The sequence below is a fragment of the Paenibacillus anaericanus genome, from assembly GCF_003994475.1.
Lineage (GTDB): Bacteria > Bacillota > Bacilli > Paenibacillales > Paenibacillaceae > Fontibacillus > Fontibacillus anaericanus.
Window position 1 is genome coordinate 1 of the sequence record NZ_RZNY01000018.1, and the last position, 57,671, is coordinate 57,671.

Annotated in this window: 28 protein-coding genes, 2 pseudogenes and 2 CRISPR repeat arrays (1 of these 32 running past the window's edge); of the genes and pseudogenes, 4 read left to right on the top strand and 26 right to left on the bottom strand. The window is 40.8% G+C overall.

Going from position 1 to position 57,671, the window contains the following annotated elements:
- Positions 1 to 93, top strand: a 93-nt coding sequence (locus EJP82_RS19375) for an IS3 family transposase (protein ID WP_148125753.1), incomplete at its 5' end; no start/stop codon positions are given.
- 313 nt (positions 94 to 406) lie between these two features.
- Here the strand turns inward: EJP82_RS19375 and EJP82_RS19380 are convergent.
- Both EJP82_RS19380 and EJP82_RS19395 read right to left on the bottom strand, forming a co-directional pair.
- Positions 407 to 1,570: an Abi family protein gene (locus EJP82_RS19380; RefSeq protein ID WP_170220238.1), complete on the bottom strand. Its 1,164-nt coding sequence runs from the start codon at positions 1,568 to 1,570 to the stop codon at positions 407 to 409.
- Between the two features lie 1,129 nt (positions 1,571 to 2,699).
- A complete protein-coding gene (locus tag EJP82_RS19395) occupies positions 2,700 to 3,131 on the bottom strand; it encodes a hypothetical protein (RefSeq protein ID WP_127193731.1) in 432 nt (143 codons plus the stop codon).
- Between the two features lie 141 nt (positions 3,132 to 3,272).
- On the opposite strand from EJP82_RS19395, the gene EJP82_RS19400 reads away from it, so the two are divergent.
- Both EJP82_RS19400 and EJP82_RS19405 read left to right on the top strand, forming a co-directional pair.
- Positions 3,273 to 3,614 (top strand): helix-turn-helix domain-containing protein, encoded by a 342-nt coding sequence (locus EJP82_RS19400; protein ID WP_127193732.1) that lies wholly within the window; start codon positions 3,273 to 3,275, stop codon positions 3,612 to 3,614.
- 49 nt (positions 3,615 to 3,663) lie between these two features.
- Positions 3,664 to 3,885, top strand: coding sequence for a helix-turn-helix domain-containing protein (locus tag EJP82_RS19405; RefSeq protein WP_127193733.1), 222 nt, complete (start codon positions 3,664 to 3,666; stop codon positions 3,883 to 3,885).
- Positions 3,886 to 4,356: 471 nt separating this feature from the next.
- On the opposite strand, the gene EJP82_RS19410 is transcribed toward EJP82_RS19405, so the two are convergent.
- The 8 genes from EJP82_RS19410 to EJP82_RS19445 all read right to left on the bottom strand — a co-directional run bounded on the left by EJP82_RS19410 (position 4,357) and on the right by EJP82_RS19445 (position 21,883).
- A complete protein-coding gene (locus EJP82_RS19410) occupies positions 4,357 to 6,351 on the bottom strand; it encodes a DUF2075 domain-containing protein (protein WP_127193734.1) in 1,995 nt (664 codons plus the stop codon).
- 15 nt (positions 6,352 to 6,366) lie between these two features.
- Complete coding sequence (locus EJP82_RS19415; protein ID WP_127193735.1) at positions 6,367 to 6,699, bottom strand: nucleotide pyrophosphohydrolase; 333 nt, start codon at positions 6,697 to 6,699, stop codon at positions 6,367 to 6,369.
- Positions 6,700 to 7,112: 413 nt separating this feature from the next.
- Positions 7,113 to 12,752 carry a DEAD/DEAH box helicase gene (locus EJP82_RS19420; RefSeq protein ID WP_127193736.1) on the bottom strand — a complete coding sequence of 1,880 codons (5,640 nt, stop codon included), beginning with the start codon at positions 12,750 to 12,752 and terminating at the stop codon, positions 7,113 to 7,115.
- A gap of 12 nt (positions 12,753 to 12,764) precedes the next feature.
- Complete coding sequence (locus EJP82_RS19425; protein ID WP_127193737.1) at positions 12,765 to 15,509, bottom strand: hypothetical protein; 2,745 nt, start codon at positions 15,507 to 15,509, stop codon at positions 12,765 to 12,767.
- A 266-nt stretch (positions 15,510 to 15,775) separates the two neighbouring features.
- Positions 15,776 to 16,486, bottom strand: a complete 711-nt coding sequence (locus EJP82_RS19430; protein ID WP_127193738.1) for a hypothetical protein — start codon at positions 16,484 to 16,486, stop codon at positions 15,776 to 15,778.
- Positions 16,483 to 18,219, bottom strand: coding sequence for a DEAD/DEAH box helicase family protein (locus EJP82_RS19435; RefSeq protein ID WP_127193739.1), 1,737 nt, complete (start codon positions 18,217 to 18,219; stop codon positions 16,483 to 16,485). The genes EJP82_RS19430 and EJP82_RS19435 overlap by 4 nt, the downstream gene beginning before the upstream one ends.
- Complete coding sequence (locus EJP82_RS19440; protein WP_127193740.1) at positions 18,216 to 20,753, bottom strand: ATP-binding protein; 2,538 nt, start codon at positions 20,751 to 20,753, stop codon at positions 18,216 to 18,218. Before EJP82_RS19440 ends, EJP82_RS19435 begins: the two co-directional genes overlap by 4 nt.
- On the bottom strand, positions 20,750 to 21,883 hold the full coding sequence (locus EJP82_RS19445; RefSeq protein WP_246054296.1) for a DNA cytosine methyltransferase: 1,134 nt from the start codon (positions 21,881 to 21,883) through the stop codon (positions 20,750 to 20,752). The genes EJP82_RS19440 and EJP82_RS19445 overlap by 4 nt, the downstream gene beginning before the upstream one ends.
- A gap of 239 nt (positions 21,884 to 22,122) precedes the next feature.
- Between EJP82_RS19445 and EJP82_RS19450 the strand changes: the two genes are divergently transcribed.
- Positions 22,123 to 23,232, top strand: coding sequence for a DNA cytosine methyltransferase (locus EJP82_RS19450; protein ID WP_127193741.1), 1,110 nt, complete (start codon positions 22,123 to 22,125; stop codon positions 23,230 to 23,232).
- 489 nt (positions 23,233 to 23,721) lie between these two features.
- On the opposite strand, the pseudogene EJP82_RS28905 reads toward EJP82_RS19450, so the two are convergent.
- The 16 genes and pseudogenes from EJP82_RS28905 to cas3 all read right to left on the bottom strand — a co-directional run bounded on the left by EJP82_RS28905 (position 23,722) and on the right by cas3 (position 53,919).
- Positions 23,722 to 24,170 (bottom strand): annotated as a pseudogene (locus EJP82_RS28905) (restriction endonuclease).
- A 228-nt stretch (positions 24,171 to 24,398) separates the two neighbouring features.
- Entirely contained in the window at positions 24,399 to 25,412 is a 1,014-nt protein-coding gene (locus EJP82_RS19465; RefSeq protein ID WP_127193743.1) for an SIR2 family protein, read from the bottom strand.
- The gene (locus tag EJP82_RS19470; protein WP_170220239.1) at positions 25,412 to 26,959 is read right to left on the bottom strand and encodes an ATP-binding protein; all 1,548 of its coding nucleotides are present in this window, start codon (positions 26,957 to 26,959) and stop codon (positions 25,412 to 25,414) included. The genes EJP82_RS19465 and EJP82_RS19470 overlap by 1 nt, the downstream gene beginning before the upstream one ends.
- A gap of 1 nt (position 26,960) precedes the next feature.
- The gene (locus EJP82_RS19475) at positions 26,961 to 28,178 is read right to left on the bottom strand and encodes a DNA cytosine methyltransferase (protein WP_127193745.1); all 1,218 of its coding nucleotides are present in this window, start codon (positions 28,176 to 28,178) and stop codon (positions 26,961 to 26,963) included.
- Positions 28,179 to 28,378: 200 nt separating this feature from the next.
- Positions 28,379 to 29,947, bottom strand: a pseudogene (locus tag EJP82_RS19480) (DEAD/DEAH box helicase); the annotation flags it as partial.
- A gap of 621 nt (positions 29,948 to 30,568) precedes the next feature.
- Entirely contained in the window at positions 30,569 to 35,410 is a 4,842-nt protein-coding gene (locus EJP82_RS19485; RefSeq protein ID WP_127193746.1) for a polysaccharide lyase family 8 super-sandwich domain-containing protein, read from the bottom strand.
- A gap of 51 nt (positions 35,411 to 35,461) precedes the next feature.
- Positions 35,462 to 39,709, bottom strand: coding sequence for a polysaccharide lyase family 8 super-sandwich domain-containing protein (locus EJP82_RS19490; RefSeq protein ID WP_127193747.1), 4,248 nt, complete (start codon positions 39,707 to 39,709; stop codon positions 35,462 to 35,464).
- Between the two features lie 404 nt (positions 39,710 to 40,113).
- Positions 40,114 to 41,598 carry a methyl-accepting chemotaxis protein gene (locus tag EJP82_RS19495; RefSeq protein WP_127193748.1) on the bottom strand — a complete coding sequence of 495 codons (1,485 nt, stop codon included), beginning with the start codon at positions 41,596 to 41,598 and terminating at the stop codon, positions 40,114 to 40,116.
- A gap of 48 nt (positions 41,599 to 41,646) precedes the next feature.
- The gene (locus tag EJP82_RS19500) at positions 41,647 to 42,207 is read right to left on the bottom strand and encodes a GNAT family N-acetyltransferase (RefSeq protein WP_127193749.1); all 561 of its coding nucleotides are present in this window, start codon (positions 42,205 to 42,207) and stop codon (positions 41,647 to 41,649) included.
- Between the two features lie 268 nt (positions 42,208 to 42,475).
- A CRISPR array of direct repeats spans positions 42,476 to 45,825; the repeat unit is 32 nt; unit sequence ATTTCAATCCACGCATCCGCGAGGGATGCGAC.
- A 147-nt stretch (positions 45,826 to 45,972) separates the two neighbouring features.
- A complete protein-coding gene (gene cas2, locus EJP82_RS19505) occupies positions 45,973 to 46,263 on the bottom strand; it encodes a CRISPR-associated endonuclease Cas2 (protein ID WP_127193750.1) in 291 nt (96 codons plus the stop codon).
- 9 nt (positions 46,264 to 46,272) lie between these two features.
- Entirely contained in the window at positions 46,273 to 47,304 is a 1,032-nt protein-coding gene (gene cas1c, locus EJP82_RS19510) for a type I-C CRISPR-associated endonuclease Cas1c (RefSeq protein ID WP_127193751.1), read from the bottom strand.
- On the bottom strand, positions 47,301 to 47,960 hold the full coding sequence (gene cas4, locus EJP82_RS19515; RefSeq protein ID WP_127193752.1) for a CRISPR-associated protein Cas4: 660 nt from the start codon (positions 47,958 to 47,960) through the stop codon (positions 47,301 to 47,303). The genes cas1c and cas4 overlap by 4 nt, the downstream gene beginning before the upstream one ends.
- On the bottom strand, positions 47,950 to 48,813 hold the full coding sequence (gene cas7c / locus EJP82_RS19520) for a type I-C CRISPR-associated protein Cas7/Csd2 (protein WP_127193753.1): 864 nt from the start codon (positions 48,811 to 48,813) through the stop codon (positions 47,950 to 47,952). The genes cas4 and cas7c overlap by 11 nt, the downstream gene beginning before the upstream one ends.
- 5 nt (positions 48,814 to 48,818) lie before the next feature.
- On the bottom strand, positions 48,819 to 50,711 hold the full coding sequence (gene cas8c, locus EJP82_RS19525; protein WP_127193754.1) for a type I-C CRISPR-associated protein Cas8c/Csd1: 1,893 nt from the start codon (positions 50,709 to 50,711) through the stop codon (positions 48,819 to 48,821).
- A complete protein-coding gene (cas5c, locus tag EJP82_RS19530) occupies positions 50,708 to 51,430 on the bottom strand; it encodes a type I-C CRISPR-associated protein Cas5c (RefSeq protein ID WP_127193755.1) in 723 nt (240 codons plus the stop codon). The genes cas8c and cas5c overlap by 4 nt, the downstream gene beginning before the upstream one ends.
- A gap of 53 nt (positions 51,431 to 51,483) precedes the next feature.
- Positions 51,484 to 53,919 carry a CRISPR-associated helicase Cas3' gene (gene cas3 / locus EJP82_RS19535; protein WP_127193756.1) on the bottom strand — a complete coding sequence of 812 codons (2,436 nt, stop codon included), beginning with the start codon at positions 53,917 to 53,919 and terminating at the stop codon, positions 51,484 to 51,486.
- A gap of 454 nt (positions 53,920 to 54,373) precedes the next feature.
- A CRISPR array of direct repeats spans positions 54,374 to 57,671; the repeat unit is 32 nt; unit sequence ATTTCAATCCACACATCCACGTGGGATGTGAC; it runs 321 nt beyond the window's last position.

Genomic DNA, 57,671 nt, shown 5'->3' on the forward strand with positions numbered 1-57,671 from the left:
GTTCGAGACTACATTATTTACTATAACTCAGTTCGTATTCAAACAAAACTAAAAAACCAGTCACCGATTGATTTTCGGCGACTGGCAGTTTAAACTTGCAAGGTGTTTTGATCCCTGTCTCACAAACGGGGGTCAGTCCCTAATGATCTTGAATAGGCTTCTTTGCTTTCAACTCAAAACCGCACTTACCTATGATACAGTTCTCCGTGATAAAGGTACGTGCGGTTGTATAATTTAGAAATAAAAAAATCTTTGAAACAATTACACAAGTAATAATTGTTTCAAAGATTTTGATTCCTTTAATCTAGAAATAGCTGTTACCCTATTTTCCAGACGACCTTGCGGAAGGGTCTTTCATCTAACTAGAATCTTATCACTGTAAAATAATCAAGTCAATAAAAACCTCTTAAGGTTTCACTTTATAATTTCTGATCAGTTTGAATAAAATGTACATTACCTCCCCAAACTCTGGATGTTCTTCATAATAAGATTTCTTCAATCTGCATCTTTTAATGAGACTCACTAATTCTTTTTTACGTTCAATTCTTGAAATTCTTCCTTTAACATAATAATCATGTAAATACAGTAGGGCAGTAATATCATGTATTTTAAGGTTTCTAAGTGGAATATTAGTAATTGAATCACTCATGTTACAATTTTGAATTAAAAAATTTCGAACTTGCAATTTTATACGCTTTTCATTAGATAATAAAAATTGATTAGGCCCTACAATATTAAAAATAATAGGTCTACTATGTGCAGAGGAATCTCTTATATTTTTCGAATCAAATAATAGGCTATTGGCCAGTTTTAATTCTTTATATTTATATTTCTTTTTTTGAACATAAAAATTAATAAAAAAACATAATTGACCATAAGACATTAATTCAATAAGTACCCAAATGGATGGTTTCTTTTTTCTTTTAACAATCAAATCATAACTATAATCTCTTTGTGACTTATATGCTTCCAATAACTTTTTGTCTATAGTCTCATATTTTTTCAATTTATTTTCAATTTCTTCAAGTGATAGTTCTTTTTTTATAAGTTTTTGTCTATAACTTTCTAACTCAAATAATTTATACTCATCAATGATTCTAAAACCATCTTCATCACTTTCAGTTATCAAGCGAATAATTAAAGATTTTATATTATGTTCGATATCTAAAGACAACTTTAAAAATAAATACCTAAAATGCATATCTATTGTGGCTAAATCATTTAAGATTGAAAAATCAACATTTGTGTATTTGTTATCTTTATCTTTATTAAAATTTTTTCTAAAAGCAGTAACTTTATAATAGTAAGTTCGATCTGTTAGTATTCCTTTAGCTAATGACTCATTATAGGAATTGAAAGTAATGCCTTTAAATTTTAAATACTCGATTTGCTCTTCTACTGATAACTTCTCTTTTAATTTCGCCTTTTCTACCAAACTTATAACAGGGTCTTTGCTCACAATCGGTAATTGTTCTACCGTAGCTGCAACCTCATCTTTAGCCTCTAACCCTTTAATTGGACTTAAAGATTGTTTAAACTTCAATAAGTCCTCTTTTGATGCTCTTTTCAAAAATATATTCACCACCTATCAGATAACATTATGGCAATTATATCATGTATTACCTAATTCTATCGATGAGTTAAATCTAACTCCTTGTTGCAAAGCCTGCTTAATAAACAGTTTTACAAAATTTCGCCCTATTTATGATACGATTCACTCCGATTAATCTTCACCGCTCGGTAGACCTGCTCCGTTGATACCTACCAATCGCAAGTCTCTTCGAATGCTCCGCTATACTCTGAACCATCTACTTCTTCTTCACAGCCTCCTAAATATATAAATACGCTATATAACATATTCTTTCATAGATTTAACTTTGCAAAAAAAATAACCCCCTACAACAGGGAGGCTATAATATGATCGCCATCTACGCACTAAACACACAGAACCTAATAATATCTACAATGGCATGTGAACCCATAGCTGATACCAAATCGCGCTTGCGTTGAAGCCATGCAAATGGGAATCCAAATAATAGTGCTAACACAATTACATTTACAATATTAAAAGTGCTTAATTCAAAGTGAATGAATACATGTGGCATCACCATAATCAAATAACATAAAACATTTTGAAGCCTAGTAAACTTNAGCTTCCATAATAAATGACAGTTGGAAGGAGGGGTTAATCGCTGTACTGCCCACTGCCAGTAGAACATTGATCGCACCCAATACCACGCCCACCAACACCAAAGTTACACACGAGATCACAACATCTTTCTTCGTACTATTTTTAATTAAAATAATTCTATGACTAGAACCCTTCATCATACTCGTAGCACCAATATATATGATAATGGACGACACGCCCATAAACATACTAGCTGGCATAGCTATGATCCCAAGTACACAACCGATAATAACATCCATTAATTTGGTGTTTTTATTCTTTATAATATAAACCACTGAGATGATTCCAAATAACAGAAACCAAATAAAGAGCATCTTAAATAAAACTGAGAATACCCATAAACACGATAAACCTACCAATAGCCAAGTCAGTTTGAATGCTACCTTGTCATTCATCTTAAGCACATCTCTCCCACCCTCAGATAAAATAGAACTGCCGCCATTATATCAATATCTGGAAGCCAGCGACTGTTACAAACATCATCTTTAGGATCCATATCCCTCTTCTTTTAAAATATGGAAGTATACCGCTTGATAGGAGAGTTAGTAACTCTGGAGGAAAGTCGACATAACAACTCGTCCACTCTCCGCATAAGTCTCTGAAGTTGCGCTGCGCTCATATTCTGTATCCAAGATGTACTTGGACAGTTCGCAAGGAACTTAACCGATTCAATTAGATTAACGGAGTCCAAGTCAGTACCCGTCTCACTCCGTGTCAGATCTAATAGATCTTCTAGGGGCAAATTATACGGTGGAAAAATACTCCCTCGTTCTTGGATATATAGAGTCTTGAGCATGATTTCTAATGACCAGTCGCTTAGGATGAGGCAAGGTTTGGGGAGATTGTGATGCAGGAACATTGGGGTGAGGTTCATGTAGGTTTGAACCGTATTATACTCAAGCTTTAAACCATATTTCTCTACAAGGGCCTCATTAGTCATACACAATAATCCTCCATATGATATCTATAATACCAATATTATACACTAAAATAATATCTATAGATATTATTTATGATTATCATATGCATGTGTCTACATTATTTAAACTTGTCTACACTTTTGAATAGAGAGGTGTAGAATATGACTGAGAAAGAAATTCTTAAGCTCGTTGGTGCTCGAATAAAGGCTTTGAGGAAAGAACAAGGACTTTCACAAGAAGCACTTGGAGAAAAAGGTGGATTCCATTTTTCTTATATCGGACAGATTGAGCGAGGCGAAAAGAACGTTTCCTTGCTAAGTCTAGCCAAGGTTGCGAACGCCTTGGAAGTAAATGTTGCTCAGATATTTGCTTATGCTTATGAAGAAAGCGAACAGATAGATGTAAATATACAGGATATTGTAACGATGCTTAGAGAATCAAGCCCAGAAAAAGTGCGTGTAGCTAAAAATGTAATCAGAGAGATTGTGCGAGGAAATGAATAAAACTATGGAAGCGTGATTGTGATTAGTCACTCAAATGAGGTGATTGTCCATGGCGAAAAAAGTCGTCGTTAAAATTCCAGAATTACTTAAACGTCACGGCATCTCATTACGTGAACTTTCCCGCCTATCCGACGTACGTCACGCTGCGCTTAGTGAACTTTCCAATGGCAAAAGAGAAAACATAAATTTCTCTCATATCGAAAAAATCGCCGATGCACTTAGCATCAGCGATATTAGGGAGATTATTGATTTGGTTGAGGTAACTGATTAAATAAGAAATACACATGCTACGTAAGTAATACTCTATATTATTTAGCTAAGTACTGAGCAGAGCTCTGACCTGTCTCGTCCCTTGAGGTATAGAAATGAGTATGCTAAGATAAACTTAAATAAGGGATTGGTGGCTGCCAATCCCCCGTACAACAACTTGAGTGGGGGTTTCTCCAACTGGTTGTTAATGCAGAAGAAGTGACCCTCGGTGCCAACCTTAAGAGGGGTCACTTCTTTTTTTCAATGTATGTCAATAACGCAATTAGAAACGCTGCGAAAATGATTACATCAGAGAAAGAGAAGTTCATAGAATCACCTCCTTTACAGGAGGCATGCCCACTCAAGGTGCAATGTACTGATTTATTATACCATCATATCTTGTGAAATTATCCAACAAAAAAAGAGAAAGCATCAAGTTCTCTCATATCGAAAAAAACCGCCGATGCACTAGGCATCAGCGATTTTAGAGAGATTATTGATTGGGTTGTAGTGAAAGACTAGTTACTTTTCTTGCCTTGTCTCCAGTTACATATGGCACCGATTCCTCTGCTGCGATGAGAACTTTCTCTTGGTGTGACGGATATATTATACTCCGTGACCTGGACAATCGATCTACAAAATACTCCTTTAGCAAAGGATCAACACAGTAAATATAGCAACCTTTCATCCCTCTTGTGAGGAGTGTACGGTAAGTGTTTTTAATGATCTGATCCGCTATCCCCAAAGCCTCATTGTTGTCCTTCTTGTACATTTTTTTAAATCCAGACAACGATTTATCTGTATTCGCACGTTTAAATGGGTCCGTGACAATTTCTCCATTAATATATCGAAGATCTTCCCCTATGATAACTCCTACATAATCAAACTCCAGCCCTTGTGAAGTGTGAATACAACCAACTTGCTCCACCGATTTAGGATCGATTGCCCATGTTAGTGTATTGTTCAGATTCCAACTCATAGAGAACTGATGATCTTCCAGATAAATATCATGAACCTCTGGATTGCTTTTCCCTTCCGTCTTCCAATCCCAGCAGTAACCCGCTAGCATCCTAGCTTTATTATTAAGTTGATTCTTTTTAAATATCTCATTGCGTAGTTCATTAGGGTCATCAAAAACTTTAAAATCATACTGAAAATCAAAACCATCTGCATTTGCTGTTTCCCGAAGCTCCAATACATCATCTAACCATGCCAAGTAACCATCGGAACCATTACAGCGAAATTGAGATTCTAGCTTCATCTCTACTACTTCAGCACCGTATGACTCGGCAAATTGTTTGATCTGTTCCTTATTCCCTACGTCATGTATCGAGATTTTTTGATACTCATCAATGAAAAATATAGAGCATTTAGCAGCTCGAATGATCTCCATCATCTGATTTTCACCTTTGTTCTTGAATAAGCCTGACTTCTCGTTAAGTCGATGGGCTTCATCCACGATCAGAACATCTAATTCATTTGGCAATGCCTCATGATAGACTCCTGAACTCTTGAACAGGTTATTAATAACTGTCTTCTTATAATTTTGCTGAAGACGCTTCGTATATACTTCTCTTGGGGCGCTGTTCTTGGTGACGTACTGGCAGACCATCTCTTTGGAGGTTAATTTGACTAATAAATTAATCCCTAAAACTGACTTCCCTGTACCAGGTCCGCCCTCCACGATCAGAACTTGCTTGCGATCTGTTGATAGTGCTCTTTTAGCCATTAAAATAGCTTCTTCATATACTACCTTCTGCTCTTCGATCATAATAAACTCTTCATTTCCATCTAACATTTTGACTAGTGAATCCTGCAAAGACTTAGATGGCCTAATCTTTCCTAATTCAATCAGATATAATGACTTTTTACGGTCTGTTTTTTTAATGTAAGTAGAAATAAAGCCCCTTAACTTTAGGGCATCGCCCTTAATAAATACCGGGGCCTCCGATATGTAGTTATCATATAGAGTATCCGTAAGTGGATCATTTTCCTTTTGGATATAGTTATGTAAATAGGCACAGGGATATAATGATATGGCCTCGTTCTGAACAGATTCATTATAGTCTGTGATTAGCTTTGCATATGACCAAGCTTGGTACGATGGATGCGTATGTTTGACCATTCTTCGATTCATAGCAGTCTCAACAAGACCATCTGAATTTTCAACTACGTTTACGGAAGACCATTGTTTTAATTCCACAATAACGACAGAATAACGGTCCTGTTCATCTAAACCTGTTAACATAAAGTCGATCCTTCTTGAAGTCGTAGGCACCTTATATTCAATAGCAACGCCTACATCATCAGGAATGATTGGAGTATTCAGGACCTTATACATATAATTCATAGAATTATTCCAGGAGTTAAACTCACTCTCCGAGATTTTACCGATTCTCTGTAGGTAATTCTCATGAATTTTAACAGCAATGCTATCGTTAGTAACGTCATTCATGAATTCTTCTTTGGTCGCTTCGTAAATTATCATAGCTGCCCCACCCCGTTACTCAGCTTCTGTATACTTTCTTGATGTTCCCTTAAACTTATCTATGGGATACTTCTCAGCGTTTTTCTCTAACTTTTGTAGAATAGCAGATTTAACATCGATACCCAAGTCATGTGCAAGCATCATTGAATAGATCAACACATCCGCCAATTCATCCTGAATATCGTTAAGATTAGCTTCAACAGCCTGCTCACTACTCTTCCATTGAAAAGTTTCTAGCAATTCGCTAGCTTCTAATGTCAACGAGATTGCTAGATCCTTAGGGTTATGGAACTGCTTCCAGTCTCTTTCATCGCGAAAGGCTATGATTTTATTTATAAGATCGTCCATGTGGGCACCCCTAGTGGTGGATTATTATTTTATTAATTATGTTATAACTAGACTTTTAGAATCAGTTAACTAAAATGTCTTCTATCCAGTTCCTTTATAAATTATGAAGGTTGTAGAAATTAAGATTGCTAGAGTGAGAATTAACGAAACGAGGCTCAAGACTAGCGATGCAATCTTATAACTAGATACCTAACAAATACACTTAAATTTTTCCTGGATAGCGTAAGATTATTAGTCTCATTATATCTACCAGTTCTTCGTAAGAAACCCCCTTAAGCATGATAACCCGATTCCGAATACTACTTTTTGGATATGTGAAATAGAAGAGTTCAAGAGCATCTACTGCCTAATTGATTTACAAGCACGGAAGATAGTATAGGTATTAACTCTGTGTGTAAACCAGTCAGGTAGCTTCATCCATTGTTATCCTCGATCATTTTTTGAATTACCCAAGTTGGACGACGTATTAAGTCAAACACATTGAAATGCTTTATCACCCTAGCTTCTAGCTCTGCTTCCGCCGTTGCCTTGGCTAATTCACGAGTAAAATAAACTTTATTTTTCGTGTTCCAAAACGGATGTCCAAACAGAGCAATGGTTTCATTCTCAAAAGCAAATTTTAATCCAGGTACTCCAAAATACCATTTTGACTCCAATTCTTTAAAGTTTTCCACAAGATTGGTTAGTGAATTTTGAACCAATTCAATCCACTGTCCGTCAATAACAGGTACCTTCCCATCTTTCAAATAACGTGCTGCATCAAGTCCGAGACGCCAATCAAGAATTCCATGGTAGCTCATATTTTCGTAAGTACGTAAGCATTCATAGCAAGAGGAGTCACACATATGGTTCCGTAGTTTCGGAATATAGTTTAACTCCCCGCATAAGTCATCCAGAATTTTCTTCATGACTTGCTCTTGAGCCAAGTATTTTGCATATCCCGCTCCATTTATAAGTCTGTCGCCGAAGAAAACCTGACCAACAAGACTATCTGACGAATTGTTATATACGGAGCGGACACCTACCTGAAGCTCATCCGCATCGACGTCCAAGAGATTTGTTGCAATTCGTCTAAAGAGGAATCCAAAAGAGACAAGGCCGGAGCGGGCTCCAAGGACTGTCGGATCAAAACTTATATCGGCAGCAGTTGTTTTAGGACTAATAACTAAAACTTCTGTATTCTTTATTGCTGCCAATGCCACTTCTTTTTTTATTGAACTTAATGCTGGCGGCCTATAATCATCAGCCAAACTCGTTGTTTCTATCCATCCTTCATAATCGTTCCGGGCTTTTTCAAAAGTAAATAATGCCCCATTTCGATCATTAATAGTATAAATATCCCCTTCTTGACATGAGAAAACCGTATTATAAATTTCATTGGTATTATCTTCAGCGTTGGTTCCATCGAGTGCCAGTCTTGGTACAGTACTTCTTGATGACCATTCAAACTCTTCCTTATAGTCCCTTTTAGTCCAGTCGCTTCTAAAACCTTGCGGCTCAGATATCGGTATTGTTATGAAAGGACTATCCATGGCATCTAGAATATTAAGACAAGAAGGACATTCTTCTGGCAGGTTTTTGTCGTATAACATATGACAGTTCTTACAAAGAGCAATCGTTTTAATGTCACCTAGAGGATTAGGTTCCGGCATAACCCGATTACCTTGAATCCAATAATGAGCCACTCCTGCAGCACGATGTTTTGACTTATCTTTAACCACTTCTGATCCAGGCGAGTAGTCGTTTATCGCCATTTCCAAATCTCGATCTACTGTATCTTTGTCCAAATCTTGAATTGAAGTGTATGAGTTTTTCTGGCTATGGTGTAACAATCTTACCCGTGTCGGGAACCCAAACATAGGGAGCAACCCTGCTGCAGCTAAATTCTCACTTAATGCGTTTGAAGAATATCTTGAATCAATAGCTATCCGTGAAATCTCTTCAGTTATTTTTCCGCTTATTGTATCATTTTTGATTTGCTCTAAATCACCAACAGAGATTTTGCTTTTTACCGAAAGTGCTTTAATAACTTGCTCTAAACGAAGGGCACCTTCCTGTGAGGTAAGGTACTTTTGCACACGATCTTTAATTTGCTCCCAGTCATTCCGATTACCAAACTGTCCGTGGACACTTTCTCCGCCTAATTCCTCCTTTGATAAACCGGTATCCTTGAAAGCATAAAACAGCATTTCTTTATTAACAACGCGACTGAATATTTTCTTAGATTGCAGGTCGATATATGGCTGCGGAGACGGATCCCCCGTAATTCTATCCAAGTTATCAAAATACCAATCATCGTGACTTCTGCCGCGGCAGAGTGTCAAACTTACGGATAACGGAGAATTTCTACGTCCACATCGCCCTACCCGCTGTTGATAATTAAATCTCTGTGGAGGCATATTCGACATGGCTACAATTCTTAAAGATCCAATATCCACGCCTGCTTCCATCGTGGTCGTGACACTTAAAATATCAATTTCGTCAACAAGCTCAGTATCATCTGAATCAAAGATACCTTGAAAAAGCTGCTGTCTCTTTAATGCATCATCCGGATCTGTTTGCCCCGTCATTTCCTCGGAATGGAAACGCCTTACAGTTTTAGAGTCAAGAGAAAGGTATCTGTAATAATCATTCGTTACAGATTCCTCAAGACTGCTTTCTTCTAATCGCGAATAACAATCTGTACATACCGAACAGGAAGGATGTAAATGCACCCTCTGACACTTTACACATGCATAAATTTTTTCATTAAATGGAATAACCTGCAATTCGTCTGATTGTAATAAATAATGTTTAACTCCCCGCAAAGAAGAAAAAATTCGGTGAGCTCTGTCCAACAACTGTGTTTCATTAATATTATTTTCTTTAGCAATTGCCTTCCAATAAGCATTTAATTGAGGTCGCGGCGACTCACTTTGTTTTTTATTATCATCAAAGCGTTTTAGCCCGCCAAGAATTCGGATCGAACTATCCACAAGCTGGCGCCAGAATTCAGGCTCTTGCCCAAGATAACTTTCAAATTCTTTCTCCATGTCAGTCGAAATTGTTGCCAATGCTATGGACTCTAAATCCCTTTTCCTTTGTGAAAAAAGGACATCAATAATAACACGTTCTTTTAATTTCTTGATTATTTCTTCAAGATATACTTGCTGAGTGCCACTCAAATTAACAATCCGACTAGGATTGCTTCTATCCAACCAATTATATAGTTTCGTCCAATTAACTCCAGAAAACTCCTTTAAGGAGTTTTCTGGGCCACCCGGATTTATTCCAACTTTGAGCAGTTCCTTCTCAATACTATCCCACATGTCACCCAGTCGGGGATAACTTTCAGCTAATTTAATAATTTGTTTAGCCTCTTCCAATTTAACCGGAGGTAGATTTTTGTTTAATAATGCAGCTTCAATCAGACTAGCTTCACTATAGTTCTCGTTCCAATACGATTCAGCAATCGACGCTTCCAGATCTGTCAATGCTTCTTGTCTTGTACGCTTAATAAAACAACGTAAAGCAGTATTCTGTTCCCGGACAACTTTTATAACAACATAACGGATAATCTGTCTGTAGTGGTTAATTTCCAGCTTTGCTGACAATTTAGCTGCATCCTGCCGACTATCTGAAAATAACACTGCTTTCGGTTGTTCTTTATCAGGAAGTTCCCGCATTAATGCATCTAGCATAATTTGCGCAATCATGTCAAACCCTGTTCTTTGTCCACGAATTGGAGAACGAGTACGTTTTTCACTTTCAATAGGAAGCCATCCACTTGGTATACGCTGTAGCTCCCAATCGTCTGCGCAATTTGGACACTTTATCGGAAACGCCGGCATTCTTTGTGCTGATTCTTCCATATTCATTATTTTATACCAATGGCCTGTGGCACTGTGTTGGTCAGAACATATATTTCCCATTCTAGGAGTATACTCAGCCTTCTCCCATTTAAACTTCATTTTACTTTTACCGATTCCTGTCTGAACAGACTCATCTCCAGAAGGTGTACGCCCCCATTCTTTCGCCGCATCAGGATCAATATTCAATGAGGGCCAATAGACTGCATATTGTCCATATTTCTTAACAGGCGGCAGTTTATCTGGAAGCTGTTCTATTTCAGGAAACTCGGCACTTAATAAAAATCGGCTACCTGAATCATCGGTTTTATCAGCTGTTTTGAACCCGCCAAGAAAACTATCCCCGCAATTTTGACAATAATAGAAATCAAGGACACGGGAACCGCAACCGCATTGAATTCTTGGTTGGTTATATAATCTGCCAATATTCCTTCCGCTGTATTTATAAAGAGGATCAACTTCTGTACAGTCAGGACTCGAACATGCCCAAAGTCCTTGAAAGTTTTTAAAAAATAGATGGGCTCTTAATGGTAAAACAACATCACGTTCTCCATTAGCTCTTGATTTAACAACAGCTAATAGTAACCCACCAATAAAACTCAAATCATTCTCATCACTAAACAATTTGGCAGAAAGACATTTAATGGATTTAGGTTTTTCGCATTCACGTATTAATGCCTCAAGCGCGCCACTATTTTCAAGAACCTTAGTTAAACATTCTCCTGGAGTATTGGCATCGTATTTCACATTGAATTCATCACAAAATTTGCTGATGGATTTATTCCAATCAGCTTCGTTATGAAATGAATTAAATAATTCCGAAAAAAGGCCTTTCTTTTCCTTGTAATAATTACTAAGCGGAAATTGTTCAGCGCTTTCTCGCTCTCCGGTGATTATCTCAAACTTATTAATAGGAACGCCAAAAAAATCACCCAAGAATTCCCTTCCACTCTCATCTAAGGATGCACTTGTCGCCAATATTCTAAGTTGAGGACTGTCCGGTCTAAGCCCCAATCTATCAAGCAATGCTCGAATTACATAGGACACTTCGGTACCAGCAGTCCCACGATACGCATGTAATTCGTCAAGAACCAAATGAAATGTATTTGAAGAGTCTTCTTCAATCCATTCACGTGTCTTGTCAAAAATTTGTTGTTCAATTTGACGGGTTAGTATGATGTTCAGCATGCTAAAGTTAGTGATTAAGATATCTGGAGGTGACTCCTGCATATCCCAACGGGAAATCATTTCCGATCCATCTACTTGATTTAAAAACGCAAGCTTCTCATTTAGTCTATCGGACAATTTATTTTTAATTAATTCTACTTCGGATGGACTCCATTGTGATGTTGAGGATAGAATGTCTGCATCTATTTCATTTTGTATCTCCACAATAATATTTTGCTTAGTTCTAAAATCTGGATCATTACCCGCTTTGTGAATTAAATCTTTAAATTGATCACGAAGCTCATTTTGCTTATGTACCATTTTTTTTATTGCTGTCTTTAATTGGCCCACTTTGTTTGAGTTTGAAGGACTCCCCGGAATAGGCGTCTTACCAGTATAGCGGCCAAAATATATTTTATTATTATCCCTGCTGTCCCTTAGCCATTTTCTTACCTGATCACTATCTAATGCTTTACGCAACCGTACCATCTGGTCTTCAACTAGAGCATTCAGCGGATATAAGATTAGTCCGCGGACTGCAGCTTTACGTTTTTCATGTGCCCTTATTGAACTCCATCTTCTGCCAGAGTCCCACCACTTCTGCTCTGACGGACCTGGAGAAGGCCACCTTTTTGATTCATTTAATATATTTGAAATAAGTGGCAGCAAGAAACTTTCAGTTTTTCCTGAACCCGTACCTGATGTTACAACAATATTTTTCTTTTCTGTTACAACTTTCTTAAATGCGTCATATTGGTGCTGATGCAATTTATGCTTAGGATCAAATAAGCCAAGACCTACAAACTCGGAAAAATCAGACGATAAGAGGGTTTCTTTACAAACATCTTTCACAGTCTTGTTAGAACTTCTATATGGAGGTAAAGCTTCAATATATGGATACTGATATATGTTTCCTTCTTGCTCCAGTAAAGCTCTCCGCTCCGCTGCTAATTTGTCGTGTCCCAGAGCAAACGGACTGTCCATGTAGCGGATATACATTTCTTTCATTCTTTGAAAAAGGCCTAGAACATCTTCCAAGTTCACCACTCCTTATCTTAGAAACTCAAGTTCGAAACCGAGCTTATGCACTAGAGTCCACGCTACTTCCAAAGGCACATTTTTATAAATACGGTACGAGCCAACCCGCTCAGGACACTTACCTATACAGGAAGCTAACGCACGTTCATAAAGTTCCGGTAAAGTATACTCCTTCTTTATTCTAAGCTCATGATTTCTATAGCTGAACAATTTCCGCTTTTCCATTGAGGCCAAGTAAAGTTTGCCTATATCCCTTTCTATCTTCTTTTTATTACCACTTGGTAATTGCAAAACACATATATTATCTCCAAAACGACTAGTGTACTGTTTTAGTCTTGATGAACCATTCCTCTCCCATTTCGATAAAACGGTATCCCAACCTTTCACATCCCAGTTTCCATAATTTGAAACTATAATCTCTTTATCATTATCAATTTGTGATGTAATCGAAGGTAAACATTTAGCAAGATGATAAGCAAAATAATCATCACCTAAATTATATGGAATTTTCAAACTTTGAAGGGCTTCCTCTAAATCATCCCAACTTTTTGAATATAAATAAACAGCTATAGGTTCTAAATCACTTGCGGGAATCGACCATAACATATCAAACCTATCACTGTTGTTATTTTTCCATGTTTCAAACATTCTCCTTGTCCTCGCGCCAGCTATTGAAACTAGTGGATCAACACCAGGAATAATCCCAGCTGATGTCGGTATCACTCTCCAGTAATAATTATTTGTATCGCCCTTACGCGTAAATTCAACAAAGCCTGTCTGAGACAGTCGTTGTCTGACTTTATACGCTCTTAATCGGAGTTGTTCTTCCCCAAAACACCAGCTTAAACCCCTTAAAAAGTTATTCCAATTTCCTTCTCCACTTAAAGATAAATATTCAATAAATAGATCAATTTTACGTATAGGTAAAGCTTCTTTTCCAAATTCTATCCCCAAAGTTCTAAAGCCACGTTCTAAATCGAAAGGGACCCCTTTAATAAATTGAGGAACTGGCTTCTTGTAACATCTCCCCTCTACTGTGAGAAACGCTACTCCGTTTTTTATTTCAAAACAATTATCAAACTCATCAAGATTGTTGTAGATATAGGTACCCGCTATTTTCAACTTCCCTTCAGTTGCTTGAGCAGTAACGGGGGTAAAGTTCTCCTGGTTAATACGATGCACATTATCATTTCTTAAAATGATTGTTCTGCTTGTATTGTTAGCCTTAATAACATAGGTATTCGAATACATTAAATGTAACAAGCTGAGCTCTACATTATCAGCACCATCGATTATGCAAAAAGATTCAACATCGTTAATTTTAACAATAGTTTTAGGTGGCGAAGAAATTGACAAAGTCGGTGGAGCATCAAGTAGCCATTCCTGGTTCCCAATTTTCAATCCACCTGATAAATGAATACTTGTATTTTCAACATTCACTATCATGTTAGAGTCCAAAGGTAATATTTTTGAACCCTCGGAAATCAATATAATTAAACTTTTCCAACCTAAGGGTAATTCTTTATAGTTTCTCGATTTTGCCTGTATATTCTGGTCTTCAATCCATTGTTCTATTACTTCGTTCATTTCTTCATGGAATAGTAATAGATGTTCTTGACCTGCAAGCAATTCCCTTCGACTTACCCAACCTTTAAATCCTAAATCTTGCCCTTTTCTAAAAATGAAATAATTAGTAGCCTCATGAAATAATCTGAAGCACTTGTCATTCGATTCAAAACTTATTGGTTCATTTAGTAATTCTTCTTCAATATATTTGCGAAATAAGTTGTTTGCATAGCTAAAACCTTCAATCCCAAAATCATCATCATCGTCATCGATGTTATTGATGAAGCTTTCATTATCAGCGAGGTAATTAAAACTAATTTTTGCTTTAGGTATGATCCCCTCAGCTTCTAGTACAAGGAAAAGCTTAAATTCTTTGATTCTATTTACTTCTCTTGAATTGTACCCGAATTCAGCCTGTTTCTCGCGTGTACCCCCAGTCCATCTCTTGAATTCATGCAAAATTGTTTCGGCTATTTCTTTTTTTAATGCTAAATCATTAGTGTTAAACATTCTGCTCAATCTATTAAACCTGGATGACAAATAAGCTTCTAGGTGGTTAATGAGATAATTGATGTCTATTTGTATCCCGGGTTTATAACCCGCCCAATAAAAGAAATCAAATAACTGTTCTCTCTCTGTTTCTCTTATTAAACACTGGGAGCGAGCATAAGCTGTATACTTAGTTCCAAATTCAAATATATTTATAAAGCCATATTCACCATTCTTTAGTTCTTGCCAGTCGCGTAATATATCCCACAAGATTTGAAAATTATCAAATCCCCTTGGCATCCCATTCCCATTCCCATTACCTTCAAGACTAAGTAATTCACGTAGTCTAACATAATAGTTCCCACCACCAATACCGTTTTCGGAATCAGCTCTCATATTTACCGCTGCTAGAACTGTCAGAGCCATGACTGCTATAAATGGTGGTATACCCTCAGCCTTTTGGTTAAACCATCTTTGGCCTCTTTTAGATGCTATTTCAAATAATTCATTCACTTCTTTAGTGTATGACTGAACAGACAAACAAAAATCTCTTATAGCATCTTCTTCAGAAACACCTAATTTCCCACCTATCATAATAATTAATGATTCGTTGATGTAAAGATAAACTACCTTATGAGAATTATGCTCACCAAAAAAATGCTCAAAAAAAGCTCTATTCCACTTTTCATAGTTTTGATGCATAATACCCAGTCCTTTATACCGAAATTCAGGAATTTACTCCTATATTTCTACATATTAATAGATAATCCCTTTAACTTGTCGAAAAATCAAAAAAACACCCAAAAACAGGGTGTTTTTTGATTTCACATCGCGCTAGAATCAAACATAAATCTTGTTCGCCACTTTATCAATAGATACTTAGACATATTTCCTGAGTCGGGTCGCAAGGTTTAATTGCACCTCTTCATTCTCGTTGGCGGATATGGAATTCAATTTGATGCTCGGAATTAAACAGGGATAAGGAGACTTAGTCCTCCCTGAAGAATTAAATCATATTCCTTACCATCAATTGTAACCGGTCGCCCTATACCTGCTATACTAGTTCCTGCCACCACAATATAGGTTCCGGCTTCTACTTGCTCGTTAAGATTACTCTTTGAAACGAATATAAACCTCACTTTATCCTTGTACTGCTCATAGATTCCTTGTGAAAGAGACTTTAGAGGTACTCCATTAATTTTTTCATATGTATCCGCAGTTGATCTTATATCCTCTGTAATTACCACGACTTCACAAGCGGTATTGTCCATATCCATCAATTTATCTATTATTTCAATAGCCTTAATCTCATCCATCTTTAATAACGTTCCATAGTCATGAGTGGGCTCTTTCATCAAAGCAAGATGCTTTCTCTTATCTATTAAAAACCACTCAATATAGGGAAGATTAGCCATTACGGTTTCAGGCTGATTCCTGCTTGATCCCGAACCACTAAGCACGCTATCAACGTGCGCAGCCGGGGAATTGCATAACATATCCCATATTTTTTTCAACTCGCTGAATGGTCTAGTTTTGGATTTACCAGAAGAAGTAATAAGCTTTACTCTCTTTCCTATTCTGTCTACCTCAATGAGAGTAATATTAGCACCCGACTTAATACTTTCTAACTCTAAACCTACCATCTTCTCAATATCATTAATCACATCATCAAATGTCATTTTCGTCCTCCCTGTAACTCTGGCGGAAATTTAAGTACGCTTGTATCCTCGCCTGCTCCTTCTACTGCAGCCACATCTTCAAGCCATTGCCTTAAGAATGTTTCAGTTTTCGGATCTTCTCCTCCAGCTTTCCTGAAAGTAACCTTATGCTGTAAACTGATTCTCACCGGATTCCCAGGAGCGGGTCCTTCTTCAGAAAGACTGTCTTTCAGATCTATTCCTGCAGCGAATCTTCGTATATCAGAAACAAAATCAAGAACAATGACCTTTTCTTTATCTTTAGATAACCTCAGTCCCCTGCCTAACTGCTGAATAAATATTCTTCGACTATGTGTTACCCGCTGGAACACGATAATGTTTACATCGGGGACATCGACTCCCTCATTGAGGATATCAACCGCACATAACACATCAATTACCCCGTCTTGAAAATCGCATAGTATACGATTTCGTTCTGCCGGATCCATTGTGCGCCCTGTAGAAGTTTGAGAATATAGTGCCGATGCATTGCAAAAACCTAGTGAATTAATACGGTCTCTCATTGTAACAGCGTGGTCTATTGTGCCACAGAAAACTATAGCTCTCGGTTTGTGCTGTTCTTGCCATACCCTCTTTAGCTCAAATACAACAGCATCGTCCCATTCAGTTATAAATAATGTTCTATTAATCTGTCGTGGGGAAAAATTCTTTCCTTTCAAATCACCCAATGCTCCCCAGTTGATATTATCCGTATACATTCGGTAGTCGACATTTGATAAAAAGCCATTCCTCAATCCAGTAACAATGTCTACACGTACTAGAGGTTCTCCAAAATAATCAGTAAGATCTATATCATCTGGACGCCAAGGTGTTGCTGTTAATCCAAGAAGAAATGGACCCTTTTCAGAACCTGCCAGTGTATCATCTAAAATGGCTTTGTACATCTGCCCGCCCACATGATGACATTCATCTATGATAATTAGATCAAAGTGTGGGAGTTCTTTCCCCCGTTGAATGTAATCGGCAATTGTATTCAAACATGCGAATACCGCACTACTTTTTTCCAAACGTTCTTGGCTTAGTTGCTCATAACCATTCCATACCGTGGTTTCCTGGTGCTTAGATAAAAATGGCCAAAAAGCTTTCTCTATCTGATAAACAAGTTCATTTGTATGTGCTATTACAAGGATCCTTGTTGGAGATACAGCATTAATACGTTTAACCGTCTCACATGCCACGAAGGTTTTTCCCAGCCCAGTAGCCATAACAACAAGAGCTTTATTTTTTCCTTCATTATATGCCTGTATTGTGGAACGAATAGCCTGCTCCTGATATTCTCGCGGATTTCTGTCCACTACGCACATCTCTGGAAGTCTTTCAGCCTTGATAATAAGATCCTTTGTTTCCCATAACTGAAGCGGGACTCCTCTACTCAAGAGAGCTATCTGATGCTCTTTCAACTTATCATCAAATCCACTTAATGCCACAATTACAGGCACTTGTGCCCTATAGATCCTGAGAGCCTCCAATGTCTGATCAGCAACATCTAGTCCAACCTTATTTTTCCAGTGTTTCATTTGAAACAACCACCGCTTACCGAACCTCTGAGCAAGAACATCAGCCCCACGATCACCAGATTGGCCCACAAGTCTTATACCTTCAAAACCTTCATGTGCTAATAATCGTGAAACTACCCTTTCAAATGCCTGCCAAGAGCTAAACCTCAGATTTTCTTCACTGATAAAAGAGCTCATTTTATCACCTTTTGCTGAAGGAAGTCTAAAGACAACCTTGTTTTTTGGGCAATAGCAGTCTCCGTGGAACGGTATTTTACAAAATTAACAATATCATTTAAACAGTTAAGGTAAATGTTCCGTATTCTTCCTTGTGCCTGTTGCAGAATAGTTCCCGTTATTTCTATCGAATCGGAATATGAGGTATCCCATACTCCGCCGTCAAAGAATACGTGCGGATATTTTTTAAATATGTCAGTTATGCACTCCTCATCAATATATAATAGAAAATCACCACTATCTTTCATATTACCAAGTTGACTGATATCCACACTTTGATTAAGCATGTTATTAACAAGGGTTCTTTTTTGTTCCTCTGGCATTTCATTGAAAATATCCAAAGTCAGTTCTTGGAGCAACTCCGGTAGTCTTTCTTTCATTTGCGCAAAAAAAACATTAACATCTTCTCTAATTTTTTCTGGGCTGTCTTCAAGTTCCTCAGCCCATCTGGTATTTAATATCTGCCACTCAATATTAGACAAAGTATGTTGTCCGTGATACTGTTTACCGGATAACCTTCTGTTCATATCATAAATGAAAAGAGCAACTTCAGCCGCTATCATTTGTTCAGGTCGGATTCTGAAAGATTTGAAAACTTTATGTGCCTTATCTAAATAAATTTCGATATCTTCCCCTTTAAATGCAATTAGGGGTACTCCGACTTTTTGTAGATTTGCTTTTATTGGATTATGCGTTATATAAACATTTACATCTACAGGAGAACTGTAAGTGCCATCAGCCAACATAATAGAACATCCCGGACAAGACAATTCATCCGACTTGTTCGCATTTTTAAATAAAAACTCTTGTGACGTTGTATTTTCTTTTCCCTTTTCTTCATTGCATGATGTGCAGTTCTTTTCAGTTGCTCTGTTTTTAATACCACAAACCAAACATACCCAAGGCTCTTCTATTCTAGGAACCTGAGATAGGCCACATTCCGGGCACATTTCTGCAGATTTTGGTATTTCACATTTGCAGTCTGGATTAATGCATGGCTTACCAATTAAAACGAAACCACATACTGTACAAATATCATGTTCTTTTAAATTTTGGGCATTACACGTAGGACATTCAACAAGTTCCTCTAAGGGTTGTGAATCTGCTTGCTCGACCAGTTTCCACCATTCTGAATCATCATAGTAACCCGGAAGTTTATCGAGAAACTTCTGATAATATTCCTTCTCAATATCCCTGGAAATCCTTTTCGGTCCATTTTCCTCCTTATCCCAATAACCCATATATAAATCAGATCTACCGGGTCTCCTCACTCTACGGAAACCTTGGAACAGTTTAAAAATAAAACTCCCATTTCTATCTGCACCTGGCTTGCTAGGCTGTAAAGAACTTTCGCCCCTTAAGTAAGTAATTGCCCGCTGCCATTCAGGACTGCTTCTCTGAAAGTCCTGCTTCAGGAAATCGACAGGGACGTGATTTAGGTGCACTTCCCCTACGATTCTTCCATACTGACCGTCGATCGGGTAATCCTTAATTATTTTTTTGAATTCATCTACAAATTCAAAAAAGGCTGTTTTCTCAGCAATTCGAATAGCTCTACCGTTCCGAATCAAATCTATTCCATATTCAGTGCTATCATCAAATCTCTGGATACCAACCCACCCTTTGATACGTTCCTCAACACTTCGGATACTTGAGGCTTTACAAGCAGGACACTCAATATGATCAGTCGGCACAAGAGCCGTACAGTTACCGCATCGTCGTTGCACACCAATAACGTGATCAAATTCGTATTTTGCCTGAATCTGCCCGTTACCTTTACGCTCAACATACCTTGAAGAATCCCATACGCAATGTTCATACACGGTGCAAGGTTCTCCATTAACTACGATCCTTATCTCCCTTTTCGATAGAACCGAGGCATACCTTCGTCCTAATTCCGCTCTGACTCTTGGAAGTCCATATTGCACTAATCGTTTCACAAATTGACTATTCGCATTTCCTTCAGGCCACCATTGTTCTATTTCAATCACTGTTCCATGCGGCAACTCTTTGGGCTTGTCCACAATGAACACCGGTAGTTCGTAATCCTTTGTCTCATTTATATAATCTAAATCTATTTCTACGTTAATGGCTTTATCTTCGTTATTGCGCGCTGTTAACAGCTTGGTAGTTCTACCAAGCTTTCCAGTAGATATATTAAATCCCATTCCAAATAAACCTAAACTATCGTATGGATTATTACCAGAAAACCCTGCTCTTATAGACTTTTCAGCCATATCTCTCGACATTCCAGGTCCGTTATCTCGGATCCTGATTTTTCCAATATTTTTATTAAGATCAGCCATTCGTGGCAAATCTATTGAAATTAGAGGGTTTTCAATATTAATACCTGTAAGTTTCGCAGCCTGAAAAGAATCAATAGCATTATCAACAAGTTCACAAAGTGCATCCAATGGTAACATTGGTGTATGTGTCAAGGCGATTAGAACCTTAGGATCTGGAGTGAAATCAAAAAAATATTCTGAATGAGTCATTTAGGGTCCTCCTCTATCATTCTCCTAATTGCAAGTGCCATAACATGAGCTAATTTAACAGGCACACCGTTACCTATTGTTTTAAACTTATGTGTCAAAGGCATGTCTGATGGGAGCACATAGGTATCGGGAACACTTTGAATCCTTAATGCCTCACGGACAGTTAGCCTTCTTGGCTGTGTGGGATGCAGATGTACTTCATTGTTTCCGTAAGCAGCGGTAGGACTATATCGCCAACGATGTAGTCGCTTAAAACTTTTTCGTGACACATCCCCTTCATATATAACATGATACTTATCACTTATGGGCCTCAAACCTTCTAAACCATTTGGTAAGGAAGAAATCTCCTCTAGATCACAAATAATCGAGCCAACCATTAATTCCTCTGGAATATCATAGGGCTTTTCCAATTCCATGCCAAAGGGGGACTCAGTAGGCCAGATAAATTTTTGTTTTGCTCCTGAATACCTTAGATCTACAGGCCAATGGAACCAACAATAGTCTTTTGGAATATTCCTTACACCAAGCTTTTTTTTTAACCATTTCTTATTTAAACCCACCATAAATACTCTCTCTCTGTCCTGGGGCACTCCAAAATCCAAAGAATTCAGAACGCGGGCATCCGTTACATAATATTCTGCAAACTTCATCCTTAGACTGTCAAAGAACTCCCGATGCCTTGCAGTTTTAAAAAGTCCCTTAACATTCTCAAAGACAAAAAAGGTTGGCTGGAGATCTAGTATCTTATCTACGTATATCTTTGATAGTGTCCCATGCTCTCCTGTACGTCCCCTATTCTTTCCTCCTACTGAAAAGTCCGGGCATGGTGGCCCACCAATTATTCCAAATGTATCTGGAATCTGAATATTATTAAAAGCTTCTTTGGCTATCTGATTAGGTCCAATCCCTATTATTGATGAGGTATTTGTAATTCTATGCTGTTTTCCAGTCATTGAACTGATTCCACATTCGAATCCTTTAACAAAGTTCGGATTAAATTCATTAGACCAAACCGTTTGAAATCCCGCCTGCATAAAGCCGATATCCATGAACCCCGCTCCCGTAAAAAAGGATAGGATTGGTATTTTAGGAATGGTATATTTATTAAATTCTGGAGATGAAATACGCATACTATCTCCCTTCTATATTTCCGGTTATTGTAATTTTCGACATTTTGAGCTGATATCCCTTCATCAATAATTTATAAATATATAACAAAGGGGATATTGACCATATCATATAATTCATGGTTTGATTATTTGAGAACGTATGTTCTTTGTGTTTTTTTATATATGGTTCAAATTGTTGTTTGATGGATTATCTAAGATGGTTCATAATAGTTATAGATTGAAAGGCAGGTTAATGGAAGATGACATATAGTATTGTTTCACTTTTCTCTGGAGCGGGTTTTCTAGATTTTGGTTTTAGTGAGAATGGATTTGACATTATCCGCGGCTATGAATTGATCAAGGAGTTTGCTGATGCAAACAACTATAACCACCAGCTCAGATATGGACATACTGATACATTTATCTCACATGGGGATATAACATTAGTAGAGCCTAAAGATATTCCAAAGGCTCGCGGTGTCATTGGTGGACCACCCTGTCAGGACTTTTCCATAGGAAATGCAAATAGCCCTGGTGTTGATGGGGATAGGGGGAAACTAGTTTGGGACTTTCTAGATAAAATTAGTTATCTAAATCCTGACTTCTTTCTCTTCGAAAATGTGGAGGCTCTGTACAGGACGAAGAAGCACCGTCAGGAAGCTCTAGAACCAATGATTAAGAAATTTGGTGAGATGGGTTACACGGTATACTTCAAGGTTCTAAATACCTTGGAATATGGTATACCCCAGGATCGTTCCCGCGTCTTTATTGTAGGAATAAAAAATCAAATTGTACTTTCTCTCAACTCAGTCGGCTTGCCTGGTTTCGAATGGCCTGAACCTAGCCTTCTAAAGCCTAAGACTACATACAACTGGCCGGATGTGATGGATTTTGGAGCAGTAATTGATGAAGAAGAATACAGAGGCGCTTCCGCTGTCCCTTATGAATTAACCATACATTCTGTAATTGGAAATACCGAGGAATTGTCAGGGCTACCGAATCATGTAGCATTCCGACCCTACTCGAATCGTTTTTTGACAGTCCCCGAGGGGGACGTGAAGCGGAAATCATTTAAGAGGTTACACCGTTTCCGGTATAGTCCTACTGTTGCATACGGAAATAACGAAGTTCATTTGCATCCAACGCTTCCAAGACGGTTGACAGTTCGGGAGGCATTACGACTTCAATCAGTTCCTGACTGGTACCAATTTAGAGAAAATACCCCATTAGGAAAAATGTTTAAAATGGTTAGTAATGGCGTTGCATTCCGACTGGCTGAACTTTTGGCAATACAAATTAAGAAAGTATTAGATGAATATAATGAAATTGAAATGAGCAAAAACAGTTCCACTTCTATAGTTATATCTTGAGAGAAGTCCCTGTAGGGATTTCTCTCTTTTATTAGGACTAAAGTTTAAATTCAATATCAGATGTTGTATTAGAACTAGAGCGTTTTACATAACATATTTTGCTGTTTAAGTGATGAAGAAGATGTCCGTTTTCTCGGCCTCGAAATACCTAACTCCTTCACGAAGGTAGGCCCTGTGTCTCATTCCAGTAGCCAAATGTCACTAAAATCTGATCCATACTGTAGATACAGTAGATATCAAGTGGACAAGTGAATGGGAACTCATCATTTTTATCCACAAAATAGAGATGGCCCTCGTTATATTTTAGAGTATCCACAGAATCGGCCAATCAAGATGAAACCTTCCTATTCTTTCACTGTGGATACTTACTACAACTCCAGAAAGCATCCCCACTCTTATTCTTCCTCTTCACCATCGGTGCCCCGTACTTACACATGACAGATGCGCCTGAGTCAGTCTTGGACTTTGCGCCACTGCTACCTTAGCATGCTACGTAGAAACTAGCTCTACCTTTTCGTCCATAGGCTGCCATTCCCCCCACTCCATTAGCTTCTGTTCAAAAATTCCGCCGCGCCAATAATCCACTATAAACTGCTCGGCTTCCTGCTTCGCTTTCGGAGTCAGATCTGATGTCGTAACTATCAAGCTAAGAATACAATCATAATCATATTTAGCTTCAACCAATTCACGAACTGTTTGCCACCCACATTATTATGATCCCCATAACATTTGGCTTGAACTGCCGTCTTCTCTCCCTGCTGATCCGTAATAACCAGATCAACACCACTATATTTGCCCCCAACACCAACCTCTTTGACAACATATCCTTGGTCCCGAAAATATAACGAGAGCAGACGCTCAAATTTCTTTATTTCACAGGTATATCCAGTATTGTAGGTATCACAATTCTCGCCTGTTCCTGGTTTGTTCTTCAGGATCTAAGCACGTATCCTCGCGACGTACTAAAGACTTTCATTCCTAATTCGATGTGTGTCCAAGTGCATAAAAAATCACCGATGCACTAAGCATCAGTGATTTATGTGAGACATTTTGAATAGTTTATGTTTTTCCAATAGATCTTTTAGATCTTAGTATACTATTTGCTTTATAAATCTAGAGAAGTTGACACATACATGAGAATCAAAAGTATATTATATTTATTATGCCTATTTGCTCCTAATGCTCAAGTCATCCGGAAACACAGTACCCCAATGCGTTTGTCCTAAAAACCCATTTCCATCAAAGGCTATTTTTATACGGTCTCCAAATATTTTGCAATATCTTTTTCCTAATTGAGTCTTATCAGAGTCCACTCCTATAATAATGACTTCCTCTAAGATATTTTTCCGGCTAATAGCACTTTTGATCAGGTTGATAATCGGATAGTCCGATAATGCCATAGAATAACCAATAAAAATAAGTCTTTTCGCCTGTGATACAGAATCTGCCGCAGCTAACCAAACATTATTTAACCGTTGTATATTATAAGATTTTAACAGAGTCGGAGTAATAATAACTGGCTCGGAATAGGTGTTTCCACAAATAGTACAAGTATAATAGTTGCTATATAAAAGATGAGCAACCGGCGTATTATGAACATGTATTTTCTGACAAAACGGGCACAATGACCAATTTAAAGATCCATGAAGTTTTAGTAAATTAAAACGAGGAGTAGTTGTTAATATAGAATCAAATCCATAATTAATTTTTTGTTTTTGGCTTTTTTTATAAGCGTTATTTATTGCATCATCTAACAAAGTATCATAATTCAGCGAAATGATATTAACTTCTTTTCTTTTTATAAACAACTCATTAATAAACCTTTTATGCTTCTCATTTGAAGTTATAGATTCTACAATTGTTCTAGATATTAAATTAACTAACCCTCGTTTTATCTGGTTTAGTTTTGTAGTAGTGTGAAATGAGCTTAGACTATAATTATTGGAAATTGCATAGTCCACTATTGTAACAATTTCATCAATTGTTGGATAGTCATTTATTGCTGCACTACTGCTGCTTGGATTTTTACCAAAATAATCACTTAAAAACTTCCATGTACTTATTATTGGTTCGGATGTATCGTTAGCTAACTTTTCAAAAGATCTACCAATAAAGTTAGATATTAAAGGAGCCCCCTCTGGAAATGAAGCTCCAGCACCAAATATATAAACAGTAGACATTATTCACCTCTAAAAGATATAACATCATTGAGTTTCTCTATCATTAATATTTTAGCATTATCAAAACATTCATTATTAAATACAGCAAATATAGTATAGAGCACTTGTTTTGAGAAGTTGGGATTACAAGAAATATACGTCATATACCTTGAAATAAGCGGGTTATTTAAATCCAATGTAATTTCCCTATTATAATGGTTTATATCACATATTTGGTTATACTTCCCACCTGTAATAAATAATACTTTCCATCTAACAGTCTTAATGAAAAGGTCTATTTCCTTGGCAGTTCTATTATTTCTAATAACAGTTACGTCTGTTTGGGAGTTGGCGGCATCATTCTTTGTTTCATTTAAATTAGAAGACGAAATGTCAGTAGTATCGATTTCTCCTGAATTAGTAACCTTTTCCTTGTCAGTAGATACTACTGTCACACTATCTTGTTGGGGACTACTCTTTGTATCCCTTTTTCCAGAATTCGACTTATTGGCTGAAGCTTTTGTTTCATATGACTGTCCACCTTGTATGTTCGACTTAATTTCTTTATCCTGTTTTTTCTTAAGCTTCGTCCATTCCTTGGTTTTCTTATCGATTTTTGCCCTAATACTATTTTCTCTTAGCCATTTCTCAAATACCTCCACAAATTCTAGATATTCAAATGAATCTTTTATAATCTCAGTTTTTGTAATATTTGATCTAAAACCTTGTAAAAAAATTTCTCCAACTAGCAAGCGCATCTCTGGGTGAGCCCCTAAACCAATCCAAATATTATAATCCAATAATCTACCATTCAGGTATAAGTGAAACCCATTTTCTGTATCTGAGGTAGTAGATTTAATTAATGACTTTGATACGCCTACCCACCCACTTACATCACAGATTTCTTCGTTTAAACCTGGGATAGTGAAATTAAATGCTTCCTTCCAATATGTATCAAATTTATATGGTACTATTTCATTGTTATTTACTTTAAGAGTTAATTTCCCTTCAATTAAGAACTGCGAAAATGTTTTAGAAAAGTGTGAATTAATATTTTTAATATCATCTTCTCTTCGAGGTCGTTTTAAATTTGAAACCGTGATAACAGTTCCTTCTTTAAACGTCTTAGCCTTTTCATTGACCTCAATTTTCCATACACCAGAGAAATTATACAAAGACATCTCATATAAGTTCTTAAATGGATTTTGTAATTTTAGGTATAATGAATGTTTCATCTCCGCCGTAGCTGTTTCAATTTCAACACAATCTCCTAAAAAGGCAGAAGCGGTTTTCAGGCCAAACCCATACCCTCCAACTGAGCCTATTTTCCTCTTACTATCAGCAGGCGCTAGAGCATTCTTTAAATCATTTAAATTCATTCCACTTGAGGTATCTCTAACCTCAATAGCATCTTCTAAAAGGGTAACATCAATTGTCGTTGAATCGAGTCTAGCATCATATGAATTATCTACAAATTCAGCAATCGCTCTACTTATTGTAATATTTTGGTTCCCCATAGTCCAGAACAAACGTTCTGAGGCAGCAATTTCAATAACGTAGTTATTCATTTTACTGACACTCCTTTTTTTCATTTAAATTCACCATTGCTTTAATAATTTGTAAAGCAACTTCTCTCGCCATAAGGGGTGGAACAGCATTTCCAACTAATCTAAATCCATGCCACTTTGTGGGATGAAAATACATCCAATCAGGGAAACTCATTAGTCTGGCCGCTTCTCTAACTGTAATAACCCTAGGTTGCTCATAGTGAATTGACCGTAGGGCTGTATATGATCCTTTGTCACTTTTTGTCCCTGCACGAATTGTTGGAGATAGCCCGTCAGCATTTAGCTTTTTTCTACGACTGCGGTGCACCTCACCTTGTATAAGATTTGTGAATTCTTCTCGAATTCGTTGCTCATGCATTGTTCGCTTATAATTGGTAATGATATTAGAATCCCAATCCGGGCGTATAGTAGATTTATCATTAGGGTCTTTAACTAATCCTTTCATTATCTGTGCATAATTCGAAGTATATAAAACTCCTTCATTCCGATATCTTACGCAATCTCCTTCTATAAGCTCTTCATATAAATCTGGATTAGGAAGATCACCTATAGCATCTGAAACTGTTGGACAAAAATTCATATTATCCATTCGCTCCAATGAAGAGTGATTAACAAAATTAGGATTGTAAATAAATCTGTTATCCTTTGGACGAATATGAGTAGGTTGTGGATACATTAACTCACACTCGATGTCTTTCCTTGTCCCTAGAATAAATACTCTCTCTCTATTTTGAGGAACACCAAAATCGGCTGCGTTTAAAACTTTAATAGGCGTTATTATTGAATATAACTCTGAAACACTTTTGAGAAACTGATTCAAAGTTTCGCCTGCTTTATATGAGATAAGCCCTTTAACATTTTCCATTACAAAAAATTTAGGTTTAATATCCATAACTATTCTCGAAAACTCATTTAACAATTCATTCCTTATATCATCACTTGCTCTTCTTCCTGCCATTGAAAACCCTTGACACGGAGGACCACCAAAAACAACCTCAATCTCATTATCGAGCCCCACTGTCTTCTGTATCTTTTCTTTATTAACTAAAGAAATATCCTCTTTAATAACTTCACAATTTGGAAAATTAATCTTATGAGCTTCGCAAGCATGATTATCAATTTCTACAGCAGCCTTCACTGTAAATCCTGCCATTTCAAACCCTAATGTTAAGCCTCCGGCTCCTGAAAACAAATCAATTGCAACTGGTTTTTTATGCATAAAATCCTCCTGAAAATGTTATATGAATTAATTATTAGCCTAGAGGATCTTTAAAACTCTGGATAATATGAACATATGCCAACTATAATAATTTAGTAATCCAATACATTTAAACATAATACTATAAAGTATAGCACAAATAACTGGTAACCAAGTGAACGAACTGCCTTACTATACTATGTCAATACTCAATAAGATGTTGACCATTTCACCCCCGTCAGATCCGTAACATCTGTAATCCCAAAATACTGAAATGGACACAACAGCTTCCGATCTATCGCATCGGTGAGCCGAATTTCTGCAGCAGGACTACCACCAAAATACCCGAGAATATCCTTCCCATCCATCCGTCCCGGCGTGGCAGTTAGGCCGAGTAGAATCTGCGGTTCATAGTAAGTTAGTAACTTCTGATAGGAAGGTGCAGCCGCATGATGGAACTCATCCACAATGATGTAATCATAGAAATCACTAGACGTCCGTTCCGTAAGTTTAAGTGAATTGAAGCTCTGGATACTAATGAACAAATGATCGAGTGCTTCTGCCTGATATCCCCCAACATGTAGCTCGCCAAAGTTCCAATCCTGCATAATGACGCGAAAAGTATCGCGGCTTTGCTCTAGAATCTCCTCCCGATGGGCAACGAACAGCAGTTTTGCTCCCGGATGGTTCTTACAGAATCTTTTATAATCAAAGGCAGAAATAACCGTCTTCCCCACGCCCGTAGCGGCAACCAGCAGATTCTTGTACCGGCCGAATAACGTCCGCTGTGCCTCCAGCTTCTCTAGCACCTCCCGCTGATAATCGTAAGGTGTTAGCTCGAAATGAAAATGCAGCGTCGACTGTTCCTTTTTCCGATTCAATGCCTCCCGAAGCTGCACCTCATGGGTCTCATCCTCAGCATCAAACGCCTTGAACTCCCGATCATTCCAGTAGCTCTCAAAAGTCGCTTCGATCTTCTTCAGCACATCATAAGAATCCTTCTCCGTTACCTTCACATTCCACTCAAGCCCACTCGTCAGCGCCGGGTTCGACAGATTGGAAGAGCCAACATAGGCAGTCGTGAAACCCGTGTTTCTTCGGAAAATATAAGCTTTGGCGTGTAGTCGCGTCTTGTCCGTATCATAGGAAATTTGGATGCAGGTATTAGGAAGCTTACTCAGCTCCACAACAGCCTTATAGTCCGTCGCCTCCATATAGGTAGTCGTGATGATCCGCAGTCGCCCACCTCCTGCAGTGAATTCCTTCAACTGCTCCATTAGGCAGCGAATTCCACTCCATTTAATGAAGGAAACTAACAGATCAATCTCATCTGAAGTTACAATCTCCCGCTGCAATTCATGCATCATATTGGGCTCTGAATGAGAGCCCGTAAATAGTGAGCTTTGCGATAAAGGCGTTGCCGGACGTAACACCTTCTGCTCCTTCAATCCGCGAATATGATTCAGCTTGAAATAAACGTAGGTCAACACTTCGCCTTGCTCATCCAATCGAAGCTCATTGTACTCTTCCTCACCTAACGTTCCCTTAAGCGTCGCTAGAATCTCATTACAAGTTCTCACCTGCGCAAGCACAGCCTCATCATCCTGACTCTGCTCCCGCACAACCTTAAGCGCCCGGCGCGTTACCGCTGCTAGATAGGTAGACAACAACTTCCGCGCTTCCTCCGCATCTAGTACTTCTTTTCCAATCTCGTATTGCTCCGGGTCCAAGGCAGCTAACTGCTGCGTCGTTATATTATTAATGATCTGTTCATATAGTCCTTGTTTCATCATATGTACCTCAGATTCTCTGAATTATTATCTGTATATTCAACATTCGACAGAAACCGTCTATACCCTCCAAATATTAACAATCAAAGAGCAGAGAAACAAACAAGCATTAGGCTTGTCGGCTTCTTTTTCCGTTAATTATAGATACAAATAATTTTATATACTCCACGAATTCCATATTTACTAAGTATATACATTTTAAAGTGAGTAACGTATATTTGAGCTATACTCAAAGTTAAGTTTCCTTAAGAAGCTTCTAGAGAGACTTCAGTTCTGTAATATAATCCTTTATGGACTGACTTTGATCTTATGAAGAGGTGATACAGGTTAAACTGAAAGTTAAGCAGTTGATCTTAAAGTTGCTAGTGTTTACATCTATAATTCGCATTCTATTCTTTCTGCTCAGTGATGTGGTTTTCGGATATATTACTATTCCTCGTCCTTATGACATTGTAATCCACATGGCAGCTATAGCCCTAGTCATCTTAATATCTATGATACTGACAAGTCTTCTAGTTAATAATGATCCCACATAGACACTTTTATAACGAAACAGGAGGGAAACTTCAATAGAAGTTTTCCTCCTGTTTTTTGTTTATTCAAGGATTTTCCTGCATGTCCCTACCGCAACATGCGAGCTTCAAGCAGATGCATTACAACCACGATGGCCTCCGCTCGAGTTGCTTGCTCAAGAGGAGCAAAGCGATTGCCGTTTCGTCCTTGGACAAGCCCTTCATTGACGGCAGATGCAATCCAGCCTTGCGCCCAGACCGGAATATCGCCGGTATCAGCGAACGCTAACACTGTCTTCGATCCTTCGGAGGAATCCAGCGCTTTTGCAGCCATGACTGTAAGCTCCGTACGGGTAATGGACTGGTTTGCCCGGAACGTATGATCTGGGAAGCCGTTAATAAATCCTTTCTTTATTCCCTTGGCAATATCCGATTTCGCCCATTTCGGAAGCTGAGCCGCATCGGTAAACGAAAGCTCCGCTTCTTCCTTAAGCGCTAATCCTCTTACCAATAATGCGGTGAACTCCGCACGGGTAATACGCTGATCCGGACGGAATGTCTCATCTGGATATCCGTTAATCAAACCTCCCCCTACGGCTTGAGAAATGATCGCTTCAGCCCAATGGCCTTTAGTATCTTTCAAGGCTACAGCCTTATCATGCTCAGGTTCTCCAAGACGTACGGATTGGCCGATTGCCGTCACTTCTGCCTCAAGCTTGTGATCCACGGTAGTCAAGGCATCCCAACGAACTTCGGAAGCTCCCGCTTTTTTGATCTTGAATGTCAAGCTTCCGAGCTCAAGATCCCCGTCTGCTCCATCCGTATTGCCCATCATCGTATGGATGAACGTAATCTCACCGTCCTTGACCATCGGGGACACAGTAAATCCTTTCAGCTTCGAACTCGCCTCAACAAATTCCAGATGAGCGGAATCATAGCTGAGCTTCAACTCATAGGCATATAAATCTCGCACATTTTTCCCTGTTAAATTCAGCTTAACGGTATCCCCTGCTTTCCACACCGTCTTATCCGCATTTAAATGGTAAGACGTCATACCTTGTGATTGCACAGGTAGCTTATCACTATTCGGAACTGGAATTTTACGTGCCATGGCAGCAAGATCCAGCACGTCGATTTTACCGTCTCCGTTTACATCCATTGCCTTCATTTGATCCCAATTCGCATTGGTAAGAGTCATTCCAAAATATTTAGCAATCGAATTCAAATCATGGATGCTTGCTTTCCCTGAATCGGATGGATTAGTCCCTGGACCTGAATTGCCTGTAGATCCAATGCCATTCCCAGGATCCGGCTCTTCGACGTTCGGCTTCTCCTCCTTCACTTTCACTGAAAAGGTTACAGAAGTGGGGGCTGTCTCGATCTCATTCCCCTGCTGATTCCCCATCGAGGCCCGGATAATATTCAACTTGCCTTCTGTAGTCGCTGTGACATTAGCTGTCTTGAAGGTGAGCTTCAACATATCAGCATTGCCTTGAATTGGTTGCCCTTCGCCTGCGATAACAAGCTGTACTTGTCCCTTATCCTTACGGGTATCCAAGATGCTGATCCCTTCTTGTAATGATTTAGCGGATACGAACTCTAGCAGGTTCTCATCATATGCGAGAGCAAAATGATTGGCATATAGGTCCTTCATCGAAGTCTTGATCCCATACTTCACCAACAGCGGTTCACCTGCGGTTACCTCGCTCGGACCGCTTAGTTCGACTGTCGGCCGCGTAACGGATACGACAATGACCTTCGTCTCTTCAACATTGCCGGCCTTGTCGACCGACCGGAATTCGACATTATGAGTACCTTCCCCTTGAATGGCGAGCTTACCGTCTTTCACCGACTTCCATTTGCCTCCATCGATTCGAGCTTCGGTTCGCAGTACGCCCCATCCATGCGGATTATCCTCAGCGGAGAACATCAAGGTAACATCTTTATAGTACTCTCCTTCCGTTTCTCCATCTCCTTCGATCTGAACCGTAGTTGTCGGTGCAATCGTGTCCTTGAGGAGAACTTCCAGATACGACCCAAATTGGCCACCCTCGTTTTTACGGCTGCGCATTTCTGCACTTAAATCACGACCAACTTGTTGCAAAGCCAAGCTAACCGTTTTATTGCCTTGTAGCTTGAATTTAGCGAATGGCGTCACATTGAATTGCCACCATTGATCCGGCGAAGCGATCGTCTGCAGATCGATTCGTTCACCTGCCGCAGGTTTATTCTTATACGTTATCGTATCTTCCTTCCAGCTATCGTCATCAATCTCGAATACGCCGATGTCAGATTGAGTACCGTTACTGTCTTTTGTTTGGCCATATACATGCAAAGTAACCTTTTCAACTTCGTCTATAATTTGTGAAAGATCAAACTTCAGAAACACTCTGCGATCATAGGTCCCACTTCCATTACGGATATTTAAGAATCCTCTCGTACCGAAGTTTGTATTCTCATCTCCTCCGCCATTGACGAACGTATCTTCCGTTACATTGATCCGAACTTTTGCCGCAGCGTCAGGCTCAAGAGCACCTTCACCGGGAAGCTCCGTTTCCGCTTCAGGATCAATCTTTAGCTTAATTACGTGGCTTCGTCCCTTGGCACCTTGGGTATCGACTTCCAATTGAATCGTTGGAGCCGTCTGCAGCACTTTAACCGTCGAATCCTTTGCCAACTCCGCCAGTGCGACAGCAGCGATTTCTACCTTCACTTTGGATTGCGTCTGCGTTGGATCAGATACAGATACGGTTAATTCGTCACCTTGCTCCTTAACCATGACTGAAGCTGGCTGATATACACGAACGCGATCCAGCTCCCCTGGCTGCCAGAAATTAATGCCTGTTATACCAAGCTTCGTTTCCTGTACCGCCTGAATTTGCGCCGTATTGCTCAACACGCGGATATCTGGATTGGCGTTGTAAGCCTGCGTAGCCGCTGAATTAAACGATGGCAAAAGCACGTACGAATACCCGCCATCCTTTGGCAGGACTCCATGCTCCATCACTAAGCTGACATAGTTTCGCGTAATCGGATCGGCCGGGCCCGTTGCGTTAATTTCTTTCCACGAACCGGTTCTCGCCTCACGCATGGCCCCGACATCAGCAGAATCGGGGAAATAGTAGCCGATATCGGCTCCTTCCGCCGTCCCTTCCAGATGCGCCCATTTCACGCCCTTCAGTTCCTTAGACCACCCCAGCTCAGTTGGCATAACCCGACCGTCTACCGTTAGTTTGTTAGTTCCTGCCGTATTGATCATCCGGTTCTCCACGATCGTCTCAACCTCACGGCCATCTTTTCGTGCGTCGGGAGTCTTAATGTCGGTCCCAAGAGCAACAATCTCATCGTCAAACATAAACCACGATTTTTTCCCAGTTAATTTGCTTCCAGGAGGAGCCATATCCATCCCCGCGACACCGAATTGGTTGTCGATCGACGAACCTCCGACCCAATTTTTTCCCGTCGTTTTGATCATCGTTCTTTCCAATCCGTCAGATGTTGTTCCCGGCATCCGGTAAGAATCAACGGTTGGCCAGAATCCATTCCTGAAATGGTCAGCATCTTGATTATATAAATAGGTCATACCATCGCCGGTATACCATCCTCTCGTATGCTCACTGTTCATGCCGCCCTCGAAATTGGAAATACGGGAGGAAGACATGCTGATTCCAAAGGTATAGCCCTTTCTGGAATGAACGATTCGGTCCATCACCGAAAACTGGCGATGAGCAATCAGGTCACCACGCAGCTTAACGTTAGAATCATTCATCAACTGTTTAAAGTTAACAATATCCCTAATCTGCATACCCTCATACATATTCGGCATGCTCGTATCCGAAACCACCCATTCCTTAACCATACTCTTATAGTAGGCAGCCTGATCGGGCGGAGCGAACTGCGCTAAACGGAGAATCGTCCACACCCCGCCCCTAGTATTGTTATTGAACCGGGAAACCGCTCGGCCGCTGACCATTTCCATAATATGTCCGTTATAAATCACCGGCTCGAATGAATCGGTCACCCACTTCCACACATTGCCGAAATCAGAAACCTCGATTGGCCACGACGAACCATTCAGGACTGTCAACAATTTCGAGACATCTCCAAGTAATACACTACCGTAGCTTCCAGTATAAGCAATGTTTCCATGCTGAATAAATGAACCGTCCATATAAAATCCATCGCCGCTGGTTACATAAGGAAATACGGAACTAATCGCACCACGCGCCTGCACGATGATCGCTTCGTCCTTTCCAAGTACCCCGCGAAGAAGAAGAGCCAGCGATTTATCCAACAGATTCGCGCCCGTTTCCTTTAAGCCCGGGGCTCCAATCAATCTCTTCGTCGGATCGGGTATAAATCTATCAATCGCGCTCGTGTAACCTGCGATCTGTTCAGCAGTTAAATCGTTGTACATTAAAGTTACGATATCCGCTACCGATTGGGGTGATCCAATCTCCCAATCCCACCAATTGTTATAAGTAGCTCTTGTTGTGTTATAACGATTCTCATGCATCCAATCCAGACCTGCGATAATATCGTTCTTCAGTACCTCATTCCGATATAAAGCCGTGCCCGGAGTTGCAAAGGCAATCGCCATATCCTTCAACCGGTTATATGACAATGTGATATGACTTGAATTAGTGGTGCTGTTATAATCCGACCATAAATAAGTTCGTCCCGTCGCTTTATTAAGCGTATCCCAGACCCCGCTCTTATTGTCGTTCGTTACTTTCAGGGCATTCGCCTCAACTGAGCCACGAATATCCCCATCATTCAGATCGATTTGCGTTCCGCCAGTCAAATAATTGAACCATTTCAAGCGGAGCGCATCGAATTCATCTCCCTGCCCAAGCTGTGCTGCTGAGACCGGCGCAACCGGAAACGACGTAAATATGAGCGAAAAAATCATCAAAAAAGAGACAAAAATCTTGATTCTATATTTCCTCACGATGAAATAACACCCTCTCCCATAATTTGTGGGGGACGTTGATTAGTCCCCTCATTGCTGCTCTGTCAGGATTTTTTCGGCAAACCATTTTAAATCAATAGCATCAATAATTCCATCGCCATTAATATCAGCTGCCTCTATTGCTCCCCAATCAGAGCTTGCGCTGATCTTGCCGAAATGCGCAGACGCTATCCCTAAATCACCTACCGTAACCTTACCGTCCCCGTTAAGATCACCGATGGTACTCGTTAGTACAACCCTAATTTCACAGGTTGCAGAAAACTTGTCGTCTTCGGTCGTGACCGTGACTTTGGCACGGCCTGGCTTTAATGCGGTTACCGTGGCTTTGAGACCGTCCGACTCCAGCTTCAAGACGTCGCTATAATCAACCTTCCATTTAAGCTGCATGTTCGTAGCGTTATACGGCATAATCGTTGCCGCAAGATCTACATTTTCTCCTACTACCAATACTGCTTGCTCGCTGTTCAACTGAATACCCGTTACCGGAATGACCGGCTTTAATGTAATTTCTAGATATGATTTATAAATTCCGCCTTCGTTTTCTTTACTTCTTACATCCGCCGTCAAATCCGTTTCCCCCTGCAGGGCCACGCTCAATTGTTTATCGAGTTCTATTCGCGATTTGGCAAAGGAAGTAACATCATATTGCCGCCACTGGTTCTCGCTGTCCAGTGTAATCGTTTCAATCGCAGCTCCGATTGCAGGCATGTTATTCCAAGTAAGCGCACCTTCGCTCCAAGCATTGCTTCCCACTTCATAAGCGCCTACTTTAGCAGTTTTGCCTCGTGAATCGTTGATTCTGGCGTATACATTCAGCTTAACTGATTCAATTTCCCCAACTCCGGAAATACCGCTCAAGTCATATTTTAAGAACGTTTTGCGCAAGTAATCATTGGCTCCATTTTTTATATTTAAATAGCCAACAGAACCAAAGTTTTGATTCGCTTTACTTCCGGCATTTACATAGGCATCTTCCGCAACGTATACAATCACTTTCTCACCTTGGTCAACCGGATCACCATCCAATCCCGGCGTTTGTGTCGGATCATATTGAAACTGAATGACGTGGCTCTTGCCGATGGAACCCTTTGTATCAATTTCTAATTTCAAATAAGGCGACGTTTGCAACACGTTTATGGAAGCATCCTTCTTCATTTCCTTGAGCACGACTTTGCCGAGATCAACGACGATTTTGTCCTGCTTCTGTGTCGGATCCGACACAGAGACAGTCAGTTTGTCCCCATCTTCCTTCACCATGACGGAAGCCGGATTGAAAGCGCGAACAAATTCAGCCTGACTTGCCTCCCAGAAATTGAATGCGGTCATTCCTAGCTTGTTCTCTCGAACAGCATGTACCTTATTCGATTTGCTCAATATTTCGATATCGGGATTCAGGCTGTATTGCTCGGTCCCAGTGGCATCTTTATTCGGCAATAATACGTAGGCGTAAGAACTATTCTGCGGAGCATTGCCGTGATCAAACGCCAAGCTTAAGTAATTTCTCGTCATCTGCTCTGACGAGCCTCCATTATTAATGTCTTTCCAGGAACCCGTTCTTGCTTCGCGTTTCCCCGCTATATCAGCTCTCTCCGGGAAATAATAACCGATATCTGAACCGGCAGTATTGCCCTCCAAATGGGCCCAACTCATCCCTTTCAGCGATTCCTCCCATCCAAGAACGTCTGATTTCGCCTTCCCGTCCACGGTAAGCTTGTTCGTTCCATTTGCATTTAATTGACGATTTTCCACAATCGTTTCAACTTTACGGTTAGCCGAACTTGCAATATCGGAACCCAAAGCCACAATTTCATCATCGAACATGAACCATGACTTTTTGCCTTGCAATTCACTTCCCGTACTTCCTTTTAGCGAGAAATTCATTCCTACAGCTCCGAATTGGTCTTCCATCGACGATCCGCCGACCCAGGCTTTCGGATTATAATACGATGCCCAATCTTTAGGTCCCTGCGCATAGCCGTCAGTTGTTGTACCCGCTAAGCGATACATATCAACTGTTGGCCAATATTGATTACTGTATTGAGACAAGTCGTTATTATAGAGGCTGGTCATTCCGATTCCCGTATACCAACCTTTCTTGTTCTCTCCGTTGCCAAATTCAAAGGCTGAAATACGATCTGAAAACATACTGAGCGCAAATCCGTAGCCCGGACGCAGGTGAACGACTCGATCCATCGCAGCAAAATTCTGATGCTTCACCAGCTCCCCGCGTGACATAATGGTAAAATCTTTCATGATAGCCTTAATCAGATTCATCTCATAAACCGGCATATTCTCGTAATAGTTAGAGAATGTGATATCAGATTGTACCCATTCCTTGATCATGCTTTTAATCTTGATGGATTGCTCCGTAGGCGCTCCTTCGGCCAATCGTGCCATCGTTCGAATGATTGCACGTCCGGTCAAATGATCGGAATCCTTCTCCCGAGAAATGCTGCGCCCTTTCACCATGTCCATCATGGCTCCTTTATAGATCAGAGCCTCGAATGAATCCTCGATCCAATCATACACATTCTCCACGCTCGGATCTTGGATTTCCCATGGCGATGTGTTAAACAAATACAATAAATCGGCCATTCTTCCGACTAAGACGCCCCCATACGATCCCGTATAGGCAATGTTAGAGTGCTGAATTAAAGAGCCATCCTCATATATACCATCACCGCTCTTCGCGTATTGGAATTCCCTAAATATCGAATTTTGGCCTTGCTCAATCTTGAAGCTCTGCTTACCGACAACACCGCGCAGTACAACAACAAGCGCTTTGTCGAGCAAATTCGCACCCGTTTCTGTCACACTTGCATTTTGTACCCTTTTCGTTGGATCCGGTACGAACTTATCGATTACATTTAGAAATTTTTCAAGTTTCTCTTTGGTTAAATCGTCGTATAGGAGTACAAGAATGTCCATTAACGCCTGCGGTGTTCCTATTTCCCAATCCCACCAGTTGCCGACGATTTTTTTATTTTCGTTATATTGATAGGCATACATCCAATCCAGGGCCCCGACAATGTCATCCTTCAGTTTCGAATCTCTGAATTGAGCCGTACCCTCAGTTGAATACGCGATCGCCATATCCTTAATCATGCTATAAGCTGTAGATATCGCAGCAGAATCAGTATTTCCTTTATCAATCACATCTTGCCACAAATATTGCGCATCTGGCGTCTTATTCATTCGATCCCAAGTACCCGTTCCTTCGGGATTTGAAATGCGAATCGACAATTTCTCGATGTAAGCGCTAACATCAGAATCATTCATATCCATCCAGGCTCCGCCTACCAATTTGTCATACCATTTCTGTCTGAGGGCGTTGTAACCGTCCAACATACCACCGGATTCCACCGTCACGAAAGATTTGGCGGTAATCAATCCGTCTGGGGTAGACACCGTTATCGTCGCAGTTCCATAATCTTCGGCGGTAACCGTTCCTTCATACACGCTAGCAACCTTCGGGTCGGACGAAGTCCAAATGACCGATCGATCTACCACATCCTGCGGTGTAAAGATTGGCGTCAATACCGTGCTGCCCCCTTTTTCCAAAGAAACCAGCTTCGGTTCTAATGCCAAGCCCGTAACTCCTTCCCGGCTTTGAAGCGTCAGATCATCAAACCATACGGTCCCCTGACCCGTTTCGAAAAATGGCTCCAGTCTCACATATTTCGCATCGGCCGGAACCGATAAAACGACTTCCTGCAAAGTCCAATCGTTCGTCCCCGACATTTTATTCGTCGCTGGCCCGTCTGCTAGCTTTTCATCCCGGTCACTGCCATCCAGTCCTTTTATTCTTTTGTAGAACTGTGTTCTAACGAAAACTCCGCCGTTGGAAACGACATCTGAGGTTTTGATCCAAGCTCCTAGCTTATAGTCACCACCCGTTAAAACCGGTACGTTGATGGAAAGTCCTGTTCTGTCGCTCCCCAAGTGCTCAATTTGCACCGAATAGGCTCCCGAATGGTAAACGTCACTAGTTACTGAGACCTTTCCGTTCTTGCTGGCTAACCAAGCCCCCCATCCTTCCGGTTGTAACCCGCTCCATTCTGGCTCCTTCGCGGAAACTACTTTTTCGAAACCTCCATTTGGAACCATGTTTTCTTCCATTTCACTAACTACTTTTTCGAAACCACCATCTAAAACCATATTTTCTTCCATTGTATTATCTGCAGATACATTTCCTAACAGCGATTGAAACGGGACTAGTAGTTGCAACATCATACAAACAAGCAAAACTACCGACATTCTTTTATAAAGCGCTTTCATAAAAATCCCCCTTTCACTTCTTAAGTTGATGCTTCATCTCCATGTTTCATCATAAATTGAATGATTGGTCTTGCGACAGGTTGGATTTTTACCTGTTCAGGCACAATTTTGACTTCAAAACAAGGAAAATATAAGTAACGGGCCATATCGATCGACATCAAAAGGACATTTGAATTCTAAAAGGCATAGATCGTTTTTCTTTAGCACTATATTTGCATATGCTTTTCATTCCTATTATCTACCGGGCTCTCTTGGTGCTTTCGCACAAACAAAAGAGTGCCTTTTTCCATGCGACAGTCCGTCCCTCATCCATAAAGAGGCGCTGCGCATAAAAAGACACTCCCATGCGGTTCAGATGTATTGGTCCAAGTAGACAATTTCTCTACCCGCCGTACCTTCAATCTCTAGCGTTTGGATACTAACAACTTCATGTCGGAGATCAGCTTGTCCAGCTTGCCGTAATCTTGCACTAGCTCGCCGATTTGTGCATCCTGGCTGCACATACTGCCATGCATCTCTTCTACCGAGGCCATATTCTGCTGCGTCGAAGCTGCGATATCTGCCATACTGTCCGTGATATCCTGCTGACGTTTGTGAAGATCTACAGCCGAACCGCCGACCTGGTCGGCGTTCTCCTTGACCTGTTCCATATTCTCATGAATGGTCCCGATTAGGCGCTTCACTTCTTGGGATACCTCGCTACTGGTCTTCACAGCCTGTTGCCCCTGTATTACCTGGGTATTCACCGCGCTGATCCGCTCCCGGATGCCCGACAAAATGCTGTCGATCTCCGCAGCAGCGCTGCTGGAGCTATCGGCCAGCTTCCGCACCTCGCCCGATACGACTGCGAAACCCAACCCATGCTCTCCGGCACGCGCCGCTTCAATCGCTGCATTCAGCGCGAGCAGGTTCGTCTGGTCCGCCAAGCCGCGGATGACCGTCACGATCGAGCTGACGCGTTCGTTCTCCTCGTTCAGCAACTGCATCACCTGAACCGTGTGATCCATCATTTCATGTACACTCTCTACCTCACCGGAAAGTACGCCAATCTGCGTGCTGCTGCGCTCCGTGAGCTTGGTATTCTCAGCGGCGTAATGCTGCAGTTGCTCCGTTCCTTCCAATAGCTGTCCAACCGCTTTGTTCATGATTTGTGAATATTCATTGATATGCATGATGTTGTCTGTCTGTTTTTCGATGGAGGTCGTCATTTCCGCAAAGCTATACGTGACTTCCCTTGAGATGTCCCCGGCTCCCCGCACACCTGATTGTTGGGTGCCGTTAAACTCGTTCAAGACAAGCACCGAATCCTTCAGTTGCTGAAGCATGCCGTCCACCATCTCTTTGGCCTCCTGCGTCTCCTGCTGTCTTTCCGTTACCTGCCGCTGCAGCCGCTGGCTAAATGTTGCAGAGAACGCGAGTGCCGCCGTTGCAAACGCCAAGTACATGTACAAGTATATCAGTGACTCTCCCGGAAACAGCTGCTCCCGGTACGTCGGATCCAGATATAAATAGGTGCTAACGCCCGCTCCCAGTATGCCGGAGAAAATAATCGGCCTGTAATCCGCGTACAGCGTCATGACCGCTAAGCTGACATAAATCAGAAAGTAAGTGCTGATGATCGGATGAGGATCCGACAGAATCAACAGCATAGTGATGATCGTAAAAGTACAGGCCACAAAATATTTGATATAGTTGACCAAAACGCGTCGATAGGTCATCCATGTAGCTGTACCGCAGGTGAGGAGGCCGATGCCAACCAGCAGCAGAATCATGTCCATGCCTAACCCGATGGCCAAATCCGTGAGAACGCCCAGCCCCAGCATCCCCCATAAAATTATGACAAAAAGCCGATTGCGTTTATCCAGTTCAGTAAGTTCTACCGTTTTCATCGTTTCATGCTCCTTCTGCTCTATGTATCGATATTTATTAATATGAATCTAAATAGTCCCGGCTCCTGTATACACAGCGTCCTGCGGGGATGTTATCCATGAGTAACGGTCTTTGTGGTTATATACTTCTTCCACGTTCAAGATTGTAGGGACGACGTAATCGCCTTTATAAAACACTTTCTGTGAAACTTTCTCCATGGGGATCTTGAACGAAATCCGCAGTGCTCGCTGCAGCACCGGTTCTAGTAGTGCAACATAGTACTTCAGCTTATTCTTTTCTCCGAAATCCACTAGCGCGGACAGCAGCTCCGAGATGAAATGGCCACGATAGCTTTGTAGTACAGCCATCTTATCGATTTCTGCCACTGCCCCTTCAGCCTGCATAACAGCCGGATGCTGATCAAAGGCCGCAGTCTCGTTAATGGAACTGCCGCTGCTAAACGGCTTGATCTCCGTCGTTCCGACGTAATGCCCTTCTTTGGTAACGACTACGTATCTTTCGAGAATCCGCTCTGAGAACTCCAGGTCATAGCCTTTTTCCAACCACACGGTAGTCCAAACGCCGTTAAACATCGCCATCTCCAGTTCGTTCTCTACCCGTTTAAACATAGTCTCTTCTCCTTTTGGCAAGATGCCTCTGTCTCTCTGTCTCTATTATGAATTTCAGAAAAAATAAACTACTTATAACTTATCGGTCAAAATAACGAAAAAAATTAGTGTCCGTAGCCGAATTAATGCCCTTTTTGTTATAATATCCCAAAATAAAATAAGAGAATCCACGACTCAACAAGGGATGTGACGCATTCGTAACATGGATCGATGTCGAGTAAAGAGAGTCAAAAAAATACCGCCTCCCTAAAGGAGCGGCTATATAGGAATTTCAATCCACGCATCTCCGAGGGATGCGACTAGATCTGCGAACACACGAGTTGTACACACAGAAAAGTTTCAATCCATACATCCGCGAGGGATGCGACGATAAACGTGGTGTTGCTGTGGTGTATGGAGATGCATTTCAATCCACGCATCCGCGAAGGATGCGACTGCGCTCTCCGCTCGTGTTAATTCACCTTTAGGACGATTTCAATCCACGCAACCTCGAGGGATGCGACACTAATAGGGTGGTTTGCTCTATGGAGTATACTAATTTCAATCCACGCATCCGCGAGGGATGCGACTAGCTTCCCAATCGATTGCTTCAGTAGTGCTAGAATTTCAATCCACGCATCCGAGAGGGATGCGACTTATATCGTCTGGTGTTTTACGTTCTGGTAATGATTTCAATCCACGCATCCGCGAGGGATGCGACTTTCTAATCGGTATGTTCTTGGTACTCGATAAAGGATTTCAATCCACGCATCCGCGAGGGATGCGACTCAAATGAGATTATCGGATTGATAAGAAATGCTGATTTCAATCCACGCATCCGCGAGGGATGCGACTAAAAAGGAAGGTTATTTTGTCGAAACGCATGATAATTTCAATCCACGCATCCGCGAGGGATGCGACGGAAAATCCAAACATCTCCTTTCAAGGAAATGACGATTTCAATCCACGCATCCGCGAGGGATGCGACTCCAATGAGTTTTTATAAGGAGTTGGTTAAAAAATTTCAATCCACGCATCCGCGAGGGATGCGACTGACGCAACGGCGGTCGCTGGGGATATGTTAGTAGATTTCAATCCACGCATCCGCGAGGGATGCGACGGATACTATGTTCCTGGTTGTTGTCTATAACCCGATTTCAATCCACGCATCCGCGAGGGATGCGACTTTTATGTTTTTCCGACTCTAGGCAAGCTGATATATTTCAATCCACGCATCCGCGAGGGATGCGACGTCTGTATCATGTCGTGAGGGTCTTTCTTGCTTGCATATTTCAATCCACGCATCCGCGAGGGATGCGACTCGTAACGTTGGAAAGCTCAAAGCAAAGCATATAAATTTCAATCCACGCATCCGCGAGGGATGCGACTTGTCGCATTAGCACAGTTAAGCCGAAGCGTAATTTCAATCCACGCATCCGCGAGGGATGCGACACTTGTTGTTTCCCTCCTCTGTTATTCCTGCAAAATTTCAATCCACGCATCCGCGAGGGATGCGACGATATTCAGCGCCACGGTCAAAAGCTTCGACAGAATTTCAATCCACGCATCCGCGAGGGATGCGACTTGGAATTCATCCGACCGACAAGTCCAGATTTTCCCATTTCAATCCACGCATCCGCGAGGGATGCGACGCAATTACAGCGGTTATTACTTTTTGGTTTATAAATTTCAATCCACGCATCCGCGAGGGATGCGACCTTGATACTTATTAATTCGCTCGGCTACTCTAGATTTCAATCCACGCATCCGCGAGGGATGCGACAGCACTGGCATTACAGCAAGCGGGATACGCAGGAATTTCAATCCACGCATCCGCGAGGGATGCGACCTAATTGTTTAGCGGCTTTTGCCTGCGAACCATAATTTCAATCCACGCATCCGCGAGGGATGCGACTTAACATCATCTAGCACCACTCCCCCACTTGTGATTTCAATCCACGCATCCGCGAGGGATGCGACTGAATTTGTTTGATACTTTGGCGGCACTGCCTAATATTTCAATCCACGCATCCGCGAGGGATGCGACCGGACTTAGCCCTAGACGCTCATAACTTTTTCGATTTCAATCCACGCATCCGCGAGGGATGCGACGATAATTCAATCAGCGCATCCCATACGGAATCTTATTTCAATCCACGCATCCGCGAGGGATGCGACGTATTTATACTGAATTACATGTTCATGGTAATAGTATTTCAATCCACGCATCCGCGAGGGATGCGACGGGTTCTATCTAGTAATTTACTTGATGGTACTATTTATTTCAATCCACGCATCCGCGAGGGATGCGACAAAGTTGGTGTGATTGGCACTGTAATTACAAAAATTTCAATCCACGCATCCGCGAGGGATGCGACGCCCCGGCTCCTACAAAAGATGTAGCCCGTTGTTATTTCAATCCACGCATCCGCGAGGGATGCGACGTTTGATAGGTTTGTCCTATAAGTGAGATTCGTGTCATTTCAATCCACGCATCCGCGAGGGATGCGACTGACACTAGCTCGATTTGCACTTCGTCTTTCGATATTTCAATCCACGCATCCGCGAGGGATGCGACTTTCTTCTTCTAATTCTTCTGCATAATCTTGATAAAATTTCAATCCACGCATCCGCGAGGGATGCGACGTTCCTAATCCTTTATATGATTTCACTCCTCATGAATTTCAATCCACGCATCCGCGAGGGATGCGACCAAAGATTAAATTTGCAATAGATAGGAGATTGAATTTCAATCCACGCATCCGCGAGGGATGCGACGCGCATAAGGATGATTTGCAATACTTCATTACTATTTCAATCCACGCATCCGCGAGGGATGCGACCTCGACTAACAATATGGTCGAACTTTATCAGGACATTTCAATCCACGCATCCGCGAGGGATGCGACCGGAAATACCTTACTGGGTAGTGGTTCGTTTTTGATTTCAATCCACGCATCCGCGAGGGATGCGACCGAAGGTGATATCATTAAACAAACCTACCACAAAATTTCAATCCACGCATCCGCGAGGGATGCGACCGAATCTGATGAAGAACCCCCTTTCAATAGAATTATTTCAATCCACGCATCCGCGAGGGATGCGACGTCATTTTCTTATAAGCCAGCTTCACGGCATACAGATTTCAATCCACGCATCCGCGAGGGATGCGACTCAGACAATTACGACCGCATAAGGGGTCCAGCTATTTCAATCCACGCATCCGCGAGGGATGCGACTTATGTATTATCCCTAACGTATAAATTATCTGATCGATTTCAATCCACGCATCCGCGAGGGATGCGACATCTAGGAAGCGAAGTCATACTGGCAGGATAGGAAATTTCAATCCACGCATCCGCGAGGGATGCGACGGACAGTTAGAGCCGGGGAGCTAGGGGCGATTATATTTCAATCCACGCATCCGCGAGGGATGCGACCTAGAGTGGGTAAATGACAACTGGGAAATGGAGAGATTTCAATCCACGCATCCGCGAGGGATGCGACCGCGATGAGCAAAAGGGTTAAATATACGTACCTTATTTCAATCCACGCATCCGCGAGGGATGCGACCGAAACATATTGATTGCCCGTTGTAGTCTCCCATATTTCAATCCACGCATCCGCGAGGGATGCGACTCCGATTTTCTAGTAATTTAACCTAGAAATCAGCCTTCCCTAACCAAAACATCATTTAAATTATACATTTTTTTCTTTATTTGGATGTATTGCATGGTTTTCTCGGTGCGAATGTCCCGGGAAATTCATGTTCGCTTTGGATTCGCACTACAAAATTAAAGGCCCTTCCAAATCAAGGGAGGCTTTAATGCCAATGTGCTCAACTTTGTTTCTGTAATTGTTGCCAAGTTGATAGAATCTAAGACTGTCCTGATTCTGGTCAATTACATCTTCAAGCTTCATTTTTAATACAGCGAATTGGGTCGAATCAACAATACATTCAAACACGGAGTTTTGGACGCGTTGACCGTGATTCTGACATATTTTTGATACATTACGTAATCTTCTCTGCCCTTCACTATCCATCGTACTTACATCATATGTAACTATTATCAGCATTAGCTGCACCTACTTCCATAGGAATGGAGGGTACTCATCCAGATCATTTCGCAAATACCGTGCTAATAGTAAGGCTTGAACATGCGGTACTAATCCCCAAGATATTTTCTCGGCTAAATACGGGTGTGTAATCTTCTCTTGCTTCTTATTTTGCCACGCACCCAGGAATTTCTTTCTGGCTTCATCCGTCATGATCACGGCTCCATTTTCCTTACGAACGAAATCTTCTGGATTGACTATTCTTTTATTAATCAGCGACAACACAAATCTGTCTGCAAACACCCCACGCAATTCCTCCATGACATCTAAAGCGAGCGATGCCCGCCCGGGACGATCTCGATGCAAAAATCCTATGTATGCATCTAACCCAACTCCCTCTAAAGCAGATGTCATGTCATTAGCCAGTAGTGTATAGGCAAGCGACAGCATGGCGTTCACAGGATCTAATGGTGGTCTGCGGGAACGAGAGCGAAAAAAAAAGTCGTCTTTCTGCTGTAAAATCATTTGGTCAAACAGTTTATTATAGCTTAAGGCAGCCTGTCCCTCTAATCCCCTTAACCGCTCCAAATCCTCACATTCTCTTATATCTGCCATAATAGAAGATAGGTGCAAAGACACTTCCTTAAACCCTGTAATATCTATACGTAGTGGATAATCTCTAGTCATTCTTTCAATCATCCATTTATGGTTATAAATCTTACCTATAATAAAATTCCGGGCAATTCTTGCTGATAGCTCTTCATCTTCAGATGCAAGAGACTGTTTCTTCCTTAGAACTACATTCCCCTTACTGGAACCAATAACTCTGGCAAGGAACCTCCCGTTCATCGTTAAGAAGACAATGGAAATATTCCTCTCCGCACAATATCCCATTAACGCTGGGCTTGCCCCTGTATAACCAAAGGTCACAATAGATTCCAGATTATGAAGAGGTAATCTACCTAACTTCTCCTGTTCCTTAAGTAGGACAACATTGTCCCCATCTAGCGATAAATAAACATCGGGTTGAGTAACAAATAGTGTATTCAGAAGTTTTTTCATTCCCCAATTTTCCCTTCGATATAACTTTTCACAGTTCGTTTATTCATGAGTTCAGGTAAACATATCGAATGAAGGGAGCAACTGTTGCAAAAGGAACCTGTTTTCACTTTAGGAGTAAATTTCCGGCTGTAATAATCTTGCATTTCTGAAACGACTAATCTCACTTTACTTTTAATCTCAGCAGTCAGTGGCACTTCGACTCGATGTTTAATTTCATTATAGAACATATAACCCGTGTTTATTTCACACAGAAGCATTTCCTCCAAACATAAAGCTTGAGCTGTTAGCTGTAAAAGATCAGCATCATCCATCTTAGGTTTTCCCCGTTTGTATTCAACTGGATATGGCATATACTTTCCCTCAGCTCCACTGATTTCAACACCACTGTTATCTCTGATAAACTCAACCACATCACAAATACCTGTTATTTTCAGGTCATTAGATTTGACAGGCATGGCACGTACGATGAGTTTATCACCCCGTTTCTCTCTAACAAATGGCTGATCCGCCTTACGATGTAAATACTGACCTTCAACAGTTCTAACGTTCTCCTCCCACTGCTGTTCAATATGAATAAGTGCCCACTGTCGCCTACAAAATTGAAAATGTTGAATCCCAGACAACATTAAATAATCATCGTCTTCACTACAGGCCATCTATGATCTCAACCTTTAATCCTTCCAATTCATTCAATTCTATAGAATAATCATCAATGGTTTTGGGCTCTTCGACACGTGATTTTATCGTTAGTGAGCGATGTACTTTGGCGGAAGAATATTGACCCAGCTTAGAAGAATGCTCCCACCAATATACTTTATGAATTTCCATACTTCCATCGGGTCTTGCGGCAGAGGAATCATTTTCAAATAGTGTTACAAGCGCTTGCTTAATCTTGTCCGCATCTTCGTATGTAAACCCGGTTTTCTCCGCTAATTGAGTATTGATGCTCCCATAAATAACATAAAGTCCATAATCCACACGATGTTTCATTCCCATCGTATCCGAGCCTCTGTCCTTGCCCGGTTCCGAGTTGACACTCTTCGTGATTTGCATACTTGTAATATCAATCGGATTAACGCTGGTAGCCGTATGAATAGAGACTGGACCTCTTACACCAACAGAGACACCTGCCCCTTTATCAGCGCTTTTGAATGCAAACACCTGTCCAAAGCTGCGAACATCAATCCATTCCTGGCAAGCAACACTGGCGAATTCATCACTTGAGGCTGTTTTTGACTTCAAAATTTTATTCAAATCAGCATTCGCATCTGCGCGCTCTCTTAAACTGTTAAATGCATCTACTTTACGATCATTGGATTGGACAAAAATAGATTCTCCCATGTCCTGCAGACGGTTTCTAATCTTCCGCTTAATCGCTACATCCGAAATCTCACCATGGCCGTCGTAATTCTGCCGTGGACGATTACCATTCAACGGATCTCCATTGGGGTTAGCACTCTTTACGGATAATACGACAGCAAAATCAATCTTATGATCTAATGTTGACATATTAATCACTCCTCATTAGATGCATTTACTGCATCATTATTATTATTTTCTTTCTTTTGGTAGAGTTCGTGTCTTTGACTATAAAAACCTAACAAGTATTTTCCAGATAGAGGCTTGTTGCTGAAATCGTCGACTTTAAATTTGGATGCAACTTCATCAATAATTTTGGAAAGGTAGGTTGCTTTTGTACCTAACCGTGCCTGATACGGCTGCAAACTTCTTTGGATCGTCATCCAGGTTCTCTCGGGATGCATTGAAAAAGAATTCATATAACGAATCGCGTTGCTGGAACGCATCTCATCCCCTAATGCCCGTCTTTCCAATACATCAGCAACCGCTAACAATCGTCCAAATAAATAATCGCGATCATCCGTTTCTGTATCTAACGCCAACTTTAATCCCTCCTGTCTATTAATTAAGGCACATGCGATGCTTAACGTCTTCTCCCATTCCCATTTTTCCATCGATACAGGGTTGGTTGCTCGGTGGATGGCACTATTTACAATATCTTGTGGAATCCTAATGTCATCTACAATACATGGCAGCATCCGTTCCATTAGTCCCTTTACTATCTTCTCATTCGCCCGTGGCCCATAAGCTGCAAAAGCAATATCTTTCGTGGCTGGCGCACCGATAAATTGCACAAACTCCCCCTGATCATCTTTGCGATAACGATGCAGCCACACACAGGTTGAATGCCACTTCTCCAACTTGTCCAAATATAGATTCTTATCCATATTTCGATAGTGCAGCACGGCCATTCGTCCAGTTGTTGCTGAATCAAGAATCATAATATTAACGTCTGCCTTGGTAGACAGATCATTCCTATAACCATCCAAGGCTTTGGAGACTTCATTCGCATACTCTTGGTTAGTGTAAGATTTCTTGGCAAGAATGATTGGTCTAGGATCAATCGCAAAAGTATCTACGGTTGGATCAGGAATATCCAGAGCATCATTGCCCCATACCAAAAACACCCGTTGATCGGCAAATCTACCTTGGCGATTAATTAACCATTTAAGTGCATTGTGCGCCTTTTGAGACACTTCATAACTAATACTTGCAGCCTCGTTACTTGAATTAAACCGACCTCGATAGGTAAAGCCACTTGAATCATTTGCTGAAATTAACTTCGCCTTGTCTGCCGCATTACGAATCTTGTTTGCATGCTTATCCGTACTTGGCAGAGTTTGTCCTGTTACATAGCAAATGTCCTCATTACCTAGCAAATCCCGATAATACTGAATGAAAGAATTATACATCTCCTGATCCTTCCACACTTCAGTTAAAATATCGCTAGGCGAATAAACATTAAAACGTATAAAAGCACTTTCCTGTCCACCTGCAACTGCGGCGAAAATAGGAGGTTTATCAGAATGTAGTAACTCGTATTTTTTATCCCATTTCTCAATTAGCCGATGGTCAGAATCAATAAACAAGATGTTATGTTCTACTAAATCACGAATAAGTTGGCCTTTTTTCAAATAATTATAAATACTACGAACCTTCGAAGTACCATGTGGTGAGTTGGCCCATTCCCCTAATTGCTTAATGTAATGTATGAAAGATTCAGCATCCTCTCCTTCACCGCTATAAACAGTAAAATCACCAGCTACATAAACTAATTTGTCGTGCAAGGGATAAGGAGATATTACCTTACCTGCCCGACTCGCTGACTTCTCTGTACATGGAATTAATGTGCTCATATCGTTCTTGTCGATCACGAAAGCTGAATGAAATTCACCGTCTTCCGTAATTCCTACTTCAATATGAGCATTTTGCGTTGTATGAGAGACAGGCAGTAACGTGTACTCTTGACCGTTATATTTTTGTTCAATGATACCAACTCTATCCAGATTGGACTCATAAGTCTCGTATAAATTTAATAGCCAGCTCATAGATCCCCACCCCCTTCCATTTGGGCATATAGCTCATCTACTGATTCTACATTGGTTTGGTCAAAATGCTTCGGTTTCATATCATCCGCTGCTTTACGAATCTGCGTACATTCATCGGGACGTATAAACTCGATCACACCATCTCTCATGACGGGACTCCATAGACGCACTTCCATTTGATCCCGTCCCGTTTCATCCGGATAACTGATGCCATGCACCATATTACCGAGATGTATATCACCATAATCATCGTAAAATCCCTTACCTTCCCCAAATACACAGGGCTCCACATAACCCTGACATTCCCGTGTTCCGAGGAAAATATCTCTTCGACCTCCGGCTTGAACACATCTCCGGAAAATATTATGATGCTTATTTTCGTTACGGTCATGCGCCAAATCCGGACGGTTCATGTTAAATTCAAAGTGAGCTGTCACCTGGTAACGAACATCTCTTAAATAAGTATAGTTAGCCAGCGTATTTCCCCCGCCGTACTCGATTGGACGAATGCCTTTGGATTCCATGCGGATAGGTTTCATTACACGGATCTTGTCTACAATCATAATTAGTGTGGGTTTCCAATATATGGATTCCACTACACCTTTTAGTGCCTGATAGCTCGGCACCTGGTAAGAGAGTTTTTCCCCGCCCAGTTTGGTGAGAGGATCCGTGAACAGCGCATAGTTTCCTGTAATTTCAAACTCTACCGAATTTCTCATAGTCTCACCTCCTTTCTTGAGTTGTCTTTATCGTTTCCATAATGATCTAAATACTAATACATACTCAAATCAAACCCACTCTCATTCTGAAGATCAAGACCAAATTCCTCACTATAAGCTCCTTCTTTTAATACCAAGACATGTCCATCAAGACAGCTCTCCAATCCAGCGTTCTTATCCAATTGATCGTGTTCATATTTAAATAAATTAATCGTATACTGTTGCGATCTACGTAATAATCGTGTTAGCTCTTCAATTCTGCGTTCACCATTCAGTTCTGCAATAATGTCCTTACCCTCATCCCCATATGGTACGATTACCGATGTTGTAAGATCATGAATTACACGAAAATGTTCAGCGGCTGTTCTATAGCTGTTCGCCAAGAATAAAGGAAGCCGCTCTTTATTCTTGGTAGAGTAGGCTTGAAAGTATGAATTATCAGCAATATTAGCTAACAATAAACTAGTCATCTTCGAGCCTAATTTAGGTATAGGGTAATCCAAGTCCGTTTTAAATTTAGAATAAAACTCTTTAAAATATTTCTCCATAGCTTGAATTGATAATATATGGCCGCCATGATATTGCTGATTATTTTTCAAATCAATAAGAATCTTCTTAGATATTTCCTTGCCAACCTTAATTTCTCGTAAATGCTTAAGGTTTTCTTCGATATGATCTATTACATAAACCTGTTGTAATTCTTGCTCCCCATGACGATTGCATCTGCCTGCAGCTTGCGCAATAGAATCTAGTCCGGCCAAAGAACGAACCACACATTCAAAACTGACATCTACTCCTGCCTCAATTAATTGTGTGCTGATACATATGATTTTATCGTCATTGTTTAAATGCTCTCTAATTTTTTGCAAAAGATCGTTCCGATGCGCAGCACACATAGATGTACTGAGATGATAGATAGGGACATCGCTTCCAGCCATGTTTAATTGCATTTGCTGATACAATCTTTTCACTACTGTCTTAGTATTTAAAATAACTAGCACACTTTGAACCTCATCTATTTTCTCCACAATAAAGTCACATAGCTTATCATTATTAAACCCTTCGTCTGTCGCCTGATCGATCACTTCCACACGTTTAAATGCTTCAATGACATGATCCAGATTATCAATCATTTCAGCGTCTGTGTTAATCTTCAGCTTATGCTCAACAAAGTCTAAGGCCGGCTGCGTTGCAGTGCATAACACAATACCGGAATGACCAAAGGTCCGCAAAAAATTTAATGCTTCATTAAATAAAGAGACACATGAAACGGGTACCTTCTGCACTTCATCAAAGATGATAACCGATTCGCATAAGTTATGTAGACGTCGAATGTTCCTGCTTCCTTTGGCATAAAACACATTCAAAAACTGTACCATTGTAGTAAAAATAATCGGCGAATCCCAGTTATCTTTGGCAAGCTTCAACTTTTGCTGTACGTTGACCACGCCATCCAAATGCTCATCATCATCACTCGTGTCCTCAACTACATTTGAGTGATGCTCCAAAATATTAGCGTCGTCCAGTAGAATCTTGCGTACTTCCGCTGCATTTTGCTCAATTATTGTTGTATAAGGAACGACATAAATAATATGTTTTTTGTGATATGTCTTGGCGTGCTTAAGTGCATATCTCAAGCTGGCCAAAGTTTTACCGCCGCCGGTTGGAATGGATAAAGTGTAGATGCCAGTTGGCCTCTCGGCACAATGGTCACACTGTCTAGACATCTCGCTTCTTAATAAATTAATAGGAGTTTGGGAACTACTTTGACCTGCAAAAGAATCAATCTTACTCATAAGCTTGTCATAATAAGAAGCAAAAAGCTGCTTATAATCAAGAGCCGGTTCATCAGCTTTATTTCCCTCAAATAGTCGGGTGTTTGTTCGATCGGCATCGATTAAAGCGCTGAATATAAACTTGGTTAAGAACATCAAATTTGTTTCAGAGCTCACGGAAGGTTCCTTATCTAAATAATTCCTCAACTCAGCAGCAGCCTCGTCTACATAATGATGGAATTCATCTTTACTCATCACTAGTTCAAAAAACCTCTGTTCCGTCCATTTGTATTCCTTCAAGTCTTTGTCTCGAACTCGCTGTAAATAGTTCGACTCTAGTTCCGGGTTCAGAAAATCCTGGAGATAAGAGTGATGAGATATAATTGCATTTCCAACAACTTCAGATAATAACCCTTTGTCTCGATGGATATTTTCGACATGGAATAATTTGTATAAAAACTTCCCACCTGCTGTTGAATGGTCAACACTCCCTCTTCGCGGAGGAGAATCCGGATTATTAACGGCCTCTATTATGTACTCTCTGAACTCATCCGTATATTTCCCCATATCATGTAACATACCAGCCAAACCAGCAATGTGTTCGACCCCTATTTTCGCTCCATAGGATTCCGCTAAAAGCTTAACCCCTAGCAAATGTTCTTCCACAGTCTGGTACTGATGATCGCTCTCACGAATATGAGCCACATAATTCATTTCACTTTCCCCCTGCGACATATTTTTACCCTAGTTATAAACATGATTCGACATACTTAATGAATCACCTTCCAAAATATTTATAAAATTGGTGATTCTAGGATATTGCCTCTTCGTAGCATTTATCAAAGCGTGATTAAGATTATTAATCTCCGTGGTTACTAACTATTAGCTGATTTAAGCGATACTAAGGATCTAAATAAATTAAGGTAATATCTTGTAAAAATACAAATAAGCCGAACCATTAGTTCGACCTACATTTTACATAATGATCCATTTGTCAGAACTTCATTATCCTTCGGACAACCTGAACTTGCTTTTATCTTCCCGCTTATAATCATTTCATGATCCCTATTGTACATTTATTAACGCGTCAACGAGGAATGTGACTGATATCTCAGTTGTTTGTCCTTGATGTGACCTGGCACTGCTAAAACATGGTCACTAACTTGGAATTTCAATCCACACATCCACGTGGGATGTGACGTCCGACAGGCCCCCGATTTGACCAAATCACCTAGCATTTCAATCCACACATCCACGTGGGATGTGACCATTAAATCAGACTATAGCGCTTGCGATATGTTTATTTCAATCCACACATCCACGCGGGATGTGACATATCATGACGTGCTTTCTGTGACATCGGATCTCATATTTCAATCCACACATCCACGTGGGATGTGACAAATTTAAGTTCTCGGTGTTCTCACTCATTCCTATTTCAATCCACACATCCACGTGGGATGTGACATAAACCACGCGCCGATGAGCGCAATAAGGAGACCATTTCAATCCACACATCCACGTGGGATGTGACAATGCATACAACCGAGGAAAAGCAACTCATCAAAATTTCAATCCACACATCCACGTGGGATGTGACCGATTGGGGACCGATATTGGAAGTGTCTACTTCTATTTCAATCCACACATCCACGTGGGATGTGACCCCAAACCCGAAGTATCGGTATGAGGACGACCACTAATTTCAATCCACACATCCACGTGGGATGTGACATCGAGGCCATAAACGATATTACACGGCGTACAGGATTTCAATCCACACATCCACGTGGGATGTGACCACAGCTGCATGCCATACCAGTAAACGTAATGGATATTTCAATCCACACATCCACGTGGGATGTGACTCGTACATCCATGTCGCATAATCGCAAACAAAAAATTTCAATCCACACATCCACGTGGGATGTGACTTTAAACTTTCATTATGACGTTCTTTTAATTTTATTTCAATCCACACATCCACGTGGGATGTGACTGTAATTAATCAAGCGGGATCAACGTTCAATGGTATTTCAATCCACACATCCACGTGGGATGTGACTTGACGCAAGCCCAAGGAGATATGCACGATTTACGATTTCAATCCACACATCCACGTGGGATGTGACTTTTGATCGCAATAAACGCCGTCATGAACCAAATCATTTCAATCCACACATCCACGTGGGTTGTGACAACGTACAGCCGATCTTCTCGGAAATATGAAAATATTTCAATCCACACATCCACGTGGGATGTGACGATGATGTACTCGGTCTATCGATACTGAGTACAATTTCAATCCACACATCCACGTGGGATGTGACTACCTACCTGAAAGGATGGACAAGCCATGGGATATATTTCAATCCACACATCCACGTGGGATGTGACTGGATTACGACACAGTATGGGGACACTTTTGTTAATTTCAATCCACACATCCACGTGGGATGTGACAGTTTCGTCCTACTGCTCAATATCTTTAATGTTGATTTCAATCCACACATCCACGTGGGATGTGACTTAGATTCCAATCTACCAATGCTAACTCTGGATAATTTCAATCCACACATCCACGTGGGATGTGACAAGGCTAAAGTGATAAGCCCTTTATATCCAATTTGATTTCAATCCACACATCCACGTGGGATGTGACCATCACTGTGAATAAAACCGTTCATAAGAATTGGAGATTTCAATCCACACATCCACGTGGGATGTGACGTATAACCTTTATGTTACCGACAACGGAGGACAATTTCAATCCACACATCCACGTGGGATGTGACACCATATTTAATTGGAGTTATATTAGTACTAGGTATTTCAATCCACACATCCACGTGGGATGTGACTATGAGTACAGGAATATTCCCAAGATGCGCAAAATTTCAATCCACACATCCACGTGGGATGTGACGTTCAACTGATTGAGGAGTATTTGTATTACTAACCGATTTCAATCCACACATCCACGTGGGATGTGACGTCGAAATCGAACTCGGAACCGGAGGAAAAGGAGATTTCAATCCACACATCCACGTGGGATGTGACACCTAAACGCAATGAATTCGATGATTGCTAAGATATTTCAATCCACACATCCACGTGGGATGTGACGAATACGGTCTGGATCATCATTGTTAACCACAGGATTTCAATCCACACATCCACGTGGGATGTGACAACGGAGGTTTGAATGATTAACCCTTATAGGGGAATTTCAATCCACACATCCACGTGGGATGTGACTGCCGCTAGATAATCGTTTGATCTGATCTAATGATTTCAATCCACACATCCACGTGGGATGTGACATTTTTACTTGGTGTCATAGTGGCGTCTTCTGTCGATTTCAATCCACACATCCACGTGGGATGTGACAACTGTAATCAAAAGATTTTGGTGTACATCTAAAATTTCAATCCACACATCCACGTGGGATGTGACGTAACGAATACCTCAGAGAATTTATACGAGATACAATTTCAATCCACACATCCACGTGGGATGTGACGCCTTATCCGGTGTCTGGGGAGCTTATGGATTTTATTTCAATCCACACATCCACGTGGGATGTGACGATGTTACAATAGCAGATACAGGGACAACTACAAATTTCAATCCACACATCCACGTGGGATGTGACAATTGAAAATGAAGTTATTGAAATTATGGATAAAATTTCAATCCACACATCCACGTGGGATGTGACTCAAACAAATTCACTATAAACTCTTCGGGTTTCGATTTCAATCCACACATCCACGTGGGATGTGACGATATCCTTAATAAAGACGAAAAGGCAAAAGAAATATTTCAATCCACACATCCACGTGGGATGTGACTGGAGCCGGGCAACTATTTGTCGTTTACTGTTAGGATTTCAATCCACACATCCACGTGGGATGTGACTAGTGTACGTCTGTTTCGTGACCATCAACAACTAAATTTCAATCCACACATCCACGTGGGATGTGACTAGTGTACGTCTGTTTCGTGACCATCAACAACTAAATTTCAATCCACACATCCACGTGGGATGTGACTAGTGTACGTCTGTTTCGTGACCATCAACAACTAAATTTCAATCCACACATCCACGTGGGATGTGACGCGGTCTAGGGGTAAAGCCCCTACTGACGAGGTCAATTTCAATCCACACATCCACGTGGGATGTGACAGGAACGCCACAGAGAGAGCTCACCTAACTGGACATTTCAATCCACACATCCACGTGGGATGTGACAGATAGACCATTTACTAGCCAAGGTGGAGAACGTATTTCAATCCACACATCCACGTGGGATGTGACTGAGACACAGGCTATAAAGGATCAACTCGTTATTAAATTTCAATCCACACATCCACGTGGGATGTGACGTAAGGAAGCCAAAGCGAAGTTAATGTTTGAGAATTTCAATCCACACATCCACGTGGGATGTGACTAGTAGAGTCAT

Bases quoted from the DNA above. Each gene is read 5' to 3' on its own strand.
- EJP82_RS19490 (WP_127193747.1), bottom strand. From the start codon at position 39,709: ATGAAAGCGCTTTATAAAAGAATGTCGGTAGTTTTGCTTGTTTGTATG.
- cas2 (WP_127193750.1), bottom strand. From the start codon at position 46,263: ATGCTGATAATAGTTACATATGATGTAAGTACGATGGATAGTGAAGGG.
- EJP82_RS19405 (WP_127193733.1), top strand. From the start codon at position 3,664: ATGGCGAAAAAAGTCGTCGTTAAAATTCCAGAATTACTTAAACGTCAC.
- EJP82_RS19475 (WP_127193745.1), bottom strand. From the start codon at position 28,178: ATGCATAAAAAACCAGTTGCAATTGATTTGTTTTCAGGAGCCGGAGGC.
- EJP82_RS19410 (WP_127193734.1), bottom strand. From the start codon at position 6,351: ATGATAATTTACGAAGCGACCAAAGAAGAATTCATGAATGACGTTACT.
- EJP82_RS19500 (WP_127193749.1), bottom strand. From the start codon at position 42,207: ATGTTTAAACGGGTAGAGAACGAACTGGAGATGGCGATGTTTAACGGC.
- cas7c (WP_127193753.1), bottom strand. From the start codon at position 48,813: ATGTCAACATTAGATCATAAGATTGATTTTGCTGTCGTATTATCCGTA.
- cas1c (WP_127193751.1), bottom strand. From the start codon at position 47,304: ATGAAAAAACTTCTGAATACACTATTTGTTACTCAACCCGATGTTTAT.
- cas3 (WP_127193756.1), bottom strand. From the start codon at position 53,919: ATGAATTATGTGGCTCATATTCGTGAGAGCGATCATCAGTACCAGACT.
- EJP82_RS19465 (WP_127193743.1), bottom strand. From the start codon at position 25,412: ATGTCTACTGTTTATATATTTGGTGCTGGAGCTTCATTTCCAGAGGGG.
- EJP82_RS19445 (WP_246054296.1), bottom strand. From the start codon at position 21,883: ATGCGTATTTCATCTCCAGAATTTAATAAATATACCATTCCTAAAATA.
- EJP82_RS19425 (WP_127193737.1), bottom strand. From the start codon at position 15,509: ATGCATCAAAACTATGAAAAGTGGAATAGAGCTTTTTTTGAGCATTTT.
- EJP82_RS19495 (WP_127193748.1), bottom strand. From the start codon at position 41,598: ATGAAAACGGTAGAACTTACTGAACTGGATAAACGCAATCGGCTTTTT.
- EJP82_RS19450 (WP_127193741.1), top strand. From the start codon at position 22,123: ATGACATATAGTATTGTTTCACTTTTCTCTGGAGCGGGTTTTCTAGAT.
- cas5c (WP_127193755.1), bottom strand. From the start codon at position 51,430: ATGAGAAATTCGGTAGAGTTTGAAATTACAGGAAACTATGCGCTGTTC.
- EJP82_RS19440 (WP_127193740.1), bottom strand. From the start codon at position 20,753: ATGACTCATTCAGAATATTTTTTTGATTTCACTCCAGATCCTAAGGTT.
- EJP82_RS19430 (WP_127193738.1), bottom strand. From the start codon at position 16,486: ATGACATTTGATGATGTGATTAATGATATTGAGAAGATGGTAGGTTTA.
- EJP82_RS19400 (WP_127193732.1), top strand. From the start codon at position 3,273: ATGACTGAGAAAGAAATTCTTAAGCTCGTTGGTGCTCGAATAAAGGCT.
- EJP82_RS19415 (WP_127193735.1), bottom strand. From the start codon at position 6,699: ATGGACGATCTTATAAATAAAATCATAGCCTTTCGCGATGAAAGAGAC.
- EJP82_RS19435 (WP_127193739.1), bottom strand. From the start codon at position 18,219: ATGAGCTCTTTTATCAGTGAAGAAAATCTGAGGTTTAGCTCTTGGCAG.
- cas4 (WP_127193752.1), bottom strand. From the start codon at position 47,960: ATGGCCTGTAGTGAAGACGATGATTATTTAATGTTGTCTGGGATTCAA.
- cas8c (WP_127193754.1), bottom strand. From the start codon at position 50,711: ATGAGCTGGCTATTAAATTTATACGAGACTTATGAGTCCAATCTGGAT.
- EJP82_RS19470 (WP_170220239.1), bottom strand. From the start codon at position 26,959: ATGAATAACTACGTTATTGAAATTGCTGCCTCAGAACGTTTGTTCTGG.
- EJP82_RS19395 (WP_127193731.1), bottom strand. From the start codon at position 3,131: ATGACTAATGAGGCCCTTGTAGAGAAATATGGTTTAAAGCTTGAGTAT.